Raw genomic sequence first — 57,671 nt, 5'->3', positions numbered from 1 at the left:
CCTCCTTTACGAGGTTTTCAGAAGGGAGAAACCTCTCGATGGGTACAGGTGATCACGGATAAGGCGTACGGGGATTTGATCCAAGGATGTTATTGTATCAGCGGTGGCGACGGCAAATCAACTGCCACGTGGCGGGTGAATCTCCCGGGGGTGGGGCGTTACCGGGTTATGGCGAAAGTATATAAACAGTTTCTTGTTTCTGGTTTTGGATACCCGGAAGGGGTAATTTATCATTACACGATTTTCCACGGGGATAAGAAAGAGGAAGTGGCGGTGGATCTGGACGAGATTCTCCCGGGGCGTTATGAATCCAGTAGCTGGGTTTCTCTTGGCGAGTATGATTTCCCGGCTGGGGAGGCCAAGGTGGTACTTTCCGACAAGGATTCCCGGCGAAGAAAAGACGTGGCGATCGTGGCTGACGCGGTGAAGTGGATAAAAATAGAGTAGCACCCTGGTAGCACCCTGGGACGGGGTAAAAGTGCTATGTGTTAAAAGATTCGGTTCGTGCGGCATGTTATACTCCGTTTAACCCGGGAAAGAGAGTGGTTGCAGATAAGCGCGGGACACTTGTTTTAAACACGAATTTTTTGTAATATTAACAGTTGAAATCCGGGGGAGCACGATTGATGAATGATTCGAAGAGGAATTTAAAACGTGGTTCGTTTACTCGTGTCTGGTAAAAGAGCCTGGAATGGCAATCCAACGTGTTTGTATTAGCGTAGCTTAGAATTAAAAGATAAGAGGACATGAACACGAGTGTTTTTTTTCACGTGGCGGAGTACGAGATGAAACAGCAGGGCCGAAGTTGGCTTTTTCGTTTTTTCGCCCTGTTCTCGTTGGTGGGGATCGTGTCGTGTCACGTTTACTGGCAGGGTCCTGGGGCGGGAAACTGGAAAATGGTTGCTTTTCCCTGTTCCATGCCCCTGGTTAACGCTTACCTTTATAGCGTTATTCAATCGTTGTTCCTGGCGGTAATGATGTCGGAAATTCCCCGTCGGCTCGATCACCGGGGCTCCCAGGAAGCGTTGTTGGCTCGCCCGGTGAGTAACACGACTTATCTCTGGGGCGTGATCACGGGAAACGGGTTGCTTTTCCTTTCGATGAACGTTGTCGTGATCCTGTCCAGTGTTTTTCTCGTGAACTTGACGAGCCTGGCCCCGGTAAGCTGGTCGTGTTACCTGTTTTACCTGTTGACGCTTACTCTTCCTTCCTGGTTGTTTGTAGCCGGTTTTTCCTTCTGGTTAAGCAGTGTCACGGGTTCCCGTTATCTCGCTATCTTTTTTTCCCTGGCTTGGTTGATTGGTTGCTTGTTCTGGCTGCCTTACGTTCAACACGGGACGCTCGATTACACGGGTAGCGGCGTGCCTAATCTATTCTCGGAGCTTGTGGGTCATTTAAACCTTCCCCGTTATTTATTGCATCGCCTGGCTTACTCGTTGTTGGGCCTGGGGTTGTTGGGCTGGAGCGTGAGCCGTTTCAAACGAATCCCGAATTACCGTTCGACCCGTGAAACTCAGGTACTCGTCGGTTTATTGTTTTTTTTAGCGGGGTTGGGCGGTGCATTTTTATTAGAGTACTCTTATTACCGTGATCGTTCCGCTCGTGAAGATTATCGTTCGAGTTTCTCCCGTCACTGGCGGGAGGAGACCTGCCGGGTGAAGAAGCACGCTATCCGGTTACGGCAGAGGGGTAAAAAATTAAAAGCGGAGAGTAATCTCTTGGTTTATAACCCGGAAAAACAGGTTTTGGATCGAGTCGTTCTTTTCCTCAACCCGGGCTTCCGGGTGTTATCGGTAAAATCAGGCGACAAGGAGTTGCCTTACCGTCGAGATCGACAGGTTGTTTTGATCGATCAAACTTTACGGCCCGGAAGTACCTTGCTTTTGAGTATTGATTACGAGGGTACGATTGATGATCGTTATTGTGACCTGCACTTGCCTGATAAGGACCACGAGGCTGTTTTTTATAACGATTGTTTTTTCCCGACGGGTCGCCGCGGTGCTTTCGTCGAGAATAATTTTCTCCTGTTGACGCCGGCGAGTGGCTGGTACCCGGTGTCTATTCCCCCTTCTAATCCTTTCATGCCTTTTTCCACTGGGCGTGATTTTACCCTTTTCACGCTGGAGGTGGAAAACCCTCTTCAAAAGACGGTAGTCTCCCAGGGAGTCCCGTGTAGGGTAAATGACGTTATTCGTTTCACGAGTCATAACCCTCTGAACGGGATCACGTTGTACGGTGCTAACACGTTGAATTACACGGTACCGGTAGACACGAGTTTCGGTTTCCGTTTTAACCTTACGAGCTGGGGTCGTGACTTGGCGCGGATGTTCTCTGGTATCAGTCAACGTTTTTTCACCTCTTTCTGGCGTAGCGAGACGATCTATCACTGGTACGATTACAGAAGGTTTCCCAGGATGGGCTGGTACGAACCCCGTAACCCTTACCTTCATTTCTCGGAGGTGCCGGTCTCTTTTCGATTGTCCCCCGGGGTGGGTAAACCGCTGGCGGGTTTAACGGAACCGGGTATCGTCTTTTTCCGTGAACGGGGATTCGAGTACCGGATGCTCGATGTCGTGACGGGGGGAAAGGTGAAGACGGGGGATGAATTTTTCGCGGTGTTTAACCCCTTGTACCAGTCTTTGTTCAGCGGTAATTGCCCGAGTGATAACAGTCACCCGTTACGGGGGATCGGGTATGAAGTGAAAGAACCGTATTACACGGGTAGCCGGGTGAAGTCACTCGATGATGACAAGAATGTTTGGGTACATTCTTTAAAACACCCGTTTATAGGAAGGATTTTCGAACTTTTACAAAACAGGAGACCTCCTGTTAACAGTTTCTCGTTCTCGGAACAGGCGTTCATGCTTGATTACTTTTTGGAGCATACCCTGGAAGATATATTATCGGATCCCGGTTTGCGGGAAGATTTGCGGGAGTGGATCTTGTATCTTAAAACAGAAGACTTGCGGTCTCGTTTCTCGATACACGTTCCTCGCCGGGCGTGGCGGGGCAGTCTCGATAGCCTTCGCGATCACGGGGAGGTCGATTATGACTCTTTAGCGAGAGCGTGGAGCGCTCGCTGGGGCGTGGACGTGGATAGTATCGTGATGGAGTGGGTACACGCTAAACACCAGCAGTTTTTCAGGGTAAAAAATGATGGGGTGTATTACGATCCCGTGATGAAACTCTCGAAAGTGGAGGGACGGGTCATGAACGCGGGTAAGACGGGAGGGGTGGTCTCCATGGAGTACAACTTGACGAGTGAATATGGCGACGTGGAAGATTTTGCTTGTTACGTGGGCCCCGGGGAAGCGAAGGCGTACACCCTCGTGTCGAAAGGGGGATCCGGTATTCTCACGAGACTATCCGCTAACCGCCCGACTGGTTTTGTTTTTGATAATTATGAGGAGAGAGACGGGAGAAGTTTCGGTGAAATAGGCGGGGAATGGCGTTCAATCTCGGTAGAAGAATTTCTGGCAGGCGAGAACAAAAACGAGTTCGTGGTGGACGACCAGGATGCCGGTTTCGAGCTGGTGGACGGTAACCTTACCTTGTTTCAAAAATGGTTCAGGAAGGACCCTCCCTTGAGGCGTAGTTTTCGCCAGGGCGGCAATACCTCCCGCTGGGGATTCGTGATCACGCCGGAGGCGGAGGGGGACTCGATTCGAGGCTGTTACTGTATCGAGGGAGGAGAGGGAAAATCGACGGCCACGTGGCGGGTGAATCTCCCGGAGGCAGGGCGTTACCGGGTCATGGCTAAAGTGCATGTACAATCTCTTGCTATCGGGATTGGTCGTCCGGGAGGAGTGGTTAATCACTACACGGTTTTCCACGGGGATAAGAAAGAGGAAGTGGCGGTGGATTTGGATATTGCGATACCCAAGCGCATGGGCTCCCGTGGCTGGGTTTCTCTTGGCGAGTATGATTTCCCGGCGGGCGAGGCCAAGGTGGTACTTTCCGACAAGGATCCCCGGCGAAGAAAAGACGTGGCGATCGTGGCTGACGCGGTGAAGTGGATAAAAATAGAGTAGCACCCTGGGACGGGGTAAAAGTGCTATGTGTTAAAAGATTCGGTGATTAAAAGATCCCGTGATCCCGGATTTACGACTTGGGGAGTCAGGATCAGCATTTAATCATAGTTGAATAGATTAATATACCTTGTGTGTATTATTTTTTTGGTGATTCCGTGGGGATTTACCGCCACGTCTGAATTGCTATATTCCGGGGCCTTGCTCGGATCGGGAGCGGCGGGAATCCAAATGAAATCTTCGCAAAACGACTGGGGCTTTAACGTGCACAAGGGCGATAACGATTACGTCGAAATGTATTACCGGAGTGCAACGAATTGGGGGATTAAAGGCGTAATAGAAGGGGATACCGTGTTCCAACTTGGTAATAATAATCAAGTCGCGGGTTGGGGTATAACAACAGGTTTTCAATCTAAAACGTTTAGTTGGCCAACTTATAATAGGTCGGGCAGCTTAACTGAAGGTGGGGCAGTTGCTAAGTTATTTCCTAATGGAGCGTTTATGTTTTGCGCGACAGAAACGGGTATGTTACAACCTTCAACAGGATTACTGCAAGCTGGATTAATTACCGCTATTGCCGACAACGCAATGGTGAGAGGTTTAGAAATACGAGCGCAAAGCAATGGATATTTAAAAGAGGAATACACGTTAATTCTTTCTGCAAAAAATACCTATTCAAATCCATCTAAGCTTCCAATAGCTCTTTTAATAGAGGATGGATCGTTAAAACTAAATGGAGCTGAAATTTACGGGATTCGAGTAGTTGGTACAGGAGGTACGGTCTCTACTAAAGGCGTATCGGTAATGAAGGTTACAAGTACAACATCAGGAAATCGTTTAGTGCTTGGCCCCGGCGACGAGGGACAACGTATTGAAGTAATAAATGACACCTTGGGAGACTTGTTTATAAACACGGCAAGAGACGAGCAAACATATAATTTTATCAAAGGAAAATCTAAAAAAAGTCTAATATTCAGTGGTACTTCGTGGTATGGCGAGGCAGATAATAATTAATAATTCTTAAAAGCATAACATCATGAAAATTAATTTTGAAAAATTGAAAGTGAAAAGCCTTTCCGGCGTGGTTACGGAAATAGATAGTAGGGAGGGGATTGCAGAAATAATTTACGATCAGACGCACGGTTTAAAATATAAGCTATTAGCCGAGAAAATTTATAAATCGACGGGAGTACTGGAATTAGACGAAACGGAATTAAACACGTTGAATAGCCTGTTAGATACAGATTTTTTCGTTAACAAAATTACCGACGCTATCCGGGATAATTTAGTTAAATAAAGAAATTTGGCGGTTTCCCGTCCCGGTACGCCGCCAATAGAATTTTCAATTTTGTAAATGTAATATAATTGGTCTAATATTATTGTATAAAGGAGGTGTAAAATGGAAAGAGTTTATAGTGTTTTCGTGTGGGCGTTTGCCGTGTTATCGGCATATTTAGCCCCAATGAAAGAGGTATTCTGGTGCATGTTATTGTTCGTCACGATAGATTTAATTGTTGGGATAATAGCGAGTAGCAAGAACGGCATCGGCAGGAGCTCCCGGCGTGCCCGGAAGAGCGTGTTGAAGCTGCTTTGTTATCTCGGGGCCGTGGTTATGGCGTTCGTGGCAGAAAAGGCTTTTACTGGTGAAATGATCGGCTCGTACAAGTGGATTGGTGGTTTTATTTGCCTTGTGGAATTTATTTCGATACTGGAGAATATGGCGACGATTACGGGGAGCCCGATCTTTTTAAAAATTATCCGGTTGATCAGGGGAACGAAAGGTAACTTGATAAAGGAAATATTGGAGGAGAAAAACGATGGACAAAAAACAACTTAGAGATTTAATTAAAAGAGTGCTGGTCGATTTGGATTTGCACTCGGAATCAGCAGAGAATTTATTGATGGGGACAGCAGCGCAGGAATCGGGATTAGGAGAATACATTCGGCAGCTTGGTAGTGGTCCGGCATTGGGGATATTTCAAATGGAACCGAACACGTTTAAGGATATCGTTCAAAATTACCTGCAATACAAACCTGAACTGGCAAAAAAGGTGATGGCTATCTCCGGGGCGAACGCTTTCCGGAGTGAGTACCTTGAGTATAATCTTGCACTCTCTATTTGCATGTGTCGGGTGCATTATCTCCGCATGCCGGTAAGGATACCAGATGATTTAACGGGCTGGGCAAAATATTGGAAAGAACACTATAACACAAGGATAGGCAAGGGAACGGAGAAGGAATTTGTTAGAAACTTTAAAAAACTGGTGTTATGAGAAATTATTTACTTCTAATCTGCATTTGTGTACTTGTCGTCTCTTGCGGTCGGATAAAATATATTCCGGTGGAGAATATTAAAACAGAATATCGGGATCGGGTTGATATTCAAAAGGATAGTGTTTATTATTCTGACACGGTTCGAATTATAGAACGAGGCGACACTATTAAAATATATCGGGATCGATGGAGAACTGTTTACAAGGATCGTCTTGTCCGGGACACATTTGTTAAACAAGATACTATAACAAAGCCTTACCCGGTAGAAGTTCTGAAGTATCGAGTTCCCGGCGTTATGTGGTGGGTAATATTTGTTTTAGCGGCGTGTTCAGTGCCTTCTATTTGGAAAATTGTTCGTAGGTTTTTGTAAATGCTGTATTTTTAAAATATCTTTTTTGAAGGAGTAAAACACTCCTTCTTTATTCATGTCAGTATGTAATATTTATACTGGGTAGATTTCATGGTTAGGATCCACCCATAAGATCTTTAAATAATTGTATTTTCGGATTCCATAAATACGTAATTCTCCTCCCAGACGTAATGAGTAAATTTCGTCAATATCATCTAATTTCATTTCTTTAAGTCTTTTTTGTGCATCGGGACATAAATTTCCTACAGAAACATGGTGGCTATTAGATTTTCCTTGTCTGCCATGTGTAGCTCTTTCTATCGCTTGCCATGTTGAATTTTCTCTATCTTTCAATAGGGGATAAAGAATTTGTAGAAAATAATCTTTAGATAATTCTTGAAGAAACTCTTGGAAAATTTTAGGAGGAATAGGCTTTTGATAATATTCCTGAAGTTTTTTGATAAACTCATATGTGTTAGAAAATGTTCTATTCTTAAAGCTTTCTAGAATTTTGTTTAATTCCTCGTCATTAAACTCAAAGACTTTTTCATATAGAGAATTGGAAAAGACGAATTTAACATTTCCAAGAATTGTTTGCAATCCCCATTTACTATCTAAATCAATACTTCCAATTTGCCAACAAATGGGCATTTCATTGTAAGGCTCAATATTAACTCCTTGTTTTGGTTTTTTTTGAGGAGGATTTATATTATTATTCTTTGTTTTGGGAATACGTTGAGGAGTCATTTTATTGAAGAGTAATATTCAGCCATAGAATCAAGGGTAATTTCATTATTACCTCGTTCCAATTGTTTTAAACCGAGACGAGCATTCTGCCACGGTGCTTCAGAATGGGTTAAATCGATCAACCATTGCGCTTCTTTATCACCATAAAAGTCTATCACATCATTAATAGTTTCTTTCTGAGTATTATTAAGTGCATTTTCATTCCCATTGGAAAGATCCCAATAGGAAATACTATACATCCCTCTGTGGAAGAGAAAGAGTTCTCTAACGACAGGACCATTTGCCCATGCTTCGATTCTCTCCTTGAAAATTGGTTTTTCTTCCCAAACCATGGCCCATGCTTGACAATAGTATAGCAATTTATGCAATTTCATGGTTGAACATTGTTTCTCTTTTAAGCGACTTAATATATAACGGGCAGCATCAAAGACAGAGACAAGTTCTGTTTGTTTTTGGCTATTAAAAGTGTATTCTTTTTTTTCGAATTCTTTTGGTAAATAATATTCTTCATTTTCACAAATACTGTTTGTGTCTGTGGAATATTTTTCTGTGTTTATTTCTTTTAGAGATAAAACAGATTTGAAATCCGATTTCTTATTAGAATATGCTGAGTTATCCATAAATCACTCAATTTTTAGATTGTATAATTGTTCTAATAATTCTTTTGCTTCTTCTTCTTTTTTATTAATTATAGTGTCATCTTCACCGATAATATCAAAAATATTCTGAGCTTCTTTTATACGAAAATCATAATTAAAATCAAATGTAATATCGTTTCCTTCCTTAATGATACGAATATTTAGGAAAGATTGTTCGTTAACTTTTAATGCTATAATCATAGCGGAAGAAATAACTTCTAAGTTTTTGAGATCCTCATTTAAATTTAATTTGTTAGTTAATTCTTGCGGGATTTTTGCAGAATCTTCTATATATGCAGTATTGATCCCCATGGAAACTATAGGAGTGTGAGGTAAGATTCGTAATATATTACGTAAACACTCAACTGCTTTCTCTGGATTGCCTGTTATTCTAAATTCTAGTCTTTCTCCTAAAATATTAATAGCAAAATCTGGAGTAACAAATTGCAGAGAGGCATTTACTAAGTGTGGTTGCGGAATTCTTACCTCAAATGCGTCATGCATTATGATATATTTTTGTATCCATTCTGGCGTAAATATAGCCTTATTCCATGCTCCAACAATAACTATAGGACAAGTATCTATTTTCTTTTTCATAATTGCGAAATTAAATCTCAGGTTATTCACGAGAGATGTGAAGATAAAAGTTGATATACTTTATATATGACAAAGCAAATCTATAACAAAAATAAATATAAAGCAATAATAAAATTTTGTGTTGGTATTTTCTTTTTCTACGAAATATTTAAATCAAAACGAATGATTTATTTTGCTGAAAAAATAGTGAATAAGTCATGGCGTTCCTGTTTGTGTTCCTGGTAAATAATAAAGCCCATTGATTTACAGTGGGTTTTATCTTGTATTTGTACTCGAGGCGGGACTTGAACCCGCACAGCCGCAATGGCCACGGGATTTTAAGTCCCGCGTGTCTACCGATTCCACCACTCGAGCAACATTGAAAAAGAACGATCGAAAGTCGGGATACTCTTGTACAGATCGTTTACCGTGTTCCTCGAAAATTTTTATTCATTCGTTGGGGAACGAAAGCAATTCGCCAAGAAGTTATTAGCAAGAATCCTTATAGTAAGATCACTTATTCAAGGTATATTGAATTGAGAAAGTAGTTTAAATACGTTTATTCTTTATAGATCATTATATTGTAGCGGGCGTTTTTCAATGGAAATGTATAAACGCTCCTTTCTCGTTTGTCACTTCTCATGTTTTTGTAATAATATTATTATGATAGATTATGTTATGATAATAAATATTATATATTTATAATACATTGATATAAGAAATAATTATCGTATATTTACACAAATATTATTTTTTATAATAATATTTATTCAAATAATTATTTTACTAACCTCTAAAATTAAAAATTATGAAAAAAACGATTCAACTAGTAGTATTAACGTTGATTCTCCTTGTCGGGGGAATATCAACGGGTATGGCACAAGATGCTGGCACGATTAGACGAACCCAAATGTGTTATGAAGGGGAAACTTTCACGGTCAGTTTTTTGGGAGTCACATTTAATAACAAAAAAATAATCTACGTTAGACAAAGTGTGGGTGTGGTCCCTATAGATTGTTGGCAGGTGGGGATAGACGTGGGCATATTTTGTTATGTTGGAGTGACAGTAGAAGAAAGTGGAACCTATGAATTTGGGCATAATTTAACGCTTGTACCTAATGCAAATGAAGATATAAGATTAATTGTGGATCTAATTGTAATTAGGAAACCTGACGCTTCCATGGCTTCAAGAATGGGTAAAACGGATGATGTAAGAGGTGTCGATCACGGTCTTCTTTTTTCCCGTTTAGCTTGTATCGAGGAAAAAAGTTTAGTTTGGCAATCCAACCTGTTTGTATTAGCGTAGCTTAGAATTAAAAGATAAGATGACATGAACACGAGTGTTTTTTTTCACGTTGCTGAATACGAGATGAAACAGCAGGGCCGAAGTTGGCTTTTTCGTTTCTTTGCCTTGTTCTCGTTGATTGAAATCGTGTTATGTCATGTTTACTGGCAGGGGCAGGGCGTGGAGAACTGGAAGATGGTGGCCTTGCCTTGCTCGATGCCTTTAGTTAACGCTTACCTGTATAGCGTTATTCAATCGTTGTTCCTGACGGTGACGATGGCGGATATTCCCCGTCGATTAAGTAGGCCGGGAGCTCTGGAAAGTTTACAGGCTCGCCCAGTAGATAATACTACTTTTTACTGGGGAATAATCACGGGTAATGGTGTACTTTTCTTGTTGATAAATGTTGTCGTGATCCTGTCCTCTGTTTTTATCGTAAATTTGACGAGTTTGGCCCCGGTAAGCTGGTCGTGTTACTTGTTTTACCTGTTGACATTGAATCTTCCTTCCTGGTTGCTCGTGGCCGGGTTTTCTTTGTGGTTAAGTAGTGTCACGGGTTCCCGTTATCTCGCTATCTTTTTTTCCCTGGCTTGGTTGATTGGCTGCCTGTTCTGGTTACCTTACTTTCAACACGGTACGTTCGATTACACGGGTAGCGGTGTGCCCAATCTTTTTTCCGAGCTGGTGGGACATTTAAACCTTCCCCGTTATATGTTACATCGTTTGGCTTACTCGTTGATAGGCCTGGGGTTGTTGGCATGGAGTGTTAGCCGGTTCAAACGGATCCCTAATTATCGATCGACACGTGAAAATCAGGTGCTCGTTGGCGTGCTACTCTTGTTTGTTGGATTAGGCAGTGGTTTTTTATTAGAATACTCTCACTATCGAGATCGTTTGGTTCGGTCGGGTTACCGGGCAAGTTTCGATCGTAACTGGCGGGAGGAGATCTGCCGGGTAAAGAAGCACGATATCCGGTTACGACAAACGGGTAGGTATTTGAAGGCAGAAAGCAACCTGTTGGTTTATAACCCGGGAAAACAGACTTTGGGTCAAATCACTCTTTTCTTAAACCCAGGATTAGAAGTTCTGTCTGTAAAATCTGGAGACAAGGAATTACCTTACCGCCGGGATCAACAAGTTATCCTGATCGGTCAACCTTTAGGAGTGAATGAAACCTCGCCCTTGTATATAGCGTACGAGGGAATGATTGATGATCGTTATTGTGACCTGCACTTGCCTGATAAGGACTACGAGACGGTTTTTTATAATGATAAATTTTTCCCGACGGGTCGTTGCGGAGCTTTTGTTGAAAATAACTTTCTCTTGTTGACTCCTGCCAGTAGCTGGTACCCGGTGTCGATACCTCCTTCTAATCCTTTTATGCCTTTGGCGACGGGGCGTGATTTTACCCTTTTCACGCTGGAGGTAGAAAAACCTCTTCAAAAGACAGTGGTCTCTCAAGGAGTTCCCGAGAAAATAAAGGATGGTATTCGTTTCACGAGTCATAACCCTCTGAACGGGATCTCTTTGTACGGGGCGAACACGTTGAATTATACTACGCCTGTTGATTCGAGTTTCGGTTTTCGTTTTAACCTGACGAGCTGGGGAAAGGATTTCGCCCGGATGTTCTCGAGGGTAAGCCAGCGGGGATTCACTTCTTTCTGGCAGAGCGAAACTATTTACTACTGGTACGATTACAGGAGGTTTCCCCGGATGGGTTGGTACGAACCCCGTAACCCTTACCTTCATTTCTCGGAGGTCCCGGTTTCTTTTCGATTGTCCTCGGGGATAGGTAAACCGTTAGTCGGTTTAACGGAACCGGGTATTGTTTTTTTCCGGGAACGGGGCTTTGAATTTGATCTTGTCGACGTGATGTCCGGAGGTGTGGTGAGAAATGGAGATGATTTTTTCGTAAAATTTAAACCTCTATTTTTTGCTCTATTCGAGGGAAGTTGTTCGAGTAAAGAAAGTCATCCTTTGCGGGATATCGGGCAAAAATGGAAAGAGGCATCTTATGGTGATAGTAGGGTGATGTCTCTTGATGATTACTGGAACATTTGGATTTTTTCTTTAAAGTACCCTTTTATTGGCAAAACTTTTGAGGTTTTGCAAAATAGAAGGCCTTTCTTAAATACTTCTTCATTTTCAGAACAAATGTTCATACTTGATTACCCACTAAAACATACCCTGGAAGATATTTTATCAGATACCGAATTGCAGGAAAGCACGAGAGCCGTGTTGTTGAGAGATAAAGTAAAAGAATTAGGGATTCGTTTAGCTATACATGTTCCTTCCCGGGTATGGCGATCTTGCCTTGATAGCTTGTATCGTCACGGGAAGGGGGAGATTGATTATGATTCTTTGATAGGAGTGTGGAGTGCTAGATGGGGTGTGAACGTGGATAGTATAGTGATGGCCTGGATGAGTGCCAAACACCAGCAATTTTTCAGGGTAAAGGATGACAGGGGTTATTATGATCCTGTGACTAAATTAGCAAAAGTGGAGGGTAGGGTCATGAATGCCGGAAAAACGGGGGGAGTGGTTTCTATAGAGCATAATTTAACGGGTGAAATTGGTAACGTGGAGGATTTCGCTTGCTATTTGGAGCCTGGGGAAGCGAAGGAGTATTCCTTTGTGTTGAGAGGAAGATCTGCTATAAATACCGGATTGTCGGCCAATCGTCCGACTGGTTTTATATTTAGTCATAATGAAGTGGTAAATGGGACGGGTTTCGGGGAAATAGGCGGACAATGGCGCTCGATATCGGTAGAAGAATTTCTGGCAGGCGAAAACAAGAACGAGTTCGTGGTGGATGACCAGGATGCCGGTTTCGAGCTGGTGGACGGTAACCTCACGTGGTTTCAGAAATGGTTTAAAAAAGAACCTTCTTTACGACGGTTTCAGGATGGAGAAACATCCCGCTGGGGATTGGTAATCACGCCGGATGCGGAAGGGGATTCGATTCGTGGCTGTTACTGTACCGGGGGGGGAGAGGGTAAATCGACGGCCACGTGGCGGGTAAATCTCCCGGAGGCGGGACGTTACCGGGTCGTGGCAAAAGTGTACAAGCGATCTCTTGTACCTGGGCCGATTTTGCCGGGAGGAGTAATTTATCACTACACGGTTTTTTACGGGGATAAAAAAGAAGAGGTGGAAGTCAATCTTGACGAGCTGCTCCCGAGGCGTATAGACATTCGTGGTTGGGCTTCTTTAGGCGAATACGATTTCCCGGCGGGGGAGGCAAGGGTGGTGCTTTCCGACAAAGACCTCCAAAAACGAAAAGACGTGGCGATCGTGGCTGACGCGGTGAAGTGGATAAAGATAGAGTGATTGAGATTTTGTTTAATTATAATGAAGGGGAAGTTAAGATAGGGAAGGGAAAAGAGAATAGTATACGAAATACCTCCAGATCTCATACTCTAAAAGGTGGATAAAAGATATTATGTTCCTATGTATGTTCCTAAAATTAATAAAACCAACTGAATATCAGCTGGTTTTATTTTTATTGGTGATTCCGTGGGGACTCGAACCCCAATCAAAGGAACCGGAATCCTTCATTCTATCCATTGAACTACGGAACCGTGAGTCGGATGGTCAGTTTGACTTTCCGGGGACAAATCTAATCATTTTTTTTAGATTCGGAAAGGATGTTGAGAATAAAAAAGGGGACATTCGTCCCCTTTACTTCTATTCGTCATAGAGATATTATAACTTTTTACGAGTGGCATAACTCACGCGCAAAGAATTTACTTTACGTAATTCCTGTTTTACGTCTGTTACGATACCCATTTTAGTATCAGCTTGGATCTTCAAGTTATTGGTAATCCTGTTTTTATCTTCTTCTTTTCGGGTTTCCTGTTCCGCGTAAACAAATTCAGCTATATCTCCGACCGTGGCCAGTTTATCATTTAACTGAATGCGAGGTTCACTTCCGTAAGCACCGACAAACTGTGCTTTGGGTTTCCCGATATAGATATTACTGATCAAGGATTTCTTCTCCAACTTGGTAATCTCCCTGGCTTCTGGCATCGCATTTTCAATCATAAGAGTTACTTCCCGCATCGTCGTACTTACCATGAAGAAAAATAACAACATGAATACGATATCCGGAAGAGATGCTGTTGAGATAGCAGGGGTCTCTTTTTTTCCTCCTTTGTTAAACTTAGCCATTATTTCTTCCCTCCTTTCTTTGCGATGTTTCTCGGTTCAGCTTCAGATATGGCCGTCGGGACGATCTGCCTTACAGCCTCCTGTTGTTCTTCTGATAATTCGGTATATTTTTTTCCCCATTGCTTCATGGCCATTACGTCTCTTACTTCATTATATGCGGCAGCAAGTTCGTCTTGCACGGCAATATACATTTTGTAAGAAGTGCCTCGGTCACTTTGCAAAGAAATAATACCTTTTGAGACTTCCACCTTTCCGAAGAAAGGAACATCCTTGCTCACTTTTTCCGGTAGATTGTCTTTGTTTTGGGGGTTCAGAATGAATTCTTTCGCCTTTTCTTTTAATTCGGATATATCAATTATCTTTGACTCTACGGATAAGAGATCATCTCTATTTACCAATATCTCCAGAATATTTCTTTTGGCGTATTTCGGAGGAGCTTGATTCTCCGGCGCCATGGGCGGTAACCGTCTGAACAATCCCGAGTCAACATCCATTGTCGTTGATACCAAGAAGAAAATCAACAACAAAAAGGCAATATCTGCCGTTGACGTGGCATTAATTTCCGGTGTTTTTTTTGCCATATTCTTTTTATTATTTATTCGGAAGAACGAGTTATCTCAATCTTCTGATAATTTCTGTTACAAAAATAGACCCGATCGCTCCAATTCCCAAGAAATACATGGTAAATAGGATGGTATCGGCAAACTTTAATGCACTCGGATTGTTATCCGGTCCATCGTAACCCTTCATGTCTAATAATGTACCGTCGGACAATGAATAAGCAATTAACACGAGAACAACGATCCCCACGAGAGCGATAAGACTCTTAATTGCTTGTTTCGGTCTGGTAAACAGTCTGGCAATAGGGAATACCAATGCTGCCACAGCACTAAGTCCGAACAGAATATAAGCCCACCATATCAATTGGTCCGTATAGACAGGAGTGGTGTATTGGGCATTTGGAAGATCTCCTCCTCCAAAAAACAATCCAATCAACACAACTGTAATTACGAGCATTACAATGGTTAGGATATTCAATAACTTATTAATCTTCTGCATGGTGATTTAGTGTTTTTGATTATATTTTACAAGGATGTCTAATAAAGTTACGGAAGCATCTTCCATGTCGTTCACGATTCCTTCGATTTTTGCAACACAATAGTTATAGAACACTTGAAGAATCATGGCAACGATCAAACCGGCAACGGTCGTAATCAATGCAACTTTAATACCTCCTGCAACCAAAGACGGTTGAATATCACCAGCAGCCTGGATTTTATCGAAAGCGTCGATCATACCGATTACAGTTCCCAAGAACCCTAACATCGGGGCCAACGCGATAAACAAGGCAATCCAAGACATACCTTTTTCCAATAATCCCATTTGAACGGATCCGTAAGATACAACCGATTTCTCAACCATATCTATACCTTGGTCGTAACGGGAAAGTCCTTGATAGAAAATACTTGCAATAGGGCCTCTTGTCGTTCTACAAACTTCTTTGGCAGCCTCAACTCCTCCATTCTCCAAAGCATCTTCTACTTTGTCGATCAATTTTTTAGAGTTGGTAGAAGCCAAGTTCAAATAAATTACTCTCTCGATAGAAATAGCCAAACCGAAGATTAGAGCCAAGATAACGAAGCTCATGAAAGCGGCACCACCTTCGATGAATTTTTGTTTTACTACCGCGTGGAATGAAGAACTCTCGATGTTTTCTTCGTCATCCATGGATTGGGTCGGGGTGCTTGTTGCAGGTTGTTCTGTTTCCGTGGTTTGGATGTCGACACTTACTGTCTCATTTTCCTGTGCCATTAGCATAGATGATGCTCCAATAGTAAGCATTCCAAAAACTGCTATTAGTGCAAATAATTTTCTCATGATCTATTTAACTGATTTTTAGTTTATAAATAATTAAAATTTAACTCTATATTTTGTTTTCTTCTCCATTTCGTTCTCTTCTCCTTTCTTTTCACCACAAATTAGAGCGGCAAGGTATAAAAAAAATGTTAAAAGCCAATGCGTTTTGGGGATATTTCTCCTTTAAGCGTGTTATTTAAACATTTTTTTATTTCGTTAGGGTCTTTATATTTGCCTAACACGTACATCATCTTGGTTACCGCCGCTTCAGTCGTGATGTCATAACCGCTTATTACCCCGCAATTTAATAATTCCCTACTGGTCTCGTATTTTCCCATTTCCACGCTTCCGCCCTGGCATTGGGTCACGTTATAAACATATATTCCCCGGTGTAATATTTTCTCTATTTTGTTAAGAAAAACTTTATTCGTGGGAGCGTTTCCGGAACCGTAGCTTTCTAAAATGAGCCCTTTTAATCCGGGAATATTCATAATGGCGTCCATGATTTCGGGACGCATACCCGGAAATATTTTAAGGATGGCGATATTCGTGTCTACATCGCAGAAAGCGGAAACGGATTCCGTGCGGGGGGTGTAATCGATAGCACCGTAATTGTAATGTATATGAATCCCGATTTTTGCTAAAGGGGGATAATTAAACGATTGGAAGGCGTCGAAGCTTTCGGCATTGATCTTCGTGGTACGATTTCCCCGGAATAGTTTGTCGCCGAATAACACGGAAACTTCAGGTACAATCGCTTTGCCTTCGTCGTATGCTGCGGCAATTTCTACGGCGGCGATCAGGTTCTCTTTTCCGTCCGTTCTGATTTTTCCAATAGGTAGTTGTGAACCTGTAAAAACCACCGGTTTGTCTAAGTTGTTCAGCATAAAACTCAGGGCCGAGGCCGAATAAGCCATCGTGTCGGTACCGTGTAAAATTACGAATCCCTGGTATTTATCGTAATTTGTCAGGATAATTTGGCATAATTGTTTCCATAGTCCGGGTTGAAGGTCGGAAGAATCGATAATCTCGGGTAAGGTGTAGCTGTCGATCAGAAAACCGAACTCTTTGATTTCCGGAACTTCCAATGCAATCTGGTCGAAATTGAACGGACACAATGCCCCGGTTTCAGGATCATTTACCATACCGATGGTTCCCCCGGTATATATGATTAATACTGGTTTTTCCATAAACGAGGTTTTGGATTTTAAAACAGGAATAATTTTATTCGCACCTTTCACTATGCAAATTAAATAAATTAGTTGCATTGTTTGACGTGGTCGTCTCTATTTTTTTTACGTCAACCCCTAATATTTCAGCAATTTTAGCGGCTATATACGGAATATAACTGCTTTCATTCCTTTTTCCACGGTAAGGAACCGGGGTAAGATAAGGAGCATCCGTTTCCAATACGAGGTGATCCGTTCCGATTTCTTTGACCACTTCGGCCATAAGCGATTTCTTGTAGGTAACAACTCCCCCGATTCCTAAAAGGAATCCGAGGTCAACGGCACGTTTCGCATCTTCCGTGTTGCCGGGAAAGCAATGGAGTATCCCTTTCATATTGTAATGTTGGCGTTTTAACACTGTAAAAATTTCGGACAAGGATTCTCTTGAGTGAATGATGACCGGCAAGTTCATTTCCCTGGCGATATTCAGTTGTCTTTCGAATACCTCGATTTGTTCCTTGTAGTAAGTTTTATCCCAATAAAGATCGATACCGCATTCGCCGATACCGTAAATCGTATATTTCCCGAGAAGTTTTTCAAATGCCGCGTACTCTTCCTTGTAAGAGGCGTTAACGGAAGTCGGGTGAACCCCGAGTAAGGGAAGCATTATACGCGGGTATTGTTCCGCGAGTGTCAGCATGGAAGAACGGGTCGTTCGGTCTATGTCCGGTAGTATGATGTATTTTACATCGGCGGACAACGCTCTTTCCACGACTTGATCCCGGTCTGCTTCGAATTCTTCGGCATAAATGTGTGAATGCGTATCTATAAACATATGGAATATATTTACTGTTTTAGTCGGAAACAAAGATAATGAATCATCGGTGGAATCTCAATATTTAAAGAAAATTTGGATTTCATTCGATTTTTGCTAATTTTGACCCAATTCCTCCGGTATAATTATGAATATTGTAATAGATAGGATACAACAAGGCAATGAGCTTGCTTTTAAAGAACTGTTTGATGAATTTTATCAGGCCTTGTGTGTATTTGCGCTGACGTATGTAAAAGATCAGGTACAGGCTGCCGATATCGTGCAGGAGGTTTTTATAAAGTATTGGAACCGTCGAGGGGATTTTGATAATCTTTTCAAAGTCAAATCTTTTCTTTATACGGTTGTCCGTAACGACTGTCTTAATACGATTCGCGATAAAAAGGAGATAAGAGAAGATATTTCGCTCATCGAATCGGATGCGTTTTTTGTAGATAATCTGGTAGAGGAGGAAGCTTATCGTATCTTTTATAATGCCGTGGAGTCTTTACCGCTCCAGACCCGGGAAGTGATTCAATTGACTTTGGACGGGTTGAAAAATGCAGAGATCGCGGTACATATGGGAATAGCCGAAAGTTCTGTGCATACTTTGAAGAAGCTCGCTTATAAAAAATTGAAGGTGACATTGAAAGATTATTATTATCTCGTGTTTATTTTCCTACCCTGATTTTTTTTCTTTGCATGTAATCGTTTGATTATAATCGAATTATCGTTTAGTACTAAAAAAATAAGCAAAAAAGTTCATTTTTCGTTCCCCATAAAAACGGGTTTTTGTGTTATATAAGTAATAGGCGAAAAGCGAATGCCAAAAAGGATCGTTTTTTGATTCACTCTTTTCTTTTATTTTTTTCTCTATTTTCTTCATGCAAAAAAGTCTTTCTCTCTTGTTATCAATAAATTAACAAAAACTTATATTTAATCTATTTTTGTATTATCAAACGATCCTTTTTTGATAGCTCGATGGATTTCGGCTTTTCTCACGGGAGAACCTACGAAAGAGGAGAAGGAAGAGTTAGAGGTTTGGCGGGAATCTTCGGAGGAGAATAATGCTTTATTCGAACGTGTTGTGAGTGAGGAAAATATCAAGCTAAAAAAAGAACAATTTTCTTCTTTTAATAATAAAATAGGCTGGGAGAATTACCGTAAAAAACAATTCAGGAGAAGACAAAGAAAGTTTCTTTCGCGGTTTTTGCCTTATGCGGCGTTGCTTGTGATTTCTTTGAGTGGTGTTTTTTATTTTTTCATGAACCGAGAACCGGATAGAAAGCTATCCGTTGCGCCGATGAGCACGATCCTACCGGGGGCACCTAAAGCCATACTGACGTTGGCTGACGGTCAAAAGATCGATTTGGAGACCGTGAGCGGAACGATCAGAACGGAAAAAGAACGGACCTTTATTTATAATACCGGTCACCAGCTTACTTATAGCGATACTTGCCTCGCTGAGATTTCGGATGCGATGGAGTATAATGAAATCACAGTGCCGAAATGCGGGGAATATCAATTGAGCCTAAGTGACGGTACGTTGATTTATTTGAATTCGATGACTAAAATTCGCTATCCGATCCGGTTTACCGGGGAGATCCGGGAGGTGGAATTGGAAGGAGAGGCTTACTTTATTGTGGCGAAAAATACGGAGAAACCGTTTATCGTAAAGACAACTTCTTATGATGTGACAGTTTTGGGAACCCAGTTCAATGTTTCGGCCTATACGGACGAAGCGAATGTGACCACCACCTTGGTACAGGGTACCGTGGCGGTTTCCGGCAATAAAATCGACAGAGTCAGACGATTGACCCCCAACGATCAGTTTATTTTAAACAAAAGCACGGGTAAAGCGGAATTGAAGCAAGTGGATGCGAGTTATTTTACGGCATGGAAAGACGGTAAATTCCGATACCGGGACGTTCGGTTGGAAGATATTATGCGAGATGTCGAAAGGTGGTATGACGTGAAAGTCGTCTATGAAGACGAGGAGGTTAAGGAATTCCGTTTCGGGTTTAACATGGGACGTCATGAAATGATCGATCCTCTATTGAGGATATTCGAGCTAAACGGTAAAATAAAGATCCATAAGGATGGAAAGATTTTAAAAGTAAAGCGGGATCGGTAAGAAAGCAGGAGATGCTGGTAACATCTCCTGCCCGGACTATCTCGCTCGAGCGAAATAATCTATTAATGCAATTTAAAGAACAAATTTATGAAAAAAATTCTGATGTCTCTCCGGGATCCATCCGGAAGATTAAAAAAAGCATGGGTTATGTCAAAATGGACTCTATTATTTGTTCTACTGGGAATGTTTAATGTACATGGGGCTGCATATTCCCAGAATGAACAGCAGGTAACACTTTCGATGAAGAACGCTTATTTGAAAGATGTGATTTGGGCAATCGAGCGTCAGACGGCTTTTACCTTTATGTACAATCAAGAGGATTTGGACAAGGTCGGAAAGATCGATGTCAAACTAAAAGCTTCCAAGATCGAAGAGATTTTAAAGGTTTGTCTGAAAGGAACGGGATTGACCTACGTGATTCAGGATGCGGTCATTGTACTGAAACCTATCGCTCCCGACGATAAGGTAAAAGAGATCCGTATCGTCGGAAAGGTGATCGACGAAAGAAAGCTTCCCTTGCCCGGGGTAACCGTTCTGATAAAAGGGACTAAGTTGGGAACAGCCACTGATTTCAATGGAAAGTATTCATTGAAATTGCCGGAAATGAAAAATATCGTGTTGGTCTTTTCATTTATGGGAATGGAAACCCAGGAGATCAAATATACCGGTAAAGACACCATCAACGTGACCCTGAAAGAGGATAAGGTCAAATTGCAGGATGTGGTGGTCACCGGGTATTTAAACGTCAGAAAAGAGAGTTTTACGGGAAATGCTACTACCGTGACAAGAGACCAGCTGATGAACGTGAATGCCAGAAACGTGATTGCGGCCTTGCAGACATTCGATCCCTCTTTCCGGATTAAAGAGAATAAACTATGGGGATCCGATCCGAATGCTTTGCCGGAATTTAACATTCGGGGTGAAACTTCTATCGGACAACAGAAAGGATTGGATATCGAGAAAGAGCGGATGACGCAGCGTACGAATCTAAAGAATAATCCTAATCTGCCGATCTTTATTTTAGACGGTTTCGAGGTGGATGTACAGAAAATTTACGATATGGATATCAATCGTATCGAGAGTATGACCATATTGAAAGATGCTGCCGCTACGGCTATGTATGGTTCTCAGGCTGCCAACGGGGTGATCGTGGTAACCTCGGTGGCTCCGAAACCGGGAGAGATGCAAATCTATTATAATCTTTCCGGTAGCGTGGATATGCCTGACCTATCCGATTACAATCTTTGTAATGCGGCAGAGAAATTGGAAGTGGAGCGTTTGTCCGGATTGTATACTTCCGATGATCCGGATACTCAAAATTCGTTAACGATTAAATATTATGAGAAATTGAAAGAGATTCAGCGGGGGGTAAATACTGATTGGATGTCGAAACCTTTACGAAATGTATTCGGTCATATTCATAGCTTGAGCTTATCGGGCGGAGTGGAAAATATTCGTTATAGCCTTGATTTGAATTATAACGAGGGTAAAAACGGGGTAATGAAGGGATCTTACCGGCATACCTACGGGGCGGGATTGACGTTTGATTACCGTGCCGGTAAATGGTTACAGTTATTGAATACGGTTAATTATTCGGTAACACGTTCCGAAGACTCTCCTTATGGACCCTACTCGGAGTACGCGAAGGCCCAACCTTATTCTCCTATTTACGATGAGAGTGGACGATTGCTGAAGGATATCGTGATCGGTGTTCAGAATCCGAAAACGAATCCTTTGTGGAAAGTGGCTAATCTGAATAGCTATTTTAATAAAGTGAGACAAAACGATATTACGAATAATTTTCAATTAAATATCGTGATACAGGAAGGTCTGCAGTTTAAAGGATCGCTGGGAATCCGGAGTGTCACTTCCAGAACTGAAAACTTCACGGATCCGGCAGATCCTACCTTTTCAAATGCCGTTGCTCAAGATAAAGGCGAATTGCGAAGAAGTGATAATAGAAACTGGAATTGGAACTTAAGAGGTATGTTTTATTTTAATAAAATGATAAATAAACATTTTGTTAATGCAACGGCCGGAGTGGAAGTTTCAGAAAATCAATCAGAAGCTACGTCTGTTGCTTTAACCGGTTTTCAATTGGGTAACATGAATAAACCTCAATTTGCGGCAAAACAGCCGATACCGATACAGGAAACAGAATCGACCAGTCGTAAAATAGGATTTTTGGGATCGGTGAATTATTCTTATAATGACATCTATCTATTTGATGGCTCTGTCCGTTTGGACGGTAGTTCCGATTTCGGAAAAGACAAACAATTTGCTCCTTTTTGGTCTGTCGGGGCCGGTATAAATCTTCATAATTACGCTTTTTTGAAAGACCATTGGCTGATCGGTCGTTTGAAATTGAGGGTGACATACGGTTCTACCGGGAATGTCGGGTTTGAACCCTATTCGGCGATTACCACTTTTAAGATGGCTACGGATACCTGGTTTTATACCGGACCGGCTGCTAATTTGATAGCTTTGGGCAATCCGAAATTGACCTGGCAAACGACCGATAAATTGGATTTCGGATTTTCGACGACGTTCCTGCGGGATCTTATCTTTTTAGAGGGATCGTATTATCAAAATAAAACACGGAATTTGATTGATAATATCAACATTCCGACCTATTCGGGTTTCTCTTCTTATAAGGTGAATTCCGGTTCTACCCTAAACGAAGGATTCGAATTGAAGATGAACGCTACCGTGTTTCAGAACAAGGATTGCATGATCACGGTGAATGCTAATTTAGCTTCTAACAAGAGTAAGATCACCTCTTTGAGCGAAGAGATGAATACCTATAATCAGAGAATTTTAGATGAATACGAGAAAGGGTATTCAGAAAATCCAATGGAGGGAGAAAAACCTCAATACGGTGATGTGTTGAGTCGCCCGGTGGCTTTTTATTATAAAGGAAAATCTTTGAGTGCCATTTATGCCGTTCCTTCGGACGGGATCGATCCTGCTAACGGAAAAGAGCGGTTTATTAAAAAGAACGGGATGTCCACTTATACTTGGGATGCCAATGATCAGATCGTCGTGGGGGATAATAGTCCGGATGCACAAGGTTCTTTTGGGGTGAATGTTGCCTGGAAAGGGATCACGATGAGCGCTTCTTTCAGTTATCAATGGGGAGGGCAAACTTATAATTCAACATTGGTGGATAAGGTGGAGAACGCCCAAATTTCGACTGAAAACGTGGATAAACGAGTCTTGTCTGCCCGTTGGAAGCAGGCCGGGAATATCGTACCTTATTACGATATCAGTAAAAATCCGACTAAAAACCCGACCAGTCGTTTTGTACAGGACGATAACCGTCTGGACTTTACAAGTCTTTCTGTCGGGTATGATTTTAACTCCGAATTGATACGGAAGTGGAGGATGAGAAATTTAAAAATCAGTTTTAATGCGAATGGATTGGCGAAATGGAGAAATGTGAAGGAGGAAAGAGCTATTAACTATCCATTTGCAAGAAATTTTAGTTTTACGGTAAATGTAGGATTCTAAATAGTAAAGAAGATGAAAATATATGTTAATATACTCGTGTTGGCCGTGGCGGTGATGTTTTCCTCCTGTAAAGATTGGTTGGACGTTACTCCGGAGGGCCAGGCCACGGAAGGAGAGATGTTTTCTTCCGGAAACGGTTATCGTTCCGTCTTGAACGGATTGTACAAAGCTATGGGTGATCCTCAATTGTACGGCATGGAGTTAACTTATGGGATGATCGACTGTATGGCCCAAATATATGATTTGGAGACCAACGGAGCCTTTTCAGATGAAAAGTATAAAGATGCTCAAAAATTTGATTATAGAAGTTCCCGTTTGTCCGGAACGATTGAAGGGATGTGGGCTAAGGCTTATAATATTATAGCCAATGCCAATGCTTTGATCCAGAATGCTAAGAATGCTTCTAATGGTATTTTTGCAGAGGGTGAAATGGAGCGTAAGATGATTTTGGGAGAGGCGTACGCCTGTCGGGCTTTGATGCATTTTGAATTGTTGCGTTTGTTTGCTCCGGCCCTCGTGAACGATGACGGGCGGGCGTATATTCCCTATGTGGATGCTTATCCGACGATACAAACCGGGAAATTGGGCGTAAAACCCGTTTTGGATAAAGTAATCGTCGATTTGAAAATGGCGCAGGAGTTAACGGCTGTATTCGATACAACGATTGTGGGGCAAGCCGTAAGTATTGTCGGAAAAGGACGTTTCTGGAATGAATATAAGGACGGAGAACAAACAATAGATCCGTTCATCGATGGATTTAAGAGTGAGTTGGTAGATGATTTCTTTAAAGGGAGAGGATATCGATTAAGCTATTATGCCGTGACGGCTCTTTTAGCCCGGGTATGTCAATATGCCGGGATGGGGCAGGAGGCCTTTGACTATGCCGAAAAGGTTCTTGGTTTTAAGATGGAATTATTGGACGGACGGGTTCTTGTCATGTATAGGGATGATTTTTCCGGGATAACGACTAATGACGGGCATGAGACGGTAAATTTCGAAAAAAGACCTGATGTGAAGATGAACGCCAATTTGATATTTGCGGCCTACGATAAATTGGTTTATGATCGGAATGCTATGTATAGAAACTATTGGACTGTAGTATCTACCCCAAATTGGTTTCAAATATCGGAATCTTATTTTGAACGGGGTGGTGTGAATGAATCCGGGATCGATTATCGTTGGAGATACCTGATGTATTTAGGTAATTATCTGTATCCGGTATCCGGGAAATGGTATCCTCATCAAAATAATTCAGTCATCCGGAGTCAGAATGTACCGATATTTCCAGTCATACGTGCCACGGAGATGTATTATATCATGGCGGAGTATTACGCTCGTAACGGGAATTTCGGGAAGGCTTACGAGGTGTTGAACGCTATTCGTGAATCCCGCGGGATCAGAGGAAGTTCATTGTCCGGTACGACTTGGGCCGAGTTTCAAGCTGATTTGTTACATGATGCGCGGAGAGAATGGTTATCGGAAGGACAAATGTTCTATCTCTATAAACGTTTGAATGCCGATTTGAAAATCGGCGATAAGGTACGTCCGATGACCCGTGACGAGTATTTATTGCCTGTGCCTGCCGATATAAAATGATAATTAAAACGAATATGATGATGAAGAAATATATTTTACTGTTGATTTGGATACCGATGTTTCTAATCTCTTGTAATGAGGAAGATATAGAGGTATTTCATGGAACTTCTCAGGTCTATTTCGATAAGTTCTATATGGATGCGCTGAAACCCGGAACGGAACAGGCGGACTCTACCGTGATGTCGTTCTTTTTCTTCCCGGAAGATACAAAGGTGATCGAGGTTCCGTTGGTGGTTCAATTCTCGGGAACTCCTTTGACTTCCGACCTGAAATTCGGGTTAAGAGTGGTAAAAGAGGGAACAACGGCTAACGCAGATGAATATAAGTTAGATGACTACTACACGTTTCACGCTAAACCGATTTCTCCGGGACAATCGGATATCAAAGATACGATACATGTAAAACTTTTGTATACGGATCGATTGAAAACTTTGGAAGGAGGAGTGAGATTGATTGTCGAATTGGTTCCGATGGAAAGTTTGGAGCTGGGGCAATACGAACGTCGTCGGGCCGTGATTGTTTTTACTGCCCTCGAGTCAAAACCGGAATGGTGGACCACAGAGGTAGAAATAACGCTTTTGGGACGCTATTCGCAAAAGAAATATAAATTGTTTTTGCAACATGCCGATCCGAAGGGAGAATTTAACGAGGAGTTGATAACCAATCGTCCGGATTTGGCCATTGAGTATGTATTGAAATTTAAGAAATGGTTAGCCGATAATCCGGGACAGACAGATGAGTTCGGAGAAATAACGGTGGAAATTTAATAATTAAAAAAGATCTGTTATGAAAAAACTAAATATACTGTTTTACTTGTCTTTCTTTTTGTTGATCGGTTGTTTGGAAGACGAGGGAAATTATGACTATAAAAGTCTCAACGAACCGAAATGGTATGCCGATCCTATTGCACAGCCGATAGCAATTTATGGCAAGGAAGGGGAGGTCATGGAGTTTCGCGGTCATAAAGCTTTTAAATGGGAAACCGATTCGGCTCAACGGGAAAAAGAGGTCCGCTACGAGTGGCGTATAAAAAATGTCCTCATCGGGGAGGAGGCTGATTTTGATATTAAAGTTGATTCGGTGGTTAAAAAGGTCAATTTGACGGAATTTTTAGCAGAAAATAAATCTCTGCCGGGAACGTTTACTGTTATCGATAAAGAAACGGGTACCCGTTTTATGTCAAAAGTAATTTATTTTATCACGGCAACGAGGGGATCGGGTGATTGGTTCGTGTTGGCGGAAGATGGGGGAAATGCCAAGTGTTATTATATCGATCGCTACGTGGATAAACAGACCAACAAGACGATCTTTGAGATCAAGGATACTTACGATAAGGCAAACGGGGAGAATATCCCGGGTAAACCGTTATTCTTGGCTTATACCAGAACAGCTAAAAATATCGGTCCCCTCGGTTCGGGAACTATTATCACGGACAAGGTCGCTTATGAATTCCGTCCGGAAAATTTTTTAAAAGTAGCGGAATTAAAAGATCAGTTCGGTAACGGAACTCCTGCAGATTTTAAACCGGTCGCTCGTGTCGATGCATGGGAAAATGATGCCAAAGTCGGAAGAACCACTTTTGTTACGACCGAAGACGGGCGGTTATTCAGAAGGCAACTGTCTAATAATAATTTAGGAGGAGCTTTTATGACTACTCCCTATTTTTTGGATGAGAAAGGATATAAGATTACAAAATTCGGACGGAAGCAATATGGACTTAGATCTTCTTTCCCTTGTTACGATGAAAAGCATAACAGGGTGATCATGGTTATTTTTGCAGATAAACAACCGGAAGGATCGATGCCATGGGATCCAGCGTATTCAACAAGTAAATTAATTCCGGTGCGTTATTCTTCTACTGTAAGCCAATGTCCTCCAGTATGGAATATGCCACAAGGTACGAAAATGTTGGATATAGGATGTTATGCTGGTTTTGAAGGAGGTTGGATGGGAGTGCCACCGATATATAGGTATTCATTGCTATATAATTTAAACGGTAAAACATATTATGGAGAGTGTGGGGCGAATGGAAATACCGGAGAGTTAGTACAGGCAACTGCTGGATGGGGACCTTTTCCGGGAACGCTCCTTTCCAAATTGATAGAGTGTTCTGTGAAGGTTCCGGATGATTCCTTTGTTTTATCTGGAACGTTAAGCGAGACTCCTATGATTATCTATTCGAATGGAAATGCTGTAAATTATATTGATAAAGATAGAGAATACATGAATTTTCCATTGATTTCGGATTTTGGAGAAAAAGTAACCTTTGTGGGGCGTGATGGCAATTTTCAGGTTTTGGTAGTTGGAGGAATTAACGGGAAATTGGCTTTTTATAGTATAGTGGATAGAGATGATCCGAAATTGCTGAAGACGGAACAGTTGAGCGGTCGGGTGGTTTCGGCTAAAGAGATTACATCGAAAGTAAGTGGAAGTGAATATTAAATGTCTAAGAAAAAGTTTGTAAAAATGATAAATCATATTGTATGGAAGAACCGATTTTAAAGTTAGAACATTTATCCCATCGTTATAGTGTGCAGTGGGCGATACGGGATATCGATTTCGAGATTACGAAGAATGGTATTTACGGATTACTCGGCTCCAACGGAGCCGGGAAGTCCACGACCATGAATATCATGTGCGGGGTGTTAAAGCAGACGGAGGGGGATGTGTATATCAAGGGGGTGAGCATACGGGAAAACCCGGTAGAGGCCAAACGCCATATCGGTTTTCTACCGCAGGTACCGCCTTTGCATCCGGATCTGACGGTATGGGAATACCTGGAGTTTTGCGCGGAGATCCGGCATATCCGGGATCGGGAGGTACCCAAAGCGATAAAAGAGGCGATGGGACGTTGCGGAATCTCTCATTTTGCCAAGCGGGTGATCCGGAATCTCTCCGGGGGTTATCAACAACGGGTCGGGATTGCCCAGGCGATTATTCATAACCCCGAGTTCGTGGTGTTGGATGAACCGACAAACGGGTTGGACCCGAACCAGATCGTGGAGATCCGCCACCTGATCAAGGAGATTGCCCAAGATCGTACGGTGATCCTCTCCACGCATATCTTGCCCGAGGTTCAGGCCACTTGCGATTATATCCGGATGATCGAGCAAGGGAGTATGGTTTTCGCCGGAACGGTAGATGAATTTGATAATTATATTAAACCGAGTACGATTTTGGTTTCGCTGGGGGCCATGCCCCCGGTAGAGGAGATCGAGGCGCTTCCGGGAGTGGTCCGCGTGGAAGAGTTGGGAGGTCCCCGCTTCCGCGTACAATTCTCGGATGCCCGGGAGGCGATGGATCATATCGTGGAGGCCAGTTATACACGCGGTTGGCAGTTGTCGGAGCTTCAACAAGAGAAGAGTTCTTTGGATACGATTTTTGCCGAATTGTCTAAAAAATAATCTATTAAATTTATTTCGTTAAAGATGAGAACAATATTCAAGATAGCAAAAACAGAGCTAAGAGATCTATTTTATTCTCCGATAGCCTGGTTGATTTTAATTATATTCACTTTTCAAACCGGAATGCTGTTTTCCGGTATGATCTCCCAAGTTGCAGAGGGGCAGGTGATGGGATATCAGCATATAAACCTTACCCTCGGTTTTTTTGCCGGTTGGAGTGGTTTGTTTTCGAATGTGCAATCCTATCTGTATCTCTATATTCCCCTGTTGACAATGGGATTGATGAGTAGGGAATTGGGCAGCGGCTCCATTAAACTGCTCTACTCCTCCCCGATTACGAACACGCAAATTATTTTAGGTAAGTATTTAGCCATGATGATTTACGGGTTGGCCCTGATCGGCGTGTTGGTGGTGTATGCCATATACGCTATCGTGGTAATTGAACATGCGGACGTTACTCTTATTTTATCCGGGTTGTTGGGGGTTTACCTGTTGTTGTGCATTTACGTCTCCATCGGGTTGTTTATGTCCAGTTTGACCTCCTACCAGATAGTGGCGGCCGTGGGGACGTTGGCTATTCTGGCTGTATTGACCTACGTGAAGGGAATGTGGCAAGGTATCGCCATATTGCGGGATATTACCTATTGGTTCGGAATTTCCGGAAGAGCTGGGGCTTTTGTGGGAGGTTTGGTTTCCACGGAGGACCTGCTTTATTTTTTCGTGGTGATCGCTCTTTTCCTTTTTATGACGATTATCCGTATGCAAACAAGGCGTCAGAAAGTGAGTTGGATGGTTTCTTTGGGTAAATATGCGGGAGTGTGGATTTTAGCGATTGTTTTGGCTTATGTCTCGTCTCGTCCGGTATTTAAATTCTATTACGATGCCACTCAGATGAAAATGAACACCTTGACACCGAATAGTCAAGAGATTATTAAACGTGCTACGGGGGGAATGACAATTACTTCTTACGTGAATATCTTGGATCGATTTGCTGAAATTGGGGACCCTGAAAACTATAATAATGATATCCGATTATTTGAGCAATATACTCGGTTTAAACCGGAGATTAAAATGGAATACGTTTTCTATTACGATACGATTAAAAACGATCAGTTAGAAAAGATATATCCCGGTATGACATACGAAGAGAAGGCGAAAAAAGAGATGGAGCGAAAAAAGATGAATCCGAAGAAGGTATTGACTCCGGAACAGATTCGGAAACAAATCGATTTAACCACGACAGAAGGAAATCGTTTTACTCGATTAATAGAACGAGAAAGCGGAGAAAAGACGTTTTTACGGATATATGATGGTCAACAAAGATACCCGGGTGAGGCAGAGATTACAGCCGCTTTGAAACGTTTGGTGATGAAATTACCAACGGTCGGATTCCTGACCGGACATGGGGAGCGGGAGACCGACCGACCGGGTGAGCGAAATTATTGCATGTTTACGCATATGCCGTCTTTTCGAAGTTCGTTAATTAATCAAGGATTCGATTACAAAGATGTTACACTCGATAAGGAAATTCCGGATGATGTGAATATTCTCGTGATTGCGGAGATGAGACAGCCCATGACGGAGGCTGAGAAAGTAAATTTGGATAAGTATATTGCCCGTGGCGGTAACCTCATGATTATCGGAGAACCGAGACGACAGGAGGTGATGAATCCGGTGGTAGAGCAATTCGGCGTAAAGTTTATGGACGGATTCCTGATTCAACCGCCTAAAGCAAAGGATCCGGAGGAAGAGAAAAAGCAGGATAATATCAATCTTGGTCCGTTTGCCGGTTATACAGTCCCGGCTCTTCCGATCGATCTGATCGTGATGAAACCGACAAAAGAAGCTGGTGATTTAGCCTACGTATTTAATGCATTAAGACGGAGTTATGTGATTGTTATGCCTTCGGCTACCGGATTGGAATATACCGAGGATAAAGGATTTAAAGTAACTCCGATGTTTGTTTCCGATTCCACTTGTTGGAACGAGTTGGAAACAAAAGAGATTATCAATGAGGAAGATGTGAAGTATAATCCGGAAGTGGGAGAAGTGCAGCAATCTTACACCTTGGGATTAGCATTGTCTCGTAAAATGGGAGATAAAGAGCAGAGAATTATCGTATTAGGAGATGCGGATTGTATCAGCGACGGAGAGTTCGGTCGTTCCCGTTCGCCTTTGTGGGTTGCTAATTTCGGGATAGTGCAAGGAGGTTTCTATTGGTTGTCGGATGGGGAAGTGCCGATCGATGTTCGTCGTCCGGCATCGATAGATAATAGAATTTCTACCACGGAAGGTGGTGCGGAAGTGCTTAATTATATGTTGATGGGAGTATTTCCGGGACTTTTGCTCTTACTGTATTTGTTTATGTGGATCAGGAGAAGAGGGCGTTAATAGCTTTTTATGATTAGTGATTAATATGATTAGGTGATGAAGGGATTGGGAGACTGTATGAGTCTCCTGATCTCTAAACACCAAAACCTGAATTAAAAGATTTATGATTTAAAGATAGCAAGATCAGTTTTAATCTACATCAAAAGTTGGAGTTTCGGCTAAAACAGATAAAGGGAAATCCTATAAAATATGGATATTATTTAGAGTAGGATCTAAAAATGAATTATAAGTTAGGTTAAATGGTGTTGGGTAAGAATCGTAGTGTGAAGGGCGAAAGAGGCGAAAGTTCTTTCGCCCTTTTTGGTTCCCGGAGAAAAAATGACGATGAAAATGATTCAGAAATTAAAAGATTAGGGGATTGAGAGATATAATGATTTTGTGATTGAGTGATTAAAATGATTGACGATTGTAGATTACGAAAAGCAGTTAATTTACAATCTACAATTTAAAATTTACAATAAATAGAAGGATTAAGGGATTCTGTGATTAGGATATATAATGATTTTATGATTGAGTGATTAAAAAGAGAGAAGGAGGTGGTATTTTGTAAAAGAATCGGCTTGTTAAATGTGATCTGAAAATAATTCGAAGGAGGATAATGACGGGGAATATAGTCTTCGTTATCATGAACATGGAGATGATAGAGAACAGTTCATCTTCGAAATTAAATTTCTATTAAACATTTAAATTTTAAAGCTATGAAAAAAATTATGATGTTATTCGTGTTATCGGTTTTCTTCTTTGTTGGGGAAGCATTTGATGGAGTGGCACAAAATAATGAGAATGGTACTTCTCAAATTATAAGTGATGCTCGTGGAGAAATAGTTGTAAGAGCAGGGAATACTGCTCAATGGTCATATGCTCTATTAAACTTAGAAAATTGGAGTTATGCTGCGTTATTTGTTCAACGCCCTGGCGAGCGTCTTAAATTTATTATTTCTTTGGATTGTAATGGAAATATTCATCGTGCATATCCTCCGAATTATAGATTCAGTATTTCTAATAATTATAGTAAAACTGTTATTTATGTAACCTTGTCTAATGCTCAGGCTTCTGATGAGGGAGTTTATTATCTTTTAGTGAGAAAAGGAACAATGGATTGTGTCTCTGCTGGCGATCAATTAACCGTGTTATCTCTCTGATTCTGATTGCACTTAGGTAGTACTTAGGGACGGGGTAAAAGTGCTATAAATAGACGAAGATAAATAGTCGATGAAGAGATTGGGTGATTAAAGAGATTGACGATTGTAGATAAAAATAATTTGTAGATTAAAAGATTTAGGTGATTCAAATTAAATCTCTTAGTCACGAAATCATTAAATCACGGAATTCTCATAGTTTACAATTTACAATAAAGTGATGGGGAGTAGGTGATTTAGAATAAAATGGTACCATTTTCAAAAATCTGCTTTTTAAATGTGATCTGAAAATAGTTCAAAGGAGGATAATGACGGGGAATATAGTCCCTGATTGTATGAACATGGAGATGACAGAGAATAGTTCATCTTCGAAATTAATTTTTCTATTAAACATTAAAATTTTAAGGTCATGAAAAAGGTTATGATGTTATTTATGGTATCGGTATTCTTCTTTGCTGGGGATGTATGTGATGGAGTAGCTCAAAGTAATGAAGATGGTATTCCTCAAATTATAAGTAATACTGGTGGCGAGATTATTGCGAGACCAGGAAGTACTGTTCAATGGTCATACTTTCTATTAAATTTAGAAAATTGGGATATTGCTATGTTATATTTTCAACGTTCTGGGCAAGCTCCCAAATTTATTATTGCTTTGGGAAATAACGGGTTCATCTATCGTCCAACTCCTGGGGATTATAGATTCGTTATTTCTTGTAATTATTCTAAAACTAATATTTATATAACCTTGTCTGATATTCAGACTTCTGATGAGGGAGTTTATTATCTTGTTGTAAAAAAGGGGACAACAGATTATTTTTCTTATGGAGATCGATTAATTGTGAAATACGATTGATCCTAACAGTACTTAAGGTAGCACTTAGGGACGGGGTAAAAGTGCTATCAATAGACAAAGGTAAATAGTCGATGAAGAGATTCCGTTACAGGTAAATCCTTTAATCACAGAATCTCGTCATCACTAAATAATCGTCAATCTTCAATCTACAATTTACAATAGATGTGTGGTGTAAAATTAAAAATAGAATAGTATGAGTTGGAGTGATTTGGTTTTGGTAGCCGGTTACGAGCTGAAGCAGCAAAGCCGGAGCCGGGTGTTTTTGTTTTTCGTGCTGGTGGCTTTGGCGGGAGTGGTCGGGTGTCACGCCTATTGGCAGGGGTGGGGGCATAGCGGCAACTGGAAGATGGTGGCTTTGCCTTGTTCGATGCCGTTGGTGAATGCTTACCTGTTGGGTGTGGTGCAGTCGTTGTTTTTGGTGGTGATGATGGCGGATGTGCCCCGGCGATTGGCACGGAAGGGAGCTGTGGAAAGTCTTTACGCCCGTCCGGTGGGAACCGCGACGTATTACTGGGGCGTGCTCCTGGGTAATCTCGTGCTTTTCCTGCTCGTGGATCTCGCGGTGATCGGGGTCTCCGTGTTGGCGGTGAACCTGGCGAGTGTAGCTCCGTTGAGTTTAAACTACTATCTTTTTTATTTGTTGACGTTGACGATTCCCTCGTGGGTGTTTATCGGCGGGTTGACGTTGTGGTTGAGTTATTTGTTCCGTTCCCGTGTACTGGCGATGGTGATTCCCGTGTGCTGGTTGGCGGGCTCGATTTTTTGGTTGCCTTATCAGGTTCACGGTACGCTGGATTACATGGCGAGCGGGATCCCCAATTTGTTCTCGGATATCACGGGGCACGCGAACCCTTGCGGCTATTTGTTGCACCGGTTGACGTATCTTTTGGCGGGGGCGGGGTTGTTGGCGCTGTGCGCGGGAAAGATGGGGCGTTTGTCGAATGGTGCGGCCGGTTTAAGGCTGAATCGTTGTTTAGGTCTTTTTTTGGGTATGGCCGGTTTGCTTTGCGGCGTGGCGTTGGAATATTCCTATTACCGGGATCGGCAGGTACGGGTGGTTTACCGGGATAGTTTCCGGCGGAATTGGCAAGAGAGAACTTGCCGGTTAAAGAGTAACGCGATCACTTTAAGACAGGAGGGTAAGGAGTTGAGGGCGAAGAGCGATCTGACGGTTTATAACCCGGGGCGTGAGTCGCTGGAACGGATCGTTCTCTTCCTGAATCCCGGTTTACGGGTGACGGGTTTACAGTCGGGCGGGAAGGATCTGCCGTACCGGAGGGATCAGCAGTTTATCCTGATCGATCGTCCCTTGGGGGCGGGCGATTCTACGCGTATACTTTTGGCTTACGGGGGGAAGATCGACGAGCGTTTTTGCGATCTGCACTTGAGGGACACGGCCTACGAGAATCCTTTTTATAACGATCGATTCTTTGCCACGGGTCGCCGGGGAGCTTTCGCGGAGCGGGATTTTCTTTTATTGACTCCTGCCTCGGCGTGGTACCCGGTGGCGATACCGCCGGTGAATCCCTTGATGCCCATGGCCACGGGGCGGGATTTTACCCGCTTCCGGTTGGTGGTGGACCGCCCGTTGCAAAAGGTGGTCGTTTCTCAGGGACAGGCATTCGAAAGTAGGGATTCCGTCGTTTTCGTATGTCATCATGCTTTAAACGGAATCTCTTTATGCGGGGGCGATTACAACTATTACAAGCTTCCGGAGGATGAAACTTTCAGTTTGCAATTCGGTTCCGTGACTTGGGACAAACGATTTGTGAAGTGTTTCTCAAAAGTAAAGCAAGCCGATATAATCTCTTTGCGGACGGGAGAGCGGGGATCGAATTTGAATTCGATTCGAAATTATTGCTCGGGAGATTGGTATGAGCCGGAAAATCCTTACCTGTATTTATTGGAGGTTCCGGTGTCGTTCCGTTCGGATTCTCACGCCGGAAAGCCGGAAGCCGGGTTGGTGGAGCCGGGAATGGTCTTTTGGCGGGAACGGGGATTCGATATGAGGCTTGCCGGAGCGATGTCGATCGGGGCGATTGAAAATGAAGAGCAGCTCTTCAAGGTTCTTACAGTGCTTCAGCCCGAGTTTTTCTATTCTATGCGGAGAAAACAGAATAGTCACCCCCTGCTTGGATTGGGAAAAAGAGATGTAACTTTCTCCTGGAATTTCGAAAAAAACGATAATGATGCTTCTTCCTTGGATGACGTGCAACGGGTTTGGGTTCACTCTTCCGAATATCCTTTTATGGGGAGAATATTCAACGCGTTGGCGACAACGGATTTTAGCGTGGCGAGAGGTGCTGCGAACGCCATGATAGGGAATCAAGAGGAGAATATTCCTTTTATCGGGCATTCTTTAAAAGATATATGGGCGGACAACGGGGAGATTATGTTATGGAATAAGCTCAACGATTTATGGACTCGTCTGGTCTTGTCCGGTATTCCGGGACAGGAGCTGAAACAAAGTCTGGATAGTTTATACCGTTACCGGAAAGGCGAATTGGACTATGATTCTTTGATACAGGTATGGGATACGCGTTGGGGGGTAAACGCGGAGGATGTCATAGCGGATTGGATTACCACGAGGCACGAACAATATTTTAGGGTGAAAGATGCCGCGATTTATTTTGATCGTGGTTCTCGGCGTTACAAAATCGGGGGAAAGGTGATGAATGTTGGAAGCAGTAGCGGAATTGTTTCCATTGAATGCGGGGGTTTTCTCGGTCAGGTGCAACGCTTTGTCTGCCGCATCGAACCGGGAGAGGCAAAGACGTTCACGTTGGTAACGGAGCAATCTGCTTCATGTATAAACACGGGATTGTCGGCCAACATTCCGGCGGCTTTTTTCTTCGAGTATAGAGATCCGGGAACGTTGGAAAAACCCTGGGAGTTGATGGATGAGTGGCGTTCGATACCGGTGTCCGAATTCATGAAAAATGAAAACCCGAACGAGTTTATCGTCGATGATCAGGACGCGGGGTTCGAGGTAAAGAACGGCAATCTCTCGTGGTTCCAAAAAGGGCGGAAGGAAGCTCCCCGGGTTGTCGGGACTCGGCTTCAAATGCAAGGAGATGCCAAAGTTTGGCAACGCGTGATAGATGCCTCTGCTTGCGGCGATGCCATCCGGGGATATCATTATATCGGCGGCGGGTCCGGTAAATCTACCGCGACATGGCGAGCGAATATTCCGGAGCCGGGACGTTACCGGGTTATGGGAAAAGTATACCGTATCCACCTCAGACCGCAGAAAATAGTTATGGCTACCGACTTGCCAATGCCGGAAGCACCTTTTGACGATTCCGGAATCATCTACTATTACACGCTCTCTTTCGGGGGGCGGGAGGAAAAAGCGGAGGTCAGTTTGGATGCCGAACTATCGGGGTCTTCGGGCTGGGCGCTTATAGGGGAATACGATCTTCCGGCCGGCGAGGTGAGCGTAACCCTCTCGGACAAGGAGGTGCGTCGGCGGAAAGAGGTGGCTATCGTGGCGGATGCGGTGAAATGGATAAAAGTGGAATGAAATAATTGTAAATTGTAGATTGACGATTTTAGATTAAAAGATTCAGAGATTGGGTGATTGGAGTGATTATAATGTGATCTGGAAATAAGCTAAAGGAGTGTAATGGCGGGTAGTAAATGCCCGGGGATCATGGGGATAATTGAAAGGAAATTATTCCCGAAGCTAATTATTTTTCAAAGCTTTAAATTTTAAGATCATGAAAAAGACAATTCAATTCGTGGCGGTAACGTTGATTCTTCTTGCAGGAGGAGTTTTAACAGGAATGGCGCAAAATTCAAATGTTGTATCACCTGAGTTTGAAATGATGTTGACAAATACAGCAAGGAGTGGAATAATTTATCGTACTCAAACATGTAGTCCTGGAGGAACTTTTCATGTTAGTTTTTTAGGAATTTTTAGTGGAGTACCTGATGTTATTCTTTGTTTTGTTCTACCTGGTGCGATTCCAAGATATAGAAATTTGGGACAAGTATCTGCATTTGTAAAAGCCGGAGTATGTGTGGAAGATGAAGGAGATTACTGGTTCGGGTGTTATGTTATAGATGAGCATGCAAATCCATATTTTGAATATAGAATATGTGTTACCCTTACCGTCTCTGGTTCTCCTATGGCGGTTATTACGGGGCAAACAGATCATTTAAAAATGAACAAGGTAAGTAATCCTTTCGCTCAATTGATTTGTACCGGACCAAAAGTTTGATTTGGAGATCTAAAATGCTTGTATTGGCCTAAGTAAAATTTAAAACGAGAAATGATGGACTTGCATGAACTGTTTTTGGTGGCGGGATACGAGGTAAAGCAGCAGGGGAGGAGTTGGGTTTTTCGGTTTTTCGCTTTGTTGTCGTTAGTCGGGATAGTGGCTTGTCATATATACTGGCAAGGACAGGGAGCCGACAACTGGAAGATGATGGCGTTGTCGTGTTCGATGCCGCTGGTAAACGCTTACCTGTATAGCGTGATGCAATCGTTGTTCCTGGCGGTGATGATGGCGGATATTCCCCGGCGGCTTTGCCGTCCGGGGGCTCTCGATAGTACGCGGGCTCGCCCGGCCGATAACGCGACTTACTACTGGGGGATGGTCGCGGGTAACTTGTTGCTTTTCGGGTTGGTGAATGTTACGGTGATAGTGGTTTCGGTTTTTATCGTTAACCTGACGAGCTTGGCCCCGGTGAGCTGGTCGTGTTATCTTTTTTACCTGTTGACGTTAAATCTTCCCTCGTGGCTGCTGGTGGCTGGTTTTTCTTTATGGGTCAGCAGTGTTTCCGGAGGTCGTTTTGCGGCGATCGTTCTTTCTGCGATCTGGTTGGCGTGCTGCTTGTTCTGGTTGCCTTATCACCTGCACGGGACACTCGATTACACGGGAAGCGGGTTGCCGAATCTTTTTTCGGAAATCACGGGGCATATCAATCTTCCCCGTTACCTGTTGCATCGTTCGGCTTACGCGTTGACCGGTATTGGATTGTTAGCGTGGAGCGCGAGGGGGATGAAACGCCTGCCGAATCGCGGGGGAACCGGGAGGATTCACGCGCTAAGCGGGATCGCTCTTTTGTTAGCGGGTTTGACATGTGGCGTTTTGCTGGAGTATTCCTATTACCGGGATCGTTCGGTACGATCGGCCTACCGGTCGAGCTTCGAGCGGAACTGGGAGGAGGCGACCTGCCGGGTAAAGAGGCACGTTATCCGGTTGCACCAGTCGGGTCATGTTTTGAAGGCGGAGAGCGACCTGCTGGTTTATAACCGGGAAAAAGAGCCTTTACGTCAAATCGTGCTTTTCCTTAATCCTGGATTACGGGTGACGTCGGTTCAGTCGGGCGGCGGGGATTTGCCGTACCGGCGGTATCAACAATTCGTGTTGATCGACCGGGCCTTGGGGGCAGGAGATACCTTGTCCTTGCGATTGAAATACGAGGGTAGGGTAGACGATCGTTATTGCGACCTGCATTTGCCGGACAAGGTGTACGAGGACACGTTTCACGGGGATCGTTTTTTCCCGACGGGTCGTCGGGGGGCTTTCACCGGGAAGAATTTTCTCCTGTTAACCCCCGCGTGCACGTGGTACCCGGTGGCCATTCCCCCGGTGAATCCCTTTATGCCGTTAGCGACGGGCCGGGATTTCACCCTTTTCACGTTGATCGTGGAAAATCCCTCGCAACAAACGATTCTCTCGCAGGGCTTTCCCGAGCGGCTGAAAAACGGTATTCGTTTTACCTGCCGGAACCCGTTGAACGGTATCTCGTTGTACGGTGCCAACCCGAGGAACTATAGTTTGCCGGTGGATGAAACGTTCGGTTTCCAAGTCCATTCTTTCAGTCTCGTGAAAGGGTTGGCGCCTATTTTTTCGGGGGTTAGCCGGCAGGCTTTCGCCTCTTTGTGGAAGAATCCCCCTGTCATGTACTGGCATAATTATAGAAACTTCCGGACGATGAGCTGGTACGAGGCAGGCTCTCCTTACCTGCACGTGTCGGAGGTCCCCGTTTCGTTTCGTCTGGCCTCCCACGTGGGAAAAACGTCGGCGGGACTCGTGGAGCCGGGAATGACTTTTATTCGGGAACGGGGATTCGACCTGGATATGGCGGGGGTGATGACTGCCGGAAAAATCAGAAACGGGAACGAATTTTTTGCGGTGACCGACGCTTTACACGGTCGATTGTTTAACGGCACGGTTCGAGAGAGGAGTAGCCACCCGCTTTGGGATATGGGGCGGAAAGGAGCAGATTATGAAAATAGACCTGTCGATTGGAGTATAGGTTCCTTAGGAGGAGACCGGAAGATCTGGATACATTCTTTGGAAAATCCTTTTTTAGGGCATGTATTCGAGCAATTGCAAAACAGCGTGAATTCGTTTAACATGGACCAAAGTGTTTACGGGTTTATGTTCAGTCGGAATAAATCGAAATACGATTACCTGTGCGGTCATTCGTTACGGGATGTTTTATCCGATCAAAAATTGGACGATCGTTTTAAAAACAGTTTATTCTACACGAAGGTACAAGATTTATGGACCCGGTTAACGTTAAATATTCCTCAACGCCCGTTGAAAGATTGTTTGAATAGTTTGTACCGTTATCGTAAAGGGGAGATCGATTACGATTCGTTGGCAGATGTATGGACCGCCCGTTGGGGAGTGGATATAGATAGTATGGTTTCGGACTGGGTCACGACCCGGCACGAGCAATTTTTCCGAATGAAGAGGGGAATAATGTATTATAATCCGAAGACGAGGATGTTTAAGGCGGAAGGCAAAATCATGAACATGGGTAAAACAGGTGGTGTGGTTTCTATCGAGTACGGGAGTATGATATCCGTGGAACGTTACAGTTGTTATATACGTCCCGGTGAGGCTAAGGCTTTTACCTTTATCCTGCAAGATTCGCCGAAGGGGAGATCTCCTGTGGATAGAGTAACGATCAATAATATGAACACGGGCTTGTCTGCTAATCGGCCGAATATTTTCCTTTTTAAAGGGGTGACCGTAAGGAACGATTCGGTTTGGGAGCCCGGTAGAGAGTGGCGGCCCATTCCCGCGGAGGAGTTTTTGGCCGACCGGAACGAGGGGGAGTTTATCGTGGATGATCAGGATCCCGGTTTCGAGTTGGTAGACGGCAATCTTACCTGGCTTCAAAAGTGGTTTCAAAAGGCTCCCGAAGTCCGGGATTTTTATGAAGGAGAGACTTCTCGTTGGGTTCCGGTGGTCACGATAGAAGCGGAAGGGGATTCGATTCAAGGATGTCATTGTATTAGCGGAGGGCGAGGGAAATCGACGGCTACATGGCGAGTCAACCTGCCGGAAGCGAGACGTTACCGGGTGATGGGGAAAGTGTACAGACAATCTCTTGTCCCCGGGCCTGGCAGACCGGGAGGTGTAGTTTATTACTACACGGTTTTTCACGGGGATAAGCCGGAAAAGGTAGAGGTCAATCTTGATGCTTTTCTCCGGGGAAATCCTTCCGGCTGGGCCTCTCTCGGGGAGTACGATTTTCCGGCAGGGGAAGCGAAAGTGGAGCTTTCCGATAAGGAGGTTCAGAGAAGGAAGGATGTGGCTATTGTGGCGGATGCGGTAAAGTGGATAAAAATAGAATGATTAAAGATATAATGATTTTGTGATTGAATGATTCGGAGATTAGATGATTAGAGTGATTGACGATTGTAGATTTTACAATGAATGTGGGTGATTGTCGGATGTATGATTGAAAGACGGCAAGGAGTGGAGGAATAAAAAAACCGCTTCGGGAAGAAGCGGTTTTTTTTATATAAAGACAGTTGATTATACGTGTCCTTGAGCGCACATAGCTTCAGCAACTTTAATAAAGCCACCGATGTTGGCACCTTTAACGTAGTTGATCTTGTTACCTTCTTTACCGAATTTAACGCAAGTATCGTGGATGTCTTTCATGATCTGAGACAATTTAGCGTCTACTTCTTCAGCAGTCCAGCTATATCTCATAGAGTTCTGGCTCATTTCGAGACCGGAAACGGCAACACCACCGGCGTTAGCTGCTTTACCCGGAGCGAATGTGATATGCTCGTTCAAGTAGTTAACAGCTTCTGCAGTACAACCCATGTTAGAAGTTTCAACTACCATTTGGCAACCATTAGCTACCAATTGTTTAGCATCTTCTTCGTTCAATTCGTTTTGGATAGCGCAAGGGAATGCGATGTCGCATTTTACTTCCCACGGTTTACGTTTCGGGAAGAATTTAGCACCGAATTTTTCAGCATACGGAGCAACTACGTCGTTGTTGCTTGCACGAAGTTCCAACATGTAGTCTACACCTTCCTGGGTAAGACCTTTCTCGTCGTAGATATATCCGTCAGGACCAGAAATGGTAACCAATTTAGCTCCTAATTGAACTAATTTTTGAGCGGCACCCCAAGCAACGTTACCGAAACCGGAGATAGCAACCGTTTTACCGGCAATTTTCTCGCCTTTTTCTGCCAACATGTGTTGAGCGAAATATACGGTACCGTAACCGGTAGCTTCCGGACGTACTCTTGATCCACCGAATTCACGATTCTTTCCGGTTAAAACACCGACGAATTCGTTGCGAATTCTCTTGTATTGTCCGAACAAGAAACCGATTTCACGACCACCTACACCGATATCACCAGCGGGAACGTCGGTGTCAGCTCCGATGTGTTTGCAAAGTTCAGTCATGAAGCTTTGGCAGAAACGCATGATTTCGTTGTCAGATTTACCTTTCGGGTTGAAGTCCGAACCTCCTTTACCTCCACCCATAGGAAGAGTAGTCAAAGAGTTTTTGAAAGTTTGTTCGAATCCCAAGAATTTCAAACCGCCGAGGGTTACTGACGGGTGGAAACGCAAACCTCCTTTGTAGGGTCCAATAGCACTGTTGAATTGTACTCTGTAGCCACGGTTGATTTGTACTTCACCTTTGTCGTCAATCCAAGGTACTCTGAACATGATTACTCTTTCAGGTTCTACCATTTTCTCAAGGATCTTATTGGCTTTGTATTTGGGGTTTGCCTGATAGGTATCCCAAACAGTTTCGATCACTTCTTGTACTGCCTGATGAAATTCGGTTTCACCCACAGTTTTAGCCTTTAAGGCGTCCATGAATTCTTTAATTTCTGTTCTCATTTTGAATATTGTTTAAGCAAAACTTTAAAAAAACATCTTTGTATATTCGAATTTTATAAATTCGCATCAAAGGTATGTTTTTGTTTATGATTCCAAAAGTTTTTTCTATTATTTTTTATCAGGTGCAAACGTTATAATAATTAAATATTAATATGTCGTTCGTCCGAATACTATGAATCTGTAAGAAAATCATTTATAGGAGCATATAATTTTTTCCGGGTAATCGGGAGATAATTCCCTCTAACTCCAATTTCAGGAGCAGGGAGGAGAGGGTAGGGATCGGTATGCCGGTCGATACGTGAAGTTGGTCGATATCCTGCGGGCCTTCTCCTGCCAGGTGTCGTTTGATGGTCTTTTCCATGTCGGTTTCTCCTAAAAACGGAAGAGACGTTTGTCGGGATAACGAAGGTCGATTTTCCCAGTGAATGATTTTAAGAATATCATCGACGTGCTCGACGAGAGCCGCGATATTTTCTTTGATCAGCAAATTGCAACCGGAAGAGAGAAGATCTTCCGGTCTCCCGGGCAGGGCCATTACCTCTCGGTTGTAAGAGAGCGCTTGCCTGGCGGTAGCCATAGCTCCTCCTTTAATGGCGGATTCCGCAACCAGAACGGCTTCGCTCATCCCGGCAATAATTCGATTCCGTTGTAAAAAATTGATAGGTAATATGGGGGCACAGGTGGGAAATTCACTAATGAGTGCTCCTCCCTGAGAAATAATTCTGTCGGCGATCTCTTTGTGGCGGGAAGGATAGACCATGTGTAAACCGTGTCCCAAAACGGCCCGGGTAATGAGGTTATGCCGCAGACAGGCTTTATGTGCGGTTATATCGATTCCGTAAGCAAGTCCGCTAACAACGAGGGGGCGATATCCCATTCCGGCAATTTGTTCTATGATGAAATCCATCCGGTTTTTGCAGCGTTCGGATGCTTTACGGGTTCCCACGATAGCGATGGTTTTATCTCCGGATATTGTCAGTCGACCTTTGTAAAAAAGGACTAAAGGGGCGTCTTCGCAATGTTTTAACAGAGGGGGATATTCCATGTCTTCGATGAAACAACACGCTATCTCTTCTTTTTGCATGATATCTGATTCTTTTTTAGCCAGATCCAACCATTCTTTCTGTTTTATTTCAATGTTTTTCCAATGAAATTCTTCCATAAGTATTTGCAGGGCGTTTTTGCTTTCATGGAAAAATCCTTCTACGCCTCCGCATCTTTCGAACAGGGGGAAAGCGAGTTTATTGTTTAACTTCGAGGTCATTGTGATGGCTACTTGACATAACAATGAATTTGTCGCATCCATAATAAATTGAGTTTAGATACCAAAGATGTCGCGTACGGGTGAATTTGACATACTTAACAAAATTAAGTATTTAATAGAAGAAAATCAATAGTTTTCATGAGTATCGGTTTTAGGGGGTCTTTTTGAAACGAAGGCGGATCATTTCACGCAACTTTTGATGCAACTCCGGCCCGGTTATGGGTTTGGACATATAGTCGTTACAGCCCGCATCCAGAACTCGTTGTCGATCACTATCGAAAGCGAAAGCCGTCACGGCGACGATAGGAACGTTTTTATCTGTTTTCCTGATCTCTTTTGTAGCTTCAATTCCGTCCATGTGAGGCATTTTGATGTCCATGAGGATGAGATCGGGATGAATCTCTGCGGCCAGTTTAACGGCTTCTACTCCATCGACGGCGCGGAATAAACGGTAATCTTTTTTTAAAATGGCTGAAACAAGTAAAAAATTGCTATCCGTGTCTTCGGCTACTAATATGGTCGGTTGGGAAGGATTTGGAAAAAGATGTGCAGGTTCGATTGCTTTTGCTTCTGTGGTTTCAAAAGATAATTTAAGTTGTACATCGGGGTGGAACGGGTGTGTAAACCAGAAACAGGAACCTTTCCCTTCCTGTGATTCCACTCCGATTTCTCCTCCCATTTGTTCTGCGAGGCTTTTGCAAATGGAAAGGCCTAATCCTGTTCCCTGAGCGAAAGAGTTTAATTTGATAAAGCGTTCGAATACGTTGTTTATTTTGTCTTTGGGAATACCTGTTCCGGTATCTTTGACATAAAATTTAATCTCTTCCGGTCCGCTTTGGTAATAACCGAGGGTGATGCTGCCTTTAGACGTGAATTTCAGAGCATTATTGATGAAATTCGTGATGATTTGTGTCAGGCGATTTTTGTCGCTATTGATATGACACGCGGGTAAATGTTGCTCGAAAAGAATTTCGATATTGTTTTCTTCTGCTTTCAAGCTGAAAGAGCGGATGATTTCTTCACATAACTGGTTTACGTTGACATCGCTGTTTGTAATATCCAATGTTCCGGCTTCTATTTTTGACAAGTCCAAAATATCGGAGATCAATTGCAATAACAATTCGTTGTTTTCCTGTACAATATCGAAATAGGCAGCCCGTTCGTCCCGGTCGTCCGTTTCCGTCAAAAGATTTGAGAAGCCTACGATAGCGTTTAAAGGAGTTCGTATTTCATGACTCATATTAGCTAAAAAAGCGGATTTCAGCCGATCGCTTATTTCAGCCCTGTTTTTCGCTTCGATAAGTTTTTTCTCCGTTTCTTTTAGTTCGGTGATATCGTAATTCACACACAGCATTTCGAGTTTGCCGGGATCGTTGTTCATGGTATTGCGCATCACATTGATTCTTGTCCATTTCCAGCCCTCTTCCGTATGAACTCGTAAATCCCGGCTGAAATTATCGGTCTCGTGTGCTTTTACTTTTCGTATGGAGTCCAAAATATAAGCTTTGTCTTCTTCATGGACATGATTGTAAACGCCGATGATCTGTGGCAATGGAGTTGTTTCGTGTTCTCCTAAATTTCGATACCATTGGGCAACTCCGTATCCGTTTTTCGTGAATAAGTCGAATTTGCAATAGCCGATTTTACCGAATTTGCTGATGGCGGAAAAAGAACTTTCGAATTCCGCTATTTTACTGTAAGCGTTGCTGATTTCCGTATTATCGATGTTAATAAACAGATAATGTATAAGATTGCCTTGTTTATCGTATAAGGCACTTACCGTCGTGTATATCTCGATATTTCCTTTTTTTGTCGAGGAGTAATAATGTTCGATAGATTTGAAGGAATAGTTGAGCCGGAAAGAGACGGGTTCTTCTTTTCTAATTTTTTCTATGATTTCCGCTGGAATGTTGGGATTTTCAAAAATACTGACACCCAAAGCATCTTCTTTCCGTTTGAGACCGAATATTTCCAGATCTTTTATATTCATATCAACCAATTTTCCGGTTTTGTCATACAGTTCGATTCCTGCCGGCAGGTTATCGTATATGTTTCGGAGAATTTTTTCGCTTCGATCCAGAGCCTCGTGCGTGTTGTATGATTCCGTTATGTCGGAGATGAGGCAGATGACTTCATCTTCTACCGTCGAATAGATAATGGCGTGGCAATGTTTTTTGAGAGGTTCTATATAATAATTTACATCGGCGTGTTTCTTGGTATGTAGGATATCCTGGAGGTAGACGAGTTCTTCTTTCAGGTTTACTCTCAATTCGCTGGCTTTATGTCCGATGTATTTTTCGACGTTATAACCATTGATTTCTCCCGCGGCATAATTAGCGTCTACGAATAGATAATCTATCGGTTGGCGATTGGAATCGTACAAGAGTTTTAACCTCGTGTAACCCAATGGCATGTGTTTATAAAGGTTTTGCAAGTAAGTTCGATCGATTTGAGCTTCATGCTCCGATCTTTGCAATCCGATACATATATTGATAATGTTGGCGAGAGAGGTGAACCACTGACAATCTTCGTTACTCCATTCGTGATGTTCTTCCACGACGTCGATACCCACGTAACCCCATACTCCCTCATGAGAGATTAAGGGGGCGACAATGATGGATTTGATTTCCTGGAGGGCTAAAAATTCTTTTTCGATATAAGCCTCTTCCGGGAGCTCATTTAAATCGGAAAGTATGATATGTTTTTGTCGGGTAATTTGTCGCGTCCACCATGGAGATTCCTCCATGGGCATATCGTTGATTCGTGACTGTTCTTTATTCACGTTGGAGTCTGTGACTTCATAAGTACAAGTTTGTGTCTTTTTTTTCCAGTTATACTCAATGATGTAAGCCCTTCCGCCTTTGAATTGTTCCAGGATATTTTCAAGAATCTTGTTGATAACGGTATCGGCCGTATCGGATTGGAGAAAAGAGAGCAGCGTGTGTGAAATGGTATTTAACTGGTATAATAAATTGTTTATTCTTAAAAGGGATGCTTTTTCCGGTTGAGTTACTTCCGGATTAGGGATGATCTGGATAAATCCGGAAATGGAGGAGTTACCTTTTTCGTCCGTTTCTTTATGGATTATTTTGGAACGTAACCATATCTCTCCCGAAGGAGTCTGGATCGGAAAGGTTTGGTCGTAGAGGTATTGATTCTCGATGTTTTCAATTTCTTTCATGATACGGGCACGGTAATCTTCCCGTATCATCTCGGTAAAGGTTTTGAAGCGGATGATGTTACTATCTAATTTTAACATTTTTACCGCGATGTCGGAGAGAACGTATCCCTTTTTTTCGTGGTCTACTTTCCACCATCCTATTTTCAGGTCTGTCAGAATACGGTCTATCGTCTTTTTTTCTTCAAATAGTTGTAGATCCACAGTATTTAAATTTATCATTATGAATGATGTATGTTATTATCGAGTCGATATTTTCTCCTCTTCGTATTATTCAAGCAAAGGAAAAACGGGTCTATGCTTGTCCGTATGCCTTCACTTTGAATTATCAAATATGGAAAAAATATTTTTCATTTTGTCGATTTATTTTTTCACTTTTTATAAGATGATGAAAATAGATCTATATTGTTATATTTTTGCCGTATTATTTGTCATTGTTGAGTGGTAAAATGTTTCTTGGAAAGGTGCTGCTTGCTTTATTTAGTAAACATTAACAATCTTCGTTTTTGGCTTTAACCCGTCTTCATTTTAAAAAATCCTTAAGCTGTTTTTTATTTTGTCGTTTGGTTTAATCCCGGGGGGAGTGCTAACTTTCTCACAATCTTATACTTTTTTGCGAAAAAATAGATAGAATGTTTGGTGATGTGGTTTTTAGTTACTACATTTGCGGGCCAAATTGAATAAAAGTAACTAATTTAAAAGTACTTGTATGCCAACTATTCAACAGTTAGTAAGAAAAGGAAGAAAAAGAATTGAGGATAAGAGTAAAGCTCCGGCTTTAGATTCTTGTCCGCAAAAACGCGGGGTATGTGTACGTGTTTACACGACGACTCCGAAAAAACCGAACTCTGCAATGAGAAAGGTAGCCAGGGTTAGATTAACTAACGGAAAAGAAGTGAATGCTTATATTCCGGGAGAAGGACACAATCTGCAAGAGCACTCTATCGTGTTAATCCGCGGTGGTCGTGTGAAAGACCTTCCGGGTGTACGTTATCACCTTGTTCGTGGAACCTTGGATGCTGCCGGTGTAAACGGTCGTTTGCAAAGTCGTTCCAAGTACGGAGCTAAAAAACCGAAAGCAGGTAAAACTCCGGAAAAAGGTAAAAAGTAGTTATTAACAGGAATTGTTTATGGGTTGTTCCCGAGAGTTGAGTAAATGGTCGGGAGACCGTTGAAGACCAAAACGGGCAGCTGACGAACGAATTCGTAAACGTAGGAAGAAATGAGAAAATCAAAACCAAAAAAGAGAATCCTGTTACCGGACCCGAAGTTTAATGATGTATTAGTAACGCGGTTCGTTAATGATTTAATGGTGGATGGTAAGAAAAGCATCGCCTTAAGTATTTTTTATGATGCTATCGATATCGTAGAGGAGAAGATGGCGAAAAAAGAAGAGAAACCGGCTTTGGATATTTGGAAGCAGGCTTTGGAGAACATCACTCCTCAGGTAGAGGTGAAAAGTCGCCGGGTGGGAGGTGCTACTTTCCAGGTGCCGATGGAAATTAATCCAATAAGAAAAAGATCAATCTCTGTAAAAAACATGATCTTATTCGCTCGTAAGAGAAGCGGTAAGGGAATGGCTGAGAAGTTGGCTGCCGAAATCATGGCTGCTTACAAGGAAGAAGGTGCGGCCTTCAAGAAGAAGGAGGATATTCATCGTATGGCAGAGGCCAATCGTGCTTTTGCTCATTTCAGATTTTAAGGAGGGGATAAAGTAAGAAAATGGCAAAAAGAGATTTACATTTTACGAGAAATATCGGTATCATGGCTCATATTGATGCCGGTAAGACAACAACGACAGAACGAATCCTGTATTTCACGGGGGTATCTCACAAGATAGGGGAGACTCACGATGGTACGGCTACCATGGACTGGATGGTTCAGGAGCAAGAGAGAGGTATTACCATCACTTCTGCCGCGACCACTTGTTTTTGGAAATATCAGGATAAAGAATATAAAATCAATATTATCGACACTCCGGGACACGTTGACTTTACCGTGGAGGTAGAGCGTTCCTTGCGTGTATTGGATGGAGCTGTGGCTCTATTCTGTGCCGTGGGTGGAGTAGAGGCTCAATCGGAAACCGTTTGGCGTCAGGCAAACAAGTACGGAGTTCCAAGAATCGCTTTCGTGAATAAAATGGACCGTTCAGGTGCTGACTTCTTTAAGGCAGTACGCGAGATCCGTGAAAAGTTGAAAGCTAATCCGATTCCGCTTCAACTTCCGATCGGTGCTGAAGAAAACTTCCAGGGTGTGATCGATTTGATTGAAATGAAGGCTTACGTGTGGGAGAATGGAGAGATGACGGCAACGGTAAAAGAGATTCCTGCCAATATGTTGGCTGAAGCTCAAGAGTGGAGAGAGAAGTTGGTAGAGGCTGCTGCTGTTCAGGACGAAGCATTGATGGAACGTTTCTTTGAAGATCCGGATTCGATTACCGTGGAGGAATTAAAGGCTGTGGTTCGTAAAGCCGTGATAGCGATGGATTTCTGTCCGGTAATGTGCGGTTCTTCTTTTAAAAATAAAGGAGTTCAGAACCTGTTGGATGCGGTAATTGCTTATTTGCCTCATCCGTTGGATATTCCGGCTGCTGCAGGTACGGATCCGAAAACGGGGGAGGAGAAAATTTTCGAGATCGATCCCGAGGCTCCGCTTTCTGCGTTGGCATTTAAGATCGCCACGGATCCTTTCGTGGGACGTTTGTGCTATACGCGTATTTATTCCGGTAAGATCGAAGCGGGTTCGTATGTATATAATCCGCGTACAGATAAAAAAGAGCGTATTTCGCGTTTATTCCAGATGCATTCAAACAAACAACAGCCGAGAGATGTTCTTGAGGCCGGTGATATTTGCGCTTGCGTCGGGTTTAAGGATATTCGTACGGGGGATACCTTATGTACCGAGGAGAATCAGATCGTACTGGAGAGTATGACCTTCCCGGAACCGGTGATCGGTATCGCCGTGGAACCGCTTACGCAAAAAGATACGGATAAGTTGGGAATGGCTTTGGCCAAGTTGGCTGAAGAGGATCCGACTTTCCGCGTAAAAACGGATGAAGATTCGGGTCAGACCGTTATCAGCGGAATGGGAGAGCTCCACTTGGATATTATTTTGGACCGTCTGAGACGCGAGTTCAAGGTAGAGTGTAATCAGGGTGCTCCTCAGGTTGCTTACAAGGAAGCTATTACCGGTGTATTCGAACATCGTCATGTATTCAAAAAACAGACGGGTGGTCGCGGTAAATTTGCCGATATCATCTTCCGGATGGAGCCGGCTGAAGAAGGTAAAGAAGGTTTGACTTTCGTGAACGAGGTAAAAGGCGGTAATATTCCGAAGGAGTTTATCCCCTCCGTGGAGAAAGGATTCAAAGAGGCTATGGAGAGTGGTGTGCTGGCGGGTTATCCGTTGGAAAGCTTAAAGATCACGTTGATCGACGGATCTTTCCACCCGGTAGACTCCGATGCATTATCTTTTGAAATGGCTGCCAAAATAGGTTATAAAGAGGCCGCACAAAAGGCTAAACCGGTATTATTGGAACCCGTGATGAAATTGGAAGTAGTTACTCCCGAGGAGTATATGGGTGACATTATCGGAGACTTGAATCGCCGTCGCGGTCAGGTGGAAGGAATGGAATCCAGAGCCGGAGCCCGCGTGATCGAGGCGAAGGTACCTTTGTCCGAGCAGTTCGGTTATGTAACCGTATTGAGAACGTTATCATCCGGTCGTGCCAGTTCTTCTATGGAATTCTCTCATTATGCCGAGGTTCCGAAGGGAATAGCCAAGGAGGTTGTTGAAAAGAATAGCGGAAGAGTAGACTTAGTATAGAATTTTAGATTACCGATTTACGATGTAGATTGTTTTCAATCGAAATCGTAAATCTTAAATCATGAATCATAATTAAATAACATGAGCCAAAAAATCAGAATCAAATTGAAATCTTACGATCACAACTTGGTAGACAAGTCTGCAGAGAAGATTGTTAAGACGGTAAAAGCTACTGGAGCTGTTGTGAGTGGTCCTATTCCACTTCCGACTCACCGGGGAATCTTTACTGTTAACCGCTCTACTTTCGTGAATAAGAAGAGCCGCGAACAATTTTTGGTGTGCACGTTTAAGAGATTGATTGATATTTACAGCTCAACGGCTGGAACAATCGATGCCTTAATGAAGCTTGAGTTACCGAGTGGTGTTGAAGTAGAGATTAAAGTATGATAACGGCGAAAACCTATGTCGTTATTAGAGAATTAGAACCTAATTTTAAAAAAGAAAAAAAGAGATGCCAGGTTTAATTGGAAAAAAAGTCGGAATGACATCCGTATTCAGTGCCGAGGGGAAAAGTATCCCATGCACTGTGATTGAGGCCGGTCCATGTGTTGTAACCCAAATCAAAACAATGGAGACAGACGGTTACGAAGCACTTCAGTTGGGGTTTGACGATGCAAAGGAGAAAAACACGACGAAGCCGCTAAGTGGACATTTTAAGAAGGCAGGCACTACTCCTAAAAGAAAACTTGTAGAGTTTTCCGGGTATGATGTCGAGTACAAGTTAGGAGACGTAATTGACGTAAACCTGTTCGAAGGAGCAGATTTCGTTGATGTAATCGGGACCAGTAAAGGAAAAGGTTTCCAGGGCGTTGTGAAACGTCACGGTTTCGGTGGAGTTGGTCAGGCAACTCACGGTCAGCACAACCGGGCGAGAAAGCCGGGTTCTATCGGAGCTTGTTCTACTCCCGCACGCGTGTTCAAAGGCATGCGTATGGGCGGTCAAATGGGCGGTGATAGAGTGACGGTTCAGAACTTGAAGGTGTTGAAAGTGATACCTGAGAATAATTTGTTATTGGTGAAGGGGTCTATTCCCGGAGCTAAAGGTTCATACGTAATTATCGAGAAGTAATGGAGTTAAGTGTATTAAACATTGCCGGACAAGAGACAGGCAGGAAGATAGAGTTAAATGACGCTATCTTTGGAATTCAGCCTAATGAACACGCTATCTATCTTGATGTAAAGCAGTATTTGGCTAATAATCGTCAGGGAACTCATAAATCTAAACAGAGAAATGAGATTTCAGGTAGTACCCGTAAGCTGAAAAAGCAAAAAGGTACCGGTGGCGCCAGAGCTGGTGGTATTAAGAACCCGTTGTTCAGAGGTGGTGGTAGAGTATTTGGTCCCGTTCCCAGAGATTACAGCTTTAAGCTGAATAAGAAACTGAAGAGATTGGCTCGTAGATCCGCTTTATCAGTAAAAGCAGGGGCGAATGCTGTGACTGTCGTTGAAGATTTTAACTTTGAAGCTCCGAAGACCAAGCAGATGATTCAATTGATGAATAATTTGAAGGTAAACGATCGGAACTTGTTGTTGATTTTGAATGAGAGTAACGAGAATATTATTTTGTCGGCTCGTAACTTGCAGAACGTAAGTGTAATGAGAGCTTGTGATTTGGCTACTTACGACATCATGAGAGCTAAAAATCTCGTGTTCGTTGAGAGTTCTGTACAGGGCCTAAATGAAGTGTTCAATCTTAACGAAGAGTAAAAGATGGAAATAATAAAGAAGCCCATATTGTCAGAAAAGATGACTGCTTTGACTGACAAACAGAACAGAGTCGCTTTCGTTGTTGACAAGGCAGCGAACAAGTTTGAGATAAAAAAGGCAATTGAAAAAATGTACGGGGTTACCGTGAAAGAGGTAAACACCATGATTTATCAGGGAGATGTAAAATCTCGCTATACAAAAGCAGGTGTTATTTCCGGTAGGACCGCTTCATTTAAGAAAGCAATTGTGACTTTAGCAGAAGGTGATAGTATTGATTTTTTTAGCAATATTTAATTGAGATGGCTGTAAGAAAATTTAATCCTGTGACTCCTGGTCAAAGACATAAGGTAGGAATTACCTTTGATCAGGTGACTACAGATAGACCTGAGAAATCATTGTTAAGACCGATGAAAAAGACCGGTGGACGTAATAACTCCGGTAAGATGACAATGAGATATATAGGTGGAGGTCATAAACAAAGATACAGAGAGATAGATTTTAAGCGTGACAAGGATAATATTCCGGCGCGTGTAGCTACGATCGAGTATGATCCGAATCGTACCGCTCATATCGCTTTGTTAGTATATGCCGATGGAGAAAAACGTTATATTATAGCTCCCGCGGGCTTGCAAGTAGATCAGACCGTGATGAGCGGTGCTGGCGTGGCGCCCGAGGTAGGAAATTCGTTGTTCTTGTCTGAGATCCCACTTGGTACAATTATTCATAACATCGAGTTAAGACCGCAACAGGGAGCCGTGATGGCCCGTAGTGCCGGTTCTTACGCTCAATTGGTTGCAAGGGAAGGAAAATATGCTTCAATTAAGTTACCTTCCGGCGAGGTTCGTATGATTTTGTTAACCTGTCGCGCTACTGTGGGTACGGTATCCAATTCCGACCACGCGTTGGAGCGTTCAGGTAAAGCCGGTCGTACCCGTTGGTTAGGTCGCAGACCACGTGTAAGGGGTGTTGTAATGAACCCGGTTGATCACCCGATGGGTGGTGGTGAAGGCCGTGCTTCAGGAGGACATCCTCGTTCAAGAAAAGGCTTGTTGGCTAAGGGATACAAGACCAGAGCGCCGAAGAAGCTTTCTAATAAGTATATTGTAGAAAGAAGAAAGAAATAACTGATTAATTATTGATGTTATGAGTCGTTCGTTAAAAAAAGGCCCTTTTATAGATTTCAAATTAGAGAGAAAAATTTTGGTAATGAATGAGACCAATAAGAAGTCAGTTATTAAGACTTGGGCTCGTTATTCCATGATCTCTCCGGACTTTGTAGGGCATACTATCGCTGTACATAACGGTAATAAATTTATTCCGGTATACGTGACTGAGAATATGGTAGGTCATAAGCTGGGTGAGTTTGCGCCGACACGTACATTTAGAGGCCATGCTGACAAGAAGAAAAAATAAAGCGTGGTTAAGTTGAACTAATGAAGATGTATTAAAATGGGTGCAAGAAAAAGATTAAGAGCAAATCAGAATAAAGAAGCCAGAAAAGAGAAGGCTTTTGCTATTCTTCGCGACTGTCCTACATCTCCTCAGAAAATGAGATTGGTAGCGGATTTAGTGCGTGGGGTAGAGGTACAGAAAGCTTTGGATATGCTTAAGTTTTGTCCGAAAGAAGCTGCTCGTAAAGTGGAGAAGCTCCTGCTTTCAGCAATTGCGAACTGGGAACAGAAAAACGAGGGAAAACGCGTGGACGATGCTTCCCTGTTTGTACAAGAGATTTTCGTTGACGGTGCTGGTATGTTGAAAAGATTAAGACCGGCTCCTCAAGGAAGAGCACATCGGATTCGTAAACGTTCAAATCACGTGACGATCGTGCTGGGAAGCAAGACAGCTGTTGAAAACATTACTAAAGAATAGTTAGCATGGGACAGAAAGTTAATCCAATAAGCAATAGATTAGGAATCATCAGAGGATGGGATTCTAACTGGTTCGGCGGTAAAAACTATGGTGATAAATTGGTGGAAGATTACAAAATCAGAAAGTATTTGAACGCCCGTCTCGCCAAAGCTGGAATCGCCAAGATTGTTATCGAGAGAACTCTGAAGCTGATCACGATTACCATTAACACCGCGCGTCCGGGTATCATCATCGGTAAAGGCGGTCAAGAAGTGGACAAATTGAAAGAGGAGCTGAAGAAGATCACGGATAAAGAAGTTCAAATTAATATCTTCGAGATCAAACGTCCTGAATTGGATGCGGTGATCGTGGGTAATAACATAGCTCGTCAGCTGGAAGGTCGTGTCGCTTACCGCAGAGCCATCAAGATGGCTATCGCTTCAACCATGAGAATGGGAGCGGAGGGTATCAAGATCCTGATTTCAGGTCGTTTGAACGGTGCGGAAATGGCAAGAGCTGAGATCTACAAGGAAGGTAGAATTCCATTACACACTTTCCGGGCAGACATTGATTACGCCCAGGCCGAAGCATTGACTACATATGGCCAATTGGGTATCAAGGTTTGGATCTGTAAAGGAGAAGTTTACGGCAAGCGCGAGCTTGTTCCGAACTCGTTGATTAGTGCCCCGAAAGATGGCGGTCGTCCGAACGCTGGAGCCGGCAAAAAGGGTGGATTCAAGAAAAGAAAAAAGTAGTCTTTTAACTTATAAATAGATTAGAGCTATGTTACAGCCAAAAAGGACTAAATACAGAAGATCGCAGAAAGGTAGAATGAAGGGGAATGCCCAGAGGGGACATGAACTGGCATTCGGATCTTTCGGAATTAAGGCGTTGGAAAGTACGTGGATCGAACAACGTCAGATTGAAGCAGCCCGTGTTGCAGTGACACGTTACATGCAGAGACAAGGTCAAATATGGATACGTATATTTCCAGATAAACCTATTACTAAAAAACCCGCTGAGGTTCGTATGGGTAAAGGTAAGGGATCTCCAGAAGGATTCGTTGCTCCTGTTACTCCAGGTCGTATTCTCTTTGAAGCAGACGGAGTACCGTATGCGATAGCTAAGGAGGCTTTGCGTTTAGCAGCCCAGAAGCTACCCATCGCTACTAAGTTCGTGGTTAGACGTGATTATACGGAATAGTCGAGAGGCTATTTTAAGTTTCAAAACAAAAAATTGTTAGTGAGATGAAAAATTCAGAAATTAGAGAGTTAACCACCGAAGACCTGAAAGAGAGAATTTTGGCAGAGAGAACCAATCTGACTAAAATGACGATGAACCATGTTGTTTCTCCTTTGGAAAATCCGATGCAAATTCGGGCAGTCAGAAGAGATATCGCAAGAATGTTAACGGAATTGCGTAAGCGAGAATTAACGGTAAAGTAATAAAGTATGGAAAGAAATCTTAGAAAAGAGCGTGTCGGTCTTGTCGTAAGTAACAAGATGGAGAAATCTATCACTGTTGCCGTTCGCTTCAAAGAGAAACACCCGATTTACGGGAAGTTTGTCAGCAAGACCAAGAAATTCACTGCTCACGATGAAAAGAATGAATGTAACATCGGCGATACAGTGAGAATTATGGAAACTCGTCCCTTGAGTAAAACCAAGAGATGGAGATTAGTTGAAATCATTGAAAGAGCTAAGTAATCATGATACAACAGGAAAGTAGATTGACCGTAGCAGACAACAGCGGTGCCAAAGAAGTGCTTTGTATTCGCGTACTTGGAGGAACCAAGAAAAGATACGCACGCGTAGGCGATAAAATCGTTGTTGCCGTGAAGAACGCACTCCCGAACGGTGAAGTAAAAAAAGGTTCAGTTAGTAAGGCAGTAGTAGTTCGTGTAAGCAAGGAATACAGACGTCCGGACGGATCTTATATCCGCTTTGATGACAACGCTTGCGTGTTGTTGAATAACGCGGGTGAAATGAGAGGAACCCGTATTTTCGGACCTGTAGCCAGAGAAGTTCGTGAAGGTTATACGAAAATTGTTTCGTTGGCCCCGGAAGTACTTTAATTATTTACGATTTATGATTTTAGATTTACGATTGGTAGTTAGTTGCTTTATCTGAAATCTAAAATCTGAAATCTAAAATTTTATAGGTGATGAATAGAAAATTTCATATAAAAAAAGGTGATTTAGTTCAGGTAAATGCCGGCGAAGATAAAGGAAAGCAGGGCAAGGTACTTGAAGTGGATCCGGGGAAAGAGAGAGCCATTGTTGAGGGAATCAATATGATCAGCAAGCATACGAAACCCAATGCCGCTCATCCACAAGGTGGAATCGTGAAAAAAGAAGCTCCGATCCATATTTCAAACTTGAACGTGGTTGATCCTACTACCGGAAAGCCGACGCGTGTCGGAAGAAAACGGGTAGAGGTGGAGATTGTAAAGGACGGAAAGAAAGTAACGAAGATGAGATCTGTTCGTTACGCGAAGAAATCCGGAACCGAATTGAAATAATTGTAAGGATTGCCGGGAGGCGATGTCCAGATTTGAAATTTTAATTTTTGGTTTACGATAAACGGAATGTTTGATCGTAAATCAAAAATTATAAATTAACTATGGATTTCTGATTTTAAATTATATCTTTGCAACCTTGAAATTTTGCGGAATTTCGACTTGTGGAGTGTTAATGATAAAACGACGAATCGAAAATCATAAATATTTAGATGAATTACGTACCAAATTACAAAAAGAAGTATAACGAAGAAATTGTACCGGCTTTGATGAAAGAGTTCGGATACAAGTCAGTTATGCAAGCACCCAGATTGGAGAAGATAGTAATCAATCAGGGCGTAGGAGCATCCATTCAGGATAAGAAAATTCTTGAGTTTTCCGTGAACGAGTTAACGGCGATAACCGGTCAGAAACCGGTTACTTGTAAGTCAACCAAGGATGTTTCTAATTTTAAATTGCGTAAAGGCATGCCGATCGGCGTGAGAGTGACTTTACGTAAAGAACGTATGTATGAATTTTTGGAAAGACTTATTGTTTCCGCCCTTCCGCGTATTCGCGATTTCAAAGGAATCAACAATAAGCTGGACGGAAGAGGAAACTATACTTTAGGAATAGAAGAGCAAATCATATTTCCGGAAATCGTGCTGGACAATGTCCACAAGATCATGGGTATGAATATCACGTTTGTAACTTCGGCTAATACCGACGAAGAAGGTTTTGCACTTCTAAGAGAGTTTGGATTACCATTTAAAAAGAATTAAAAGAAAAGCGAAATGGCAAAAGAATCAATGAAGGCCCGTGAGGTAAAGCGTGCAAAATTGGTAGAAAAGTACGCCGCAAAGCGAGCCAAATTAAAAGAGGAAGGAGACTACGTTGGATTGAGCCTTCTACCTAAGAACTCCAGTCGCGTTCGTTTGCATAACAGATGCAAGTTGACGGGAAGACCGAGAGGGTACATGAGACAATTTGGTATAAGCCGGATTCAGTTCCGGGAGATGGCTTCTGCCGGACTTATACCTGGAGTTAAGAAGGCTAGTTGGTAAATTTTAAAATTTAGAAGAGATGACAGATCCAATAGCAGATTTCCTTACGCGCATTAGAAATGCAGTAAGAGCAGGTCATAAGGTAGTAGATATCCCCGGATCTAAAATGAAACGGGAGATGACCAAGATTTTGAAAGAGAAAGGATATATCCTGAACTACAAGTTTGAGCAGGATGGCGTAAGAAGCAATATCAAGATTGCTTTAAAGTATCATCCGGAAACGAAGATGCCCGCCA

At 42.8% G+C, this 57,671-nt stretch carries 53 protein-coding genes and 2 tRNA genes (2 of these 55 cut by a window edge); 41 read left to right on the top strand and 14 right to left on the bottom strand.

Features of this window, described 5'->3' with window-relative positions:
- From BN3283_RS11965 to BN3283_RS11940, 6 genes are all read left to right on the top strand, one after another.
- Positions 1-447: the end of a golvesin C-terminal-like domain-containing protein gene (locus BN3283_RS11965; protein ID WP_059026752.1), read on the top strand. Its footprint begins 2,850 nt before the window's first position; the window shows 447 of its 3,297 coding nt (coding positions 2,851-3,297); the start codon falls outside the window, past its left edge; its stop codon occupies positions 445-447.
- A gap of 299 nt (positions 448-746) precedes the next feature.
- The gene (locus BN3283_RS11960; protein ID WP_059026751.1) at positions 747-4,031 is read left to right on the top strand and encodes a golvesin C-terminal-like domain-containing protein; all 3,285 of its coding nucleotides are present in this window, start codon (positions 747-749) and stop codon (positions 4,029-4,031) included.
- 108 nt (positions 4,032-4,139) lie between these two features.
- A complete protein-coding gene (locus BN3283_RS11955) occupies positions 4,140-5,042 on the top strand; it encodes a hypothetical protein (protein WP_147625599.1) in 903 nt (300 codons plus the stop codon).
- 22 nt (positions 5,043-5,064) lie between these two features.
- The gene (locus tag BN3283_RS11950; RefSeq protein ID WP_059026749.1) at positions 5,065-5,325 is read left to right on the top strand and encodes a hypothetical protein; all 261 of its coding nucleotides are present in this window, start codon (positions 5,065-5,067) and stop codon (positions 5,323-5,325) included.
- Between the two features lie 102 nt (positions 5,326-5,427).
- Entirely contained in the window at positions 5,428-5,865 is a 438-nt protein-coding gene (locus BN3283_RS11945; protein ID WP_059026748.1) for a phage holin family protein, read from the top strand.
- The gene (locus BN3283_RS11940; RefSeq protein WP_059026747.1) at positions 5,846-6,301 is read left to right on the top strand and encodes a hypothetical protein; all 456 of its coding nucleotides are present in this window, start codon (positions 5,846-5,848) and stop codon (positions 6,299-6,301) included. Before BN3283_RS11945 ends, BN3283_RS11940 begins: the two co-directional genes overlap by 20 nt.
- 443 nt (positions 6,302-6,744) lie before the next feature.
- On the opposite strand, the gene BN3283_RS11930 is transcribed toward BN3283_RS11940, so the two are convergent.
- The 4 genes from BN3283_RS11930 to BN3283_RS11915 all read right to left on the bottom strand — a co-directional run bounded on the left by BN3283_RS11930 (position 6,745) and on the right by BN3283_RS11915 (position 8,987).
- Positions 6,745-7,398: a hypothetical protein gene (locus BN3283_RS11930; protein WP_059026745.1), complete on the bottom strand. Its 654-nt coding sequence runs from the start codon at positions 7,396-7,398 to the stop codon at positions 6,745-6,747.
- On the bottom strand, positions 7,395-8,018 hold the full coding sequence (locus BN3283_RS14700; protein ID WP_286137662.1) for a Panacea domain-containing protein: 624 nt from the start codon (positions 8,016-8,018) through the stop codon (positions 7,395-7,397). The genes BN3283_RS11930 and BN3283_RS14700 overlap by 4 nt, the downstream gene beginning before the upstream one ends.
- A gap of 3 nt (positions 8,019-8,021) precedes the next feature.
- Entirely contained in the window at positions 8,022-8,633 is a 612-nt protein-coding gene (locus BN3283_RS11920) for a hypothetical protein (RefSeq protein ID WP_059026744.1), read from the bottom strand.
- A 269-nt stretch (positions 8,634-8,902) separates the two neighbouring features.
- Positions 8,903-8,987: transfer RNA gene (locus tag BN3283_RS11915), tRNA-Leu, on the bottom strand.
- A 17-nt stretch (positions 8,988-9,004) separates the two neighbouring features.
- Between BN3283_RS11915 and BN3283_RS14785 the strand changes: the two genes are divergently transcribed.
- The 3 genes from BN3283_RS14785 to BN3283_RS11905 all read left to right on the top strand — a co-directional run bounded on the left by BN3283_RS14785 (position 9,005) and on the right by BN3283_RS11905 (position 13,227).
- Positions 9,005-9,160 (top strand): DUF6549 family protein, encoded by a 156-nt coding sequence (locus tag BN3283_RS14785; RefSeq protein ID WP_350308236.1) that lies wholly within the window; start codon positions 9,005-9,007, stop codon positions 9,158-9,160.
- A 260-nt stretch (positions 9,161-9,420) separates the two neighbouring features.
- Positions 9,421-9,918, top strand: a complete 498-nt coding sequence (locus BN3283_RS11910) for a hypothetical protein (protein WP_059026743.1) — start codon at positions 9,421-9,423, stop codon at positions 9,916-9,918.
- Between the two features lie 24 nt (positions 9,919-9,942).
- On the top strand, positions 9,943-13,227 hold the full coding sequence (locus tag BN3283_RS11905) for a golvesin C-terminal-like domain-containing protein (RefSeq protein WP_059026742.1): 3,285 nt from the start codon (positions 9,943-9,945) through the stop codon (positions 13,225-13,227).
- Positions 13,228-13,403: 176 nt separating this feature from the next.
- Here BN3283_RS11905 and BN3283_RS11900 read toward each other — a convergent pair.
- From BN3283_RS11900 to BN3283_RS11870, 7 genes are all read right to left on the bottom strand, one after another.
- Positions 13,404-13,478, bottom strand: a tRNA-Arg gene (locus tag BN3283_RS11900).
- Positions 13,479-13,602: 124 nt separating this feature from the next.
- The gene (locus BN3283_RS11895) at positions 13,603-14,067 is read right to left on the bottom strand and encodes an ExbD/TolR family protein (RefSeq protein ID WP_041503098.1); all 465 of its coding nucleotides are present in this window, start codon (positions 14,065-14,067) and stop codon (positions 13,603-13,605) included.
- Positions 14,067-14,648, bottom strand: a complete 582-nt coding sequence (locus tag BN3283_RS11890; protein WP_041503097.1) for an ExbD/TolR family protein — start codon at positions 14,646-14,648, stop codon at positions 14,067-14,069. The genes BN3283_RS11895 and BN3283_RS11890 overlap by 1 nt, the downstream gene beginning before the upstream one ends.
- Positions 14,649-14,679: 31 nt before the next feature.
- Positions 14,680-15,126, bottom strand: a complete 447-nt coding sequence (locus tag BN3283_RS11885) for a hypothetical protein (RefSeq protein ID WP_041503096.1) — start codon at positions 15,124-15,126, stop codon at positions 14,680-14,682.
- A 6-nt stretch (positions 15,127-15,132) separates the two neighbouring features.
- Complete coding sequence (locus BN3283_RS11880) at positions 15,133-15,945, bottom strand: MotA/TolQ/ExbB proton channel family protein (RefSeq protein WP_059026741.1); 813 nt, start codon at positions 15,943-15,945, stop codon at positions 15,133-15,135.
- A 128-nt stretch (positions 15,946-16,073) separates the two neighbouring features.
- Positions 16,074-17,114, bottom strand: a complete 1,041-nt coding sequence (locus tag BN3283_RS11875; protein ID WP_041503460.1) for an asparaginase — start codon at positions 17,112-17,114, stop codon at positions 16,074-16,076.
- A gap of 34 nt (positions 17,115-17,148) precedes the next feature.
- Positions 17,149-17,928 carry a TatD family hydrolase gene (locus tag BN3283_RS11870; RefSeq protein WP_059026740.1) on the bottom strand — a complete coding sequence of 260 codons (780 nt, stop codon included), beginning with the start codon at positions 17,926-17,928 and terminating at the stop codon, positions 17,149-17,151.
- Positions 17,929-18,055: 127 nt separating this feature from the next.
- Here BN3283_RS11870 and BN3283_RS11865 point away from each other — a divergent pair, with 127 nt between their 5' ends.
- The 13 genes from BN3283_RS11865 to BN3283_RS11805 all read left to right on the top strand — a co-directional run bounded on the left by BN3283_RS11865 (position 18,056) and on the right by BN3283_RS11805 (position 40,535).
- Positions 18,056-18,592 (top strand): RNA polymerase sigma factor, encoded by a 537-nt coding sequence (locus BN3283_RS11865; RefSeq protein WP_059026739.1) that lies wholly within the window; start codon positions 18,056-18,058, stop codon positions 18,590-18,592.
- A gap of 282 nt (positions 18,593-18,874) precedes the next feature.
- The gene (locus tag BN3283_RS11860) at positions 18,875-20,038 is read left to right on the top strand and encodes a FecR family protein (protein WP_059026738.1); all 1,164 of its coding nucleotides are present in this window, start codon (positions 18,875-18,877) and stop codon (positions 20,036-20,038) included.
- An 87-nt stretch (positions 20,039-20,125) separates the two neighbouring features.
- Positions 20,126-23,548 (top strand): SusC/RagA family TonB-linked outer membrane protein, encoded by a 3,423-nt coding sequence (locus BN3283_RS11855; RefSeq protein ID WP_059026737.1) that lies wholly within the window; start codon positions 20,126-20,128, stop codon positions 23,546-23,548.
- A 12-nt stretch (positions 23,549-23,560) separates the two neighbouring features.
- The gene (locus BN3283_RS11850; protein ID WP_059026736.1) at positions 23,561-25,144 is read left to right on the top strand and encodes a RagB/SusD family nutrient uptake outer membrane protein; all 1,584 of its coding nucleotides are present in this window, start codon (positions 23,561-23,563) and stop codon (positions 25,142-25,144) included.
- Positions 25,145-25,164: 20 nt separating this feature from the next.
- A complete protein-coding gene (locus tag BN3283_RS11845) occupies positions 25,165-25,911 on the top strand; it encodes a DUF4843 domain-containing protein (RefSeq protein ID WP_070807511.1) in 747 nt (248 codons plus the stop codon).
- A 19-nt stretch (positions 25,912-25,930) separates the two neighbouring features.
- The gene (locus BN3283_RS11840) at positions 25,931-27,586 is read left to right on the top strand and encodes a PKD-like family lipoprotein (RefSeq protein WP_059026734.1); all 1,656 of its coding nucleotides are present in this window, start codon (positions 25,931-25,933) and stop codon (positions 27,584-27,586) included.
- Positions 27,587-27,627: 41 nt separating this feature from the next.
- Complete coding sequence (locus tag BN3283_RS11835) at positions 27,628-28,548, top strand: ABC transporter ATP-binding protein (protein WP_059026733.1); 921 nt, start codon at positions 27,628-27,630, stop codon at positions 28,546-28,548.
- A gap of 24 nt (positions 28,549-28,572) precedes the next feature.
- A complete protein-coding gene (locus tag BN3283_RS11830; protein WP_059026732.1) occupies positions 28,573-30,939 on the top strand; it encodes a Gldg family protein in 2,367 nt (788 codons plus the stop codon).
- A gap of 698 nt (positions 30,940-31,637) precedes the next feature.
- Entirely contained in the window at positions 31,638-32,081 is a 444-nt protein-coding gene (locus BN3283_RS11825; protein ID WP_059026731.1) for an immunoglobulin domain-containing protein, read from the top strand.
- Positions 32,082-32,487: 406 nt separating this feature from the next.
- The gene (locus tag BN3283_RS11820; protein WP_059026730.1) at positions 32,488-32,931 is read left to right on the top strand and encodes an immunoglobulin domain-containing protein; all 444 of its coding nucleotides are present in this window, start codon (positions 32,488-32,490) and stop codon (positions 32,929-32,931) included.
- Positions 32,932-33,124: 193 nt separating this feature from the next.
- On the top strand, positions 33,125-36,454 hold the full coding sequence (locus BN3283_RS11815; protein WP_059026729.1) for a carbohydrate-binding protein: 3,330 nt from the start codon (positions 33,125-33,127) through the stop codon (positions 36,452-36,454).
- Positions 36,455-36,650: 196 nt separating this feature from the next.
- Positions 36,651-37,154: a hypothetical protein gene (locus tag BN3283_RS11810; RefSeq protein WP_059026728.1), complete on the top strand. Its 504-nt coding sequence runs from the start codon at positions 36,651-36,653 to the stop codon at positions 37,152-37,154.
- Between the two features lie 54 nt (positions 37,155-37,208).
- Complete coding sequence (locus BN3283_RS11805; protein WP_059026727.1) at positions 37,209-40,535, top strand: golvesin C-terminal-like domain-containing protein; 3,327 nt, start codon at positions 37,209-37,211, stop codon at positions 40,533-40,535.
- Positions 40,536-40,718: 183 nt separating this feature from the next.
- On the opposite strand, the gene gdhA is transcribed toward BN3283_RS11805, so the two are convergent.
- The 3 genes from gdhA to BN3283_RS11790 form a co-directional block, all read right to left on the bottom strand.
- A complete protein-coding gene (gene gdhA / locus BN3283_RS11800; RefSeq protein ID WP_041503081.1) occupies positions 40,719-42,053 on the bottom strand; it encodes an NADP-specific glutamate dehydrogenase in 1,335 nt (444 codons plus the stop codon).
- Positions 42,054-42,246: 193 nt separating this feature from the next.
- Positions 42,247-43,359 (bottom strand): DNA-processing protein DprA, encoded by a 1,113-nt coding sequence (dprA, locus tag BN3283_RS11795; RefSeq protein WP_059026726.1) that lies wholly within the window; start codon positions 43,357-43,359, stop codon positions 42,247-42,249.
- A 109-nt stretch (positions 43,360-43,468) separates the two neighbouring features.
- Complete coding sequence (locus BN3283_RS11790) at positions 43,469-46,699, bottom strand: ATP-binding protein (RefSeq protein WP_286137661.1); 3,231 nt, start codon at positions 46,697-46,699, stop codon at positions 43,469-43,471.
- A 505-nt stretch (positions 46,700-47,204) separates the two neighbouring features.
- Between BN3283_RS11790 and rpsL the strand changes: the two genes are divergently transcribed.
- The 19 genes from rpsL to rpsH form a co-directional block, all read left to right on the top strand.
- On the top strand, positions 47,205-47,606 hold the full coding sequence (gene rpsL / locus BN3283_RS11780; protein WP_041503079.1) for a 30S ribosomal protein S12: 402 nt from the start codon (positions 47,205-47,207) through the stop codon (positions 47,604-47,606).
- Positions 47,607-47,717: 111 nt separating this feature from the next.
- Entirely contained in the window at positions 47,718-48,197 is a 480-nt protein-coding gene (gene rpsG / locus BN3283_RS11775) for a 30S ribosomal protein S7 (RefSeq protein ID WP_041503078.1), read from the top strand.
- Between the two features lie 20 nt (positions 48,198-48,217).
- Complete coding sequence (gene fusA, locus BN3283_RS11770; protein WP_041503077.1) at positions 48,218-50,320, top strand: elongation factor G; 2,103 nt, start codon at positions 48,218-48,220, stop codon at positions 50,318-50,320.
- Between the two features lie 81 nt (positions 50,321-50,401).
- The gene (gene rpsJ, locus BN3283_RS11765; RefSeq protein WP_041503076.1) at positions 50,402-50,707 is read left to right on the top strand and encodes a 30S ribosomal protein S10; all 306 of its coding nucleotides are present in this window, start codon (positions 50,402-50,404) and stop codon (positions 50,705-50,707) included.
- Between the two features lie 64 nt (positions 50,708-50,771).
- Positions 50,772-51,389, top strand: a complete 618-nt coding sequence (gene rplC / locus BN3283_RS11760; protein ID WP_041503075.1) for a 50S ribosomal protein L3 — start codon at positions 50,772-50,774, stop codon at positions 51,387-51,389.
- A complete protein-coding gene (gene rplD / locus BN3283_RS11755; RefSeq protein WP_041503074.1) occupies positions 51,389-52,027 on the top strand; it encodes a 50S ribosomal protein L4 in 639 nt (212 codons plus the stop codon). The genes rplC and rplD overlap by 1 nt, the downstream gene beginning before the upstream one ends.
- Positions 52,028-52,030: 3 nt before the next feature.
- On the top strand, positions 52,031-52,321 hold the full coding sequence (gene rplW, locus BN3283_RS11750) for a 50S ribosomal protein L23 (RefSeq protein ID WP_041503073.1): 291 nt from the start codon (positions 52,031-52,033) through the stop codon (positions 52,319-52,321).
- A gap of 5 nt (positions 52,322-52,326) precedes the next feature.
- Positions 52,327-53,151, top strand: coding sequence for a 50S ribosomal protein L2 (gene rplB / locus BN3283_RS11745; RefSeq protein WP_041503072.1), 825 nt, complete (start codon positions 52,327-52,329; stop codon positions 53,149-53,151).
- A gap of 19 nt (positions 53,152-53,170) precedes the next feature.
- Positions 53,171-53,440, top strand: a complete 270-nt coding sequence (gene rpsS / locus BN3283_RS11740; RefSeq protein WP_041503071.1) for a 30S ribosomal protein S19 — start codon at positions 53,171-53,173, stop codon at positions 53,438-53,440.
- Between the two features lie 36 nt (positions 53,441-53,476).
- Complete coding sequence (gene rplV, locus BN3283_RS11735) at positions 53,477-53,896, top strand: 50S ribosomal protein L22 (protein ID WP_041503070.1); 420 nt, start codon at positions 53,477-53,479, stop codon at positions 53,894-53,896.
- Between the two features lie 5 nt (positions 53,897-53,901).
- The gene (rpsC, locus tag BN3283_RS11730) at positions 53,902-54,630 is read left to right on the top strand and encodes a 30S ribosomal protein S3 (RefSeq protein ID WP_041503069.1); all 729 of its coding nucleotides are present in this window, start codon (positions 53,902-53,904) and stop codon (positions 54,628-54,630) included.
- 28 nt (positions 54,631-54,658) lie between these two features.
- Positions 54,659-55,078: a 50S ribosomal protein L16 gene (gene rplP, locus BN3283_RS11725; RefSeq protein WP_041503068.1), complete on the top strand. Its 420-nt coding sequence runs from the start codon at positions 54,659-54,661 to the stop codon at positions 55,076-55,078.
- A gap of 44 nt (positions 55,079-55,122) precedes the next feature.
- Complete coding sequence (rpmC, locus tag BN3283_RS11720) at positions 55,123-55,320, top strand: 50S ribosomal protein L29 (RefSeq protein ID WP_041503067.1); 198 nt, start codon at positions 55,123-55,125, stop codon at positions 55,318-55,320.
- Positions 55,321-55,326: 6 nt separating this feature from the next.
- Positions 55,327-55,581 (top strand): 30S ribosomal protein S17, encoded by a 255-nt coding sequence (gene rpsQ / locus BN3283_RS11715; protein ID WP_041503066.1) that lies wholly within the window; start codon positions 55,327-55,329, stop codon positions 55,579-55,581.
- Positions 55,582-55,583: 2 nt separating this feature from the next.
- Positions 55,584-55,949 carry a 50S ribosomal protein L14 gene (gene rplN / locus BN3283_RS11710; RefSeq protein WP_041503065.1) on the top strand — a complete coding sequence of 122 codons (366 nt, stop codon included), beginning with the start codon at positions 55,584-55,586 and terminating at the stop codon, positions 55,947-55,949.
- Between the two features lie 89 nt (positions 55,950-56,038).
- Positions 56,039-56,395, top strand: a complete 357-nt coding sequence (rplX, locus tag BN3283_RS11705; RefSeq protein ID WP_041503064.1) for a 50S ribosomal protein L24 — start codon at positions 56,039-56,041, stop codon at positions 56,393-56,395.
- Positions 56,396-56,604: 209 nt separating this feature from the next.
- On the top strand, positions 56,605-57,153 hold the full coding sequence (rplE, locus tag BN3283_RS11700) for a 50S ribosomal protein L5 (RefSeq protein ID WP_041503063.1): 549 nt from the start codon (positions 56,605-56,607) through the stop codon (positions 57,151-57,153).
- Positions 57,154-57,165: 12 nt separating this feature from the next.
- Positions 57,166-57,435, top strand: coding sequence for a 30S ribosomal protein S14 (gene rpsN / locus BN3283_RS11695; RefSeq protein ID WP_018337673.1), 270 nt, complete (start codon positions 57,166-57,168; stop codon positions 57,433-57,435).
- A gap of 19 nt (positions 57,436-57,454) precedes the next feature.
- Positions 57,455-57,671, top strand: the 5' portion of a protein-coding gene (gene rpsH / locus BN3283_RS11690) for a 30S ribosomal protein S8 (protein WP_041503062.1). Its footprint extends 179 nt past the window's final position; 217 of the gene's 396 nt are visible here — the first part of the coding sequence; the start codon lies at positions 57,455-57,457; the stop codon falls past the right edge of the window.

The sequence above is a fragment of the Gabonibacter massiliensis genome (genome assembly GCA_001487125.1).
In the GTDB taxonomy this organism is placed as follows: domain Bacteria; phylum Bacteroidota; class Bacteroidia; order Bacteroidales; family Marinifilaceae; genus Gabonibacter; species Gabonibacter massiliensis.
Note: the sequence above shows the minus strand (reverse complement) of the source record. Positions and strands in the feature narration are given on the sequence as shown.

What these genes read in the sequence shown, in the direction of transcription:
- BN3283_RS11960 (WP_059026751.1), top strand. Translation starts at nt 747, where the DNA reads ATGAACACGAGTGTTTTTTTTCACGTGGCGGAGTACGAGATGAAACAG.
- BN3283_RS11950 (WP_059026749.1), top strand. Translation starts at nt 5,065, where the DNA reads ATGAAAATTAATTTTGAAAAATTGAAAGTGAAAAGCCTTTCCGGCGTG.
- BN3283_RS11945 (WP_059026748.1), top strand. Translation starts at nt 5,428, where the DNA reads ATGGAAAGAGTTTATAGTGTTTTCGTGTGGGCGTTTGCCGTGTTATCG.
- BN3283_RS11940 (WP_059026747.1), top strand. Translation starts at nt 5,846, where the DNA reads ATGGACAAAAAACAACTTAGAGATTTAATTAAAAGAGTGCTGGTCGAT.
- BN3283_RS11930 (WP_059026745.1), bottom strand. Translation starts at nt 7,398, where the DNA reads ATGACTCCTCAACGTATTCCCAAAACAAAGAATAATAATATAAATCCT.
- BN3283_RS14700 (WP_286137662.1), bottom strand. Translation starts at nt 8,018, where the DNA reads ATGGATAACTCAGCATATTCTAATAAGAAATCGGATTTCAAATCTGTT.
- BN3283_RS11920 (WP_059026744.1), bottom strand. Translation starts at nt 8,633, where the DNA reads ATGAAAAAGAAAATAGATACTTGTCCTATAGTTATTGTTGGAGCATGG.
- BN3283_RS11910 (WP_059026743.1), top strand. Translation starts at nt 9,421, where the DNA reads ATGAAAAAAACGATTCAACTAGTAGTATTAACGTTGATTCTCCTTGTC.
- BN3283_RS11905 (WP_059026742.1), top strand. Translation starts at nt 9,943, where the DNA reads ATGAACACGAGTGTTTTTTTTCACGTTGCTGAATACGAGATGAAACAG.
- BN3283_RS11895 (WP_041503098.1), bottom strand. Translation starts at nt 14,067, where the DNA reads ATGGCTAAGTTTAACAAAGGAGGAAAAAAAGAGACCCCTGCTATCTCA.
- BN3283_RS11890 (WP_041503097.1), bottom strand. Translation starts at nt 14,648, where the DNA reads ATGGCAAAAAAAACACCGGAAATTAATGCCACGTCAACGGCAGATATT.
- BN3283_RS11885 (WP_041503096.1), bottom strand. Translation starts at nt 15,126, where the DNA reads ATGCAGAAGATTAATAAGTTATTGAATATCCTAACCATTGTAATGCTC.
- BN3283_RS11880 (WP_059026741.1), bottom strand. Translation starts at nt 15,945, where the DNA reads ATGAGAAAATTATTTGCACTAATAGCAGTTTTTGGAATGCTTACTATT.
- BN3283_RS11875 (WP_041503460.1), bottom strand. Translation starts at nt 17,114, where the DNA reads ATGGAAAAACCAGTATTAATCATATATACCGGGGGAACCATCGGTATG.
- BN3283_RS11870 (WP_059026740.1), bottom strand. Translation starts at nt 17,928, where the DNA reads ATGTTTATAGATACGCATTCACACATTTATGCCGAAGAATTCGAAGCA.
- BN3283_RS11865 (WP_059026739.1), top strand. Translation starts at nt 18,056, where the DNA reads ATGAATATTGTAATAGATAGGATACAACAAGGCAATGAGCTTGCTTTT.
- BN3283_RS11855 (WP_059026737.1), top strand. Translation starts at nt 20,126, where the DNA reads ATGAAAAAAATTCTGATGTCTCTCCGGGATCCATCCGGAAGATTAAAA.
- BN3283_RS11850 (WP_059026736.1), top strand. Translation starts at nt 23,561, where the DNA reads ATGAAAATATATGTTAATATACTCGTGTTGGCCGTGGCGGTGATGTTT.
- BN3283_RS11845 (WP_070807511.1), top strand. Translation starts at nt 25,165, where the DNA reads ATGAAGAAATATATTTTACTGTTGATTTGGATACCGATGTTTCTAATC.
- BN3283_RS11840 (WP_059026734.1), top strand. Translation starts at nt 25,931, where the DNA reads ATGAAAAAACTAAATATACTGTTTTACTTGTCTTTCTTTTTGTTGATC.
- BN3283_RS11835 (WP_059026733.1), top strand. Translation starts at nt 27,628, where the DNA reads ATGGAAGAACCGATTTTAAAGTTAGAACATTTATCCCATCGTTATAGT.
- BN3283_RS11830 (WP_059026732.1), top strand. Translation starts at nt 28,573, where the DNA reads ATGAGAACAATATTCAAGATAGCAAAAACAGAGCTAAGAGATCTATTT.
- BN3283_RS11825 (WP_059026731.1), top strand. Translation starts at nt 31,638, where the DNA reads ATGAAAAAAATTATGATGTTATTCGTGTTATCGGTTTTCTTCTTTGTT.
- BN3283_RS11820 (WP_059026730.1), top strand. Translation starts at nt 32,488, where the DNA reads ATGAAAAAGGTTATGATGTTATTTATGGTATCGGTATTCTTCTTTGCT.
- BN3283_RS11815 (WP_059026729.1), top strand. Translation starts at nt 33,125, where the DNA reads ATGAGTTGGAGTGATTTGGTTTTGGTAGCCGGTTACGAGCTGAAGCAG.
- BN3283_RS11810 (WP_059026728.1), top strand. Translation starts at nt 36,651, where the DNA reads ATGAAAAAGACAATTCAATTCGTGGCGGTAACGTTGATTCTTCTTGCA.
- BN3283_RS11805 (WP_059026727.1), top strand. Translation starts at nt 37,209, where the DNA reads ATGGACTTGCATGAACTGTTTTTGGTGGCGGGATACGAGGTAAAGCAG.
- gdhA (WP_041503081.1), bottom strand. Translation starts at nt 42,053, where the DNA reads ATGAGAACAGAAATTAAAGAATTCATGGACGCCTTAAAGGCTAAAACT.
- dprA (WP_059026726.1), bottom strand. Translation starts at nt 43,359, where the DNA reads ATGGATGCGACAAATTCATTGTTATGTCAAGTAGCCATCACAATGACC.
- rpsL (WP_041503079.1), top strand. Translation starts at nt 47,205, where the DNA reads ATGCCAACTATTCAACAGTTAGTAAGAAAAGGAAGAAAAAGAATTGAG.
- rpsG (WP_041503078.1), top strand. Translation starts at nt 47,718, where the DNA reads ATGAGAAAATCAAAACCAAAAAAGAGAATCCTGTTACCGGACCCGAAG.
- fusA (WP_041503077.1), top strand. Translation starts at nt 48,218, where the DNA reads ATGGCAAAAAGAGATTTACATTTTACGAGAAATATCGGTATCATGGCT.
- rpsJ (WP_041503076.1), top strand. Translation starts at nt 50,402, where the DNA reads ATGAGCCAAAAAATCAGAATCAAATTGAAATCTTACGATCACAACTTG.
- rplC (WP_041503075.1), top strand. Translation starts at nt 50,772, where the DNA reads ATGCCAGGTTTAATTGGAAAAAAAGTCGGAATGACATCCGTATTCAGT.
- rplD (WP_041503074.1), top strand. Translation starts at nt 51,389, where the DNA reads ATGGAGTTAAGTGTATTAAACATTGCCGGACAAGAGACAGGCAGGAAG.
- rplW (WP_041503073.1), top strand. Translation starts at nt 52,031, where the DNA reads ATGGAAATAATAAAGAAGCCCATATTGTCAGAAAAGATGACTGCTTTG.
- rplB (WP_041503072.1), top strand. Translation starts at nt 52,327, where the DNA reads ATGGCTGTAAGAAAATTTAATCCTGTGACTCCTGGTCAAAGACATAAG.
- rpsS (WP_041503071.1), top strand. Translation starts at nt 53,171, where the DNA reads ATGAGTCGTTCGTTAAAAAAAGGCCCTTTTATAGATTTCAAATTAGAG.
- rplV (WP_041503070.1), top strand. Translation starts at nt 53,477, where the DNA reads ATGGGTGCAAGAAAAAGATTAAGAGCAAATCAGAATAAAGAAGCCAGA.
- rpsC (WP_041503069.1), top strand. Translation starts at nt 53,902, where the DNA reads ATGGGACAGAAAGTTAATCCAATAAGCAATAGATTAGGAATCATCAGA.
- rplP (WP_041503068.1), top strand. Translation starts at nt 54,659, where the DNA reads ATGTTACAGCCAAAAAGGACTAAATACAGAAGATCGCAGAAAGGTAGA.
- rpmC (WP_041503067.1), top strand. Translation starts at nt 55,123, where the DNA reads ATGAAAAATTCAGAAATTAGAGAGTTAACCACCGAAGACCTGAAAGAG.
- rpsQ (WP_041503066.1), top strand. Translation starts at nt 55,327, where the DNA reads ATGGAAAGAAATCTTAGAAAAGAGCGTGTCGGTCTTGTCGTAAGTAAC.
- rplN (WP_041503065.1), top strand. Translation starts at nt 55,584, where the DNA reads ATGATACAACAGGAAAGTAGATTGACCGTAGCAGACAACAGCGGTGCC.
- rplX (WP_041503064.1), top strand. Translation starts at nt 56,039, where the DNA reads ATGAATAGAAAATTTCATATAAAAAAAGGTGATTTAGTTCAGGTAAAT.
- rplE (WP_041503063.1), top strand. Translation starts at nt 56,605, where the DNA reads ATGAATTACGTACCAAATTACAAAAAGAAGTATAACGAAGAAATTGTA.
- rpsN (WP_018337673.1), top strand. Translation starts at nt 57,166, where the DNA reads ATGGCAAAAGAATCAATGAAGGCCCGTGAGGTAAAGCGTGCAAAATTG.